At 62.2% G+C, this 55,373-nt stretch carries 50 protein-coding genes, 2 tRNA genes and 2 pseudogenes (1 of these 54 running past the window's edge); 15 read left to right on the top strand and 39 right to left on the bottom strand.

The window, feature by feature from the left end; translation table 11 throughout:
- Positions 1 to 2: 2 nt before the first annotated feature.
- Positions 3 to 75, bottom strand: a tRNA-Gly gene (locus AC1RCO_RS07650).
- Between the two features lie 2 nt (positions 76 to 77).
- Positions 78 to 153: transfer RNA gene (locus AC1RCO_RS07655), tRNA-Glu, on the bottom strand.
- A 379-nt stretch (positions 154 to 532) separates the two neighbouring features.
- Here AC1RCO_RS07655 and AC1RCO_RS07660 point away from each other — a divergent pair.
- Positions 533 to 1,291 (top strand): hypothetical protein, encoded by a 759-nt coding sequence (locus AC1RCO_RS07660; RefSeq protein WP_015634689.1) that lies wholly within the window; start codon positions 533 to 535, stop codon positions 1,289 to 1,291.
- Between the two features lie 63 nt (positions 1,292 to 1,354).
- On the opposite strand, the gene AC1RCO_RS07665 is transcribed toward AC1RCO_RS07660, so the two are convergent.
- The 3 genes and pseudogenes from AC1RCO_RS07665 to AC1RCO_RS07675 all read right to left on the bottom strand — a co-directional run bounded on the left by AC1RCO_RS07665 (position 1,355) and on the right by AC1RCO_RS07675 (position 4,262).
- The gene (locus tag AC1RCO_RS07665; protein ID WP_373366111.1) at positions 1,355 to 2,236 is read right to left on the bottom strand and encodes a methyl-accepting chemotaxis protein; all 882 of its coding nucleotides are present in this window, start codon (positions 2,234 to 2,236) and stop codon (positions 1,355 to 1,357) included.
- A pseudogene (locus AC1RCO_RS07670) lies at positions 2,216 to 3,421 on the bottom strand (HAMP domain-containing protein); the annotation flags it as partial. The pseudogene AC1RCO_RS07670 and the gene AC1RCO_RS07665, both read right to left, overlap by 21 nt.
- 79 nt (positions 3,422 to 3,500) lie before the next feature.
- The gene (locus tag AC1RCO_RS07675) at positions 3,501 to 4,262 is read right to left on the bottom strand and encodes an SDR family oxidoreductase (protein ID WP_053149826.1); all 762 of its coding nucleotides are present in this window, start codon (positions 4,260 to 4,262) and stop codon (positions 3,501 to 3,503) included.
- A 237-nt stretch (positions 4,263 to 4,499) separates the two neighbouring features.
- On the opposite strand from AC1RCO_RS07675, the gene AC1RCO_RS07680 reads away from it, so the two are divergent.
- Positions 4,500 to 5,504 (top strand): NADP-dependent oxidoreductase, encoded by a 1,005-nt coding sequence (locus AC1RCO_RS07680; protein ID WP_220223907.1) that lies wholly within the window; start codon positions 4,500 to 4,502, stop codon positions 5,502 to 5,504.
- Between the two features lie 105 nt (positions 5,505 to 5,609).
- On the opposite strand, the gene pyrF is transcribed toward AC1RCO_RS07680, so the two are convergent.
- Positions 5,610 to 6,311 carry an orotidine-5'-phosphate decarboxylase gene (gene pyrF / locus AC1RCO_RS07685; protein ID WP_011060084.1) on the bottom strand — a complete coding sequence of 234 codons (702 nt, stop codon included), beginning with the start codon at positions 6,309 to 6,311 and terminating at the stop codon, positions 5,610 to 5,612.
- Positions 6,312 to 6,628: 317 nt separating this feature from the next.
- On the opposite strand from pyrF, the gene AC1RCO_RS07690 reads away from it, so the two are divergent.
- The 3 genes from AC1RCO_RS07690 to xopAW all read left to right on the top strand — a co-directional run bounded on the left by AC1RCO_RS07690 (position 6,629) and on the right by xopAW (position 9,175).
- Complete coding sequence (locus AC1RCO_RS07690) at positions 6,629 to 7,393, top strand: response regulator (protein WP_011060083.1); 765 nt, start codon at positions 6,629 to 6,631, stop codon at positions 7,391 to 7,393.
- Positions 7,393 to 8,433: a sensor histidine kinase gene (locus tag AC1RCO_RS07695; protein WP_053149819.1), complete on the top strand. Its 1,041-nt coding sequence runs from the start codon at positions 7,393 to 7,395 to the stop codon at positions 8,431 to 8,433. The genes AC1RCO_RS07690 and AC1RCO_RS07695 overlap by 1 nt, the downstream gene beginning before the upstream one ends.
- 115 nt (positions 8,434 to 8,548) lie before the next feature.
- Positions 8,549 to 9,175, top strand: coding sequence for a XopAW family type III secretion system calcium-binding effector (gene xopAW / locus AC1RCO_RS07700; protein WP_492617611.1), 627 nt, complete (start codon positions 8,549 to 8,551; stop codon positions 9,173 to 9,175).
- Positions 9,176 to 9,214: 39 nt separating this feature from the next.
- Here the strand turns inward: xopAW and AC1RCO_RS07705 are convergent, their stop codons facing one another.
- From AC1RCO_RS07705 to AC1RCO_RS07750, 10 genes are all read right to left on the bottom strand, one after another.
- Positions 9,215 to 10,267, bottom strand: coding sequence for an AI-2E family transporter (locus tag AC1RCO_RS07705; RefSeq protein ID WP_011060080.1), 1,053 nt, complete (start codon positions 10,265 to 10,267; stop codon positions 9,215 to 9,217).
- Positions 10,268 to 10,336: 69 nt separating this feature from the next.
- Positions 10,337 to 11,140: a DUF4892 domain-containing protein gene (locus AC1RCO_RS07710; protein ID WP_492617612.1), complete on the bottom strand. Its 804-nt coding sequence runs from the start codon at positions 11,138 to 11,140 to the stop codon at positions 10,337 to 10,339.
- 8 nt (positions 11,141 to 11,148) lie between these two features.
- The gene (locus AC1RCO_RS07715) at positions 11,149 to 11,808 is read right to left on the bottom strand and encodes a glutathione S-transferase family protein (RefSeq protein ID WP_011060078.1); all 660 of its coding nucleotides are present in this window, start codon (positions 11,806 to 11,808) and stop codon (positions 11,149 to 11,151) included.
- A gap of 50 nt (positions 11,809 to 11,858) precedes the next feature.
- Complete coding sequence (locus AC1RCO_RS07720) at positions 11,859 to 12,713, bottom strand: alpha/beta hydrolase (protein WP_492617613.1); 855 nt, start codon at positions 12,711 to 12,713, stop codon at positions 11,859 to 11,861.
- A complete protein-coding gene (locus AC1RCO_RS07725) occupies positions 12,710 to 13,504 on the bottom strand; it encodes an alpha/beta fold hydrolase (RefSeq protein ID WP_011060076.1) in 795 nt (264 codons plus the stop codon). Before AC1RCO_RS07725 ends, AC1RCO_RS07720 begins: the two co-directional genes overlap by 4 nt.
- Before the next feature lie 114 nt (positions 13,505 to 13,618).
- The gene (locus AC1RCO_RS07730) at positions 13,619 to 14,062 is read right to left on the bottom strand and encodes a hotdog fold thioesterase (protein ID WP_011060075.1); all 444 of its coding nucleotides are present in this window, start codon (positions 14,060 to 14,062) and stop codon (positions 13,619 to 13,621) included.
- A gap of 31 nt (positions 14,063 to 14,093) precedes the next feature.
- Entirely contained in the window at positions 14,094 to 15,761 is a 1,668-nt protein-coding gene (locus AC1RCO_RS07735; RefSeq protein ID WP_220223904.1) for an AMP-binding protein, read from the bottom strand.
- Positions 15,762 to 15,932: 171 nt separating this feature from the next.
- The gene (sixA, locus tag AC1RCO_RS07740) at positions 15,933 to 16,382 is read right to left on the bottom strand and encodes a phosphohistidine phosphatase SixA (RefSeq protein WP_011060073.1); all 450 of its coding nucleotides are present in this window, start codon (positions 16,380 to 16,382) and stop codon (positions 15,933 to 15,935) included.
- A complete protein-coding gene (locus AC1RCO_RS07745) occupies positions 16,379 to 16,726 on the bottom strand; it encodes a DUF4389 domain-containing protein (RefSeq protein WP_492617614.1) in 348 nt (115 codons plus the stop codon). Before AC1RCO_RS07745 ends, sixA begins: the two co-directional genes overlap by 4 nt.
- A gap of 18 nt (positions 16,727 to 16,744) precedes the next feature.
- The gene (locus tag AC1RCO_RS07750) at positions 16,745 to 17,770 is read right to left on the bottom strand and encodes an NAD(P)H-dependent glycerol-3-phosphate dehydrogenase (RefSeq protein WP_011060071.1); all 1,026 of its coding nucleotides are present in this window, start codon (positions 17,768 to 17,770) and stop codon (positions 16,745 to 16,747) included.
- Positions 17,771 to 17,965: 195 nt separating this feature from the next.
- On the opposite strand from AC1RCO_RS07750, the gene AC1RCO_RS07755 reads away from it, so the two are divergent.
- The 5 genes from AC1RCO_RS07755 (at position 17,966) to fabB (ending at position 24,908) form a co-directional block, all read left to right on the top strand.
- A complete protein-coding gene (locus AC1RCO_RS07755; protein ID WP_492617615.1) occupies positions 17,966 to 20,089 on the top strand; it encodes a TonB-dependent receptor plug domain-containing protein in 2,124 nt (707 codons plus the stop codon).
- 1 nt (position 20,090) lies between these two features.
- On the top strand, positions 20,091 to 21,014 hold the full coding sequence (locus AC1RCO_RS07760; protein WP_011060069.1) for an ABC transporter substrate-binding protein: 924 nt from the start codon (positions 20,091 to 20,093) through the stop codon (positions 21,012 to 21,014).
- Positions 21,011 to 22,912, top strand: a complete 1,902-nt coding sequence (locus AC1RCO_RS07765; RefSeq protein WP_011060068.1) for an ATP-binding protein — start codon at positions 21,011 to 21,013, stop codon at positions 22,910 to 22,912. Before AC1RCO_RS07760 ends, AC1RCO_RS07765 begins: the two co-directional genes overlap by 4 nt.
- A 248-nt stretch (positions 22,913 to 23,160) precedes the next feature.
- Entirely contained in the window at positions 23,161 to 23,676 is a 516-nt protein-coding gene (gene fabA / locus AC1RCO_RS07770; protein ID WP_011060067.1) for a 3-hydroxyacyl-[acyl-carrier-protein] dehydratase FabA, read from the top strand.
- A gap of 11 nt (positions 23,677 to 23,687) precedes the next feature.
- Positions 23,688 to 24,908 carry a beta-ketoacyl-ACP synthase I gene (gene fabB, locus AC1RCO_RS07775; RefSeq protein WP_011060066.1) on the top strand — a complete coding sequence of 407 codons (1,221 nt, stop codon included), beginning with the start codon at positions 23,688 to 23,690 and terminating at the stop codon, positions 24,906 to 24,908.
- A gap of 67 nt (positions 24,909 to 24,975) precedes the next feature.
- Here fabB and AC1RCO_RS07780 read toward each other — a convergent pair whose 3' ends face one another.
- The 4 genes and pseudogenes from AC1RCO_RS07780 to AC1RCO_RS07795 all read right to left on the bottom strand — a co-directional run bounded on the left by AC1RCO_RS07780 (position 24,976) and on the right by AC1RCO_RS07795 (position 28,252).
- Positions 24,976 to 25,839 (bottom strand): methyl-accepting chemotaxis protein, encoded by an 864-nt coding sequence (locus AC1RCO_RS07780; RefSeq protein WP_492617764.1) that lies wholly within the window; start codon positions 25,837 to 25,839, stop codon positions 24,976 to 24,978.
- Positions 25,831 to 26,601, bottom strand: a pseudogene (locus tag AC1RCO_RS07785) (MCP four helix bundle domain-containing protein); the annotation flags it as partial. The pseudogene AC1RCO_RS07785 and the gene AC1RCO_RS07780, both read right to left, overlap by 9 nt.
- Positions 26,602 to 26,740: 139 nt before the next feature.
- On the bottom strand, positions 26,741 to 27,205 hold the full coding sequence (locus AC1RCO_RS07790) for a DUF3859 domain-containing protein (protein ID WP_015634675.1): 465 nt from the start codon (positions 27,203 to 27,205) through the stop codon (positions 26,741 to 26,743).
- A gap of 72 nt (positions 27,206 to 27,277) precedes the next feature.
- Complete coding sequence (locus AC1RCO_RS07795) at positions 27,278 to 28,252, bottom strand: amidohydrolase family protein (RefSeq protein WP_370059477.1); 975 nt, start codon at positions 28,250 to 28,252, stop codon at positions 27,278 to 27,280.
- 191 nt (positions 28,253 to 28,443) lie between these two features.
- On the opposite strand from AC1RCO_RS07795, the gene AC1RCO_RS07800 reads away from it, so the two are divergent.
- A complete protein-coding gene (locus tag AC1RCO_RS07800; RefSeq protein ID WP_011060062.1) occupies positions 28,444 to 28,860 on the top strand; it encodes an OsmC family protein in 417 nt (138 codons plus the stop codon).
- Between the two features lie 62 nt (positions 28,861 to 28,922).
- Positions 28,923 to 29,795, top strand: a complete 873-nt coding sequence (locus tag AC1RCO_RS07805; RefSeq protein ID WP_492617616.1) for a pirin family protein — start codon at positions 28,923 to 28,925, stop codon at positions 29,793 to 29,795.
- Between the two features lie 103 nt (positions 29,796 to 29,898).
- Here AC1RCO_RS07805 and AC1RCO_RS07810 read toward each other — a convergent pair whose 3' ends face one another.
- The 4 genes from AC1RCO_RS07810 to AC1RCO_RS07825 form a co-directional block, all read right to left on the bottom strand.
- Positions 29,899 to 30,627, bottom strand: a complete 729-nt coding sequence (locus AC1RCO_RS07810; protein WP_015634672.1) for a dienelactone hydrolase family protein — start codon at positions 30,625 to 30,627, stop codon at positions 29,899 to 29,901.
- Between the two features lie 71 nt (positions 30,628 to 30,698).
- The gene (htpG, locus tag AC1RCO_RS07815; RefSeq protein WP_011060059.1) at positions 30,699 to 32,603 is read right to left on the bottom strand and encodes a molecular chaperone HtpG; all 1,905 of its coding nucleotides are present in this window, start codon (positions 32,601 to 32,603) and stop codon (positions 30,699 to 30,701) included.
- A 90-nt stretch (positions 32,604 to 32,693) separates the two neighbouring features.
- Entirely contained in the window at positions 32,694 to 33,146 is a 453-nt protein-coding gene (locus AC1RCO_RS07820) for a PaaI family thioesterase (RefSeq protein WP_125063755.1), read from the bottom strand.
- Complete coding sequence (locus AC1RCO_RS07825; protein ID WP_125063756.1) at positions 33,143 to 33,619, bottom strand: PaaI family thioesterase; 477 nt, start codon at positions 33,617 to 33,619, stop codon at positions 33,143 to 33,145. The genes AC1RCO_RS07820 and AC1RCO_RS07825 overlap by 4 nt, the downstream gene beginning before the upstream one ends.
- Before the next feature lie 158 nt (positions 33,620 to 33,777).
- Between AC1RCO_RS07825 and AC1RCO_RS07830 the strand changes: the two genes are divergently transcribed.
- Positions 33,778 to 34,029 carry a hypothetical protein gene (locus tag AC1RCO_RS07830; RefSeq protein WP_011060058.1) on the top strand — a complete coding sequence of 84 codons (252 nt, stop codon included), beginning with the start codon at positions 33,778 to 33,780 and terminating at the stop codon, positions 34,027 to 34,029.
- Between the two features lie 117 nt (positions 34,030 to 34,146).
- Here the strand turns inward: AC1RCO_RS07830 and AC1RCO_RS07835 are convergent, their stop codons facing one another.
- From AC1RCO_RS07835 to sdhC, 12 genes are all read right to left on the bottom strand, one after another.
- Positions 34,147 to 34,620, bottom strand: coding sequence for a hypothetical protein (locus AC1RCO_RS07835; protein WP_103289662.1), 474 nt, complete (start codon positions 34,618 to 34,620; stop codon positions 34,147 to 34,149).
- A gap of 43 nt (positions 34,621 to 34,663) precedes the next feature.
- Positions 34,664 to 35,401, bottom strand: coding sequence for a DUF599 domain-containing protein (locus tag AC1RCO_RS07840; RefSeq protein WP_011060056.1), 738 nt, complete (start codon positions 35,399 to 35,401; stop codon positions 34,664 to 34,666).
- 176 nt (positions 35,402 to 35,577) lie between these two features.
- Positions 35,578 to 36,891 carry a branched-chain amino acid transport system II carrier protein gene (gene brnQ, locus AC1RCO_RS07845; RefSeq protein WP_011060055.1) on the bottom strand — a complete coding sequence of 438 codons (1,314 nt, stop codon included), beginning with the start codon at positions 36,889 to 36,891 and terminating at the stop codon, positions 35,578 to 35,580.
- Positions 36,892 to 37,219: 328 nt separating this feature from the next.
- Positions 37,220 to 38,101 carry a succinate--CoA ligase subunit alpha gene (gene sucD, locus AC1RCO_RS07850; RefSeq protein WP_003223019.1) on the bottom strand — a complete coding sequence of 294 codons (882 nt, stop codon included), beginning with the start codon at positions 38,099 to 38,101 and terminating at the stop codon, positions 37,220 to 37,222.
- On the bottom strand, positions 38,101 to 39,267 hold the full coding sequence (gene sucC / locus AC1RCO_RS07855; RefSeq protein WP_009047768.1) for an ADP-forming succinate--CoA ligase subunit beta: 1,167 nt from the start codon (positions 39,265 to 39,267) through the stop codon (positions 38,101 to 38,103). The genes sucD and sucC overlap by 1 nt, the downstream gene beginning before the upstream one ends.
- Positions 39,268 to 39,497: 230 nt before the next feature.
- Positions 39,498 to 40,934, bottom strand: coding sequence for a dihydrolipoyl dehydrogenase (gene lpdA, locus AC1RCO_RS07860; RefSeq protein ID WP_011060054.1), 1,437 nt, complete (start codon positions 40,932 to 40,934; stop codon positions 39,498 to 39,500).
- A 100-nt stretch (positions 40,935 to 41,034) separates the two neighbouring features.
- Complete coding sequence (gene odhB, locus AC1RCO_RS07865) at positions 41,035 to 42,258, bottom strand: 2-oxoglutarate dehydrogenase complex dihydrolipoyllysine-residue succinyltransferase (RefSeq protein WP_025128636.1); 1,224 nt, start codon at positions 42,256 to 42,258, stop codon at positions 41,035 to 41,037.
- A gap of 42 nt (positions 42,259 to 42,300) precedes the next feature.
- Positions 42,301 to 45,132 carry a 2-oxoglutarate dehydrogenase E1 component gene (locus tag AC1RCO_RS07870; RefSeq protein ID WP_011060052.1) on the bottom strand — a complete coding sequence of 944 codons (2,832 nt, stop codon included), beginning with the start codon at positions 45,130 to 45,132 and terminating at the stop codon, positions 42,301 to 42,303.
- 263 nt (positions 45,133 to 45,395) lie between these two features.
- A complete protein-coding gene (locus AC1RCO_RS07875; RefSeq protein WP_011060051.1) occupies positions 45,396 to 46,100 on the bottom strand; it encodes a succinate dehydrogenase iron-sulfur subunit in 705 nt (234 codons plus the stop codon).
- Positions 46,101 to 46,112: 12 nt separating this feature from the next.
- The gene (sdhA, locus tag AC1RCO_RS07880) at positions 46,113 to 47,885 is read right to left on the bottom strand and encodes a succinate dehydrogenase flavoprotein subunit (RefSeq protein WP_011060050.1); all 1,773 of its coding nucleotides are present in this window, start codon (positions 47,883 to 47,885) and stop codon (positions 46,113 to 46,115) included.
- Positions 47,886 to 47,888: 3 nt separating this feature from the next.
- Complete coding sequence (gene sdhD, locus AC1RCO_RS07885) at positions 47,889 to 48,257, bottom strand: succinate dehydrogenase, hydrophobic membrane anchor protein (RefSeq protein WP_011060049.1); 369 nt, start codon at positions 48,255 to 48,257, stop codon at positions 47,889 to 47,891.
- Positions 48,251 to 48,637 carry a succinate dehydrogenase, cytochrome b556 subunit gene (gene sdhC / locus AC1RCO_RS07890; protein WP_015634665.1) on the bottom strand — a complete coding sequence of 129 codons (387 nt, stop codon included), beginning with the start codon at positions 48,635 to 48,637 and terminating at the stop codon, positions 48,251 to 48,253. Before sdhC ends, sdhD begins: the two co-directional genes overlap by 7 nt.
- A 350-nt stretch (positions 48,638 to 48,987) precedes the next feature.
- On the opposite strand from sdhC, the gene gltA reads away from it, so the two are divergent.
- Complete coding sequence (gene gltA / locus AC1RCO_RS07895; protein ID WP_011060047.1) at positions 48,988 to 50,277, top strand: citrate synthase; 1,290 nt, start codon at positions 48,988 to 48,990, stop codon at positions 50,275 to 50,277.
- Between the two features lie 285 nt (positions 50,278 to 50,562).
- On the opposite strand, the gene AC1RCO_RS07900 is transcribed toward gltA, so the two are convergent.
- The 3 genes from AC1RCO_RS07900 to AC1RCO_RS07910 all read right to left on the bottom strand — a co-directional run bounded on the left by AC1RCO_RS07900 (position 50,563) and on the right by AC1RCO_RS07910 (position 53,571).
- A complete protein-coding gene (locus AC1RCO_RS07900) occupies positions 50,563 to 52,221 on the bottom strand; it encodes a cation acetate symporter (RefSeq protein ID WP_011060046.1) in 1,659 nt (552 codons plus the stop codon).
- Entirely contained in the window at positions 52,218 to 52,529 is a 312-nt protein-coding gene (locus tag AC1RCO_RS07905; protein ID WP_011060045.1) for a DUF485 domain-containing protein, read from the bottom strand. Before AC1RCO_RS07905 ends, AC1RCO_RS07900 begins: the two co-directional genes overlap by 4 nt.
- Positions 52,530 to 52,719: 190 nt before the next feature.
- Complete coding sequence (locus AC1RCO_RS07910) at positions 52,720 to 53,571, bottom strand: glycine betaine ABC transporter substrate-binding protein (protein ID WP_011060044.1); 852 nt, start codon at positions 53,569 to 53,571, stop codon at positions 52,720 to 52,722.
- Between the two features lie 288 nt (positions 53,572 to 53,859).
- Between AC1RCO_RS07910 and AC1RCO_RS07915 the strand changes: the two genes are divergently transcribed.
- A protein-coding gene (locus tag AC1RCO_RS07915; protein WP_492617617.1) for a glycoside hydrolase family 17 protein crosses the window boundary here: on the top strand, positions 53,860 to 55,373 show its 5' portion. 82 nt of this gene lie beyond the right edge of the window; only the first 1,514 of its 1,596 coding nucleotides appear in the window; the start codon lies at positions 53,860 to 53,862; its stop codon lies off the right edge, out of view.

The following is a 55,373-nucleotide window of genomic DNA, read 5'->3' on the forward strand; positions in this document are numbered from 1 at the left end:
GGAGCGGGAAACGAGACTCGAACTCGCGACCCCGACCTTGGCAAGGTCGTGCTCTACCAACTGAGCTATTCCCGCAATGGCGTCCCCTAGGGGACTCGAACCCCTGTTACCGCCGTGAAAGGGCGGTGTCCTAGGCCACTAGACGAAGGGGACACGCTACAGCATTCACTTCCTTCAACGTTTTGCTATTTGCTTTCCGTTGAAAGTGGCGCGCATTCTATGGATGCTTTGGAAGGCCGTCAACCCCCAGATATAATTTTATTTAAATCAATGACTTCGGAGCTGTTTTAGGCCCGCTTCAGGGTTTTCTGCCGTCCGCGCTTTGACGCCTATATTCTGGCACTCGACAAGGCGTTATAGTCCTCCACAGCCGGTGATGGCAATTTGAACCCTTGGATCCCCCGAGGCAAATGCCACCTATATAAGCAGCACAATCCATGCCCGGCTCGTCGAGCGGCGCTATGCGTCTAAATGCCAAGCCACTACACTCGCACGCGAATCCCATAACGAGGTTTTAACGGTGACACCACTCATGATCACCCTGCTGGTAATAGCCGGGATCGCACTATTGATCGCCATTGGCTACATGAACCATGTGGTGGAAAACAACAAACTGGAAAAAGCCCGCACCAAGGTCGAACTCAATGATCGCCTGCGTCGTTGCGGCGAGATCACCGAAACCTTCCCCGGCCAGTTCATGTCACCGGCCCTCAAGCTGCTGCTGACGCGCCTGGAGCTGAACGTCGTTCAGCGCATGCTCAACCTCGATAAAACCGACAGCGCCCTCAAGGCTCGCCTGGCTGAGCTCAATACCCTGGTGGGCCAGGGCGAGTCGATCCCGGTGAACAACCCACCGGCACCGATCCAGACCGAAGCCAAGGCCAAGGACGTGCGCTTCCTGCTGGAGGCCATGCACGGCCAGGTCACTCGCGCCGCCCACGACGGTTTCCTGCAGCCCAACGAAGCCAAGCGCTGGATCAAGGAGATCCGCCACATCCTGGTGCTGCTGCATATCGAGTTCTTCAACAACCTGGGCCAGTACGCCCTGCAGCAGAATCAGCCGGGCCAGGCCCGGCTGGCCTTCGAGCGTGGCGTGCAGTACCTGCGCAAGCAGCCGGACCCGGCGGTCTACAAGGAGCAACTGGAATACCTGGACAAACTCCTGGCCCGGGCCAATGCCATGGTGCTGTCGACCCTGGAACCTGCCCCGGACGAAGACAACCAGCTGACCCAGGGCCTCAAGACCGTGGAAGCCGACGCCGACTGGAAAAAGAAAGCCATCTACGACTGACAGAAAAAACCCTTGCCCGGAACACCCGGGCAAGGGTTTTAGAACGCTGCGCCCTCCCCGCCGCTACAAGCGGAAATGCCCCACCATCCCCTTCAGTTCCACGCCCAACTGCGCCAGCTCGATGCTCGACGCGGCGTTGCCCTGCATCGCCAGGGACGACTGATCGGCACTGGCGCGAATGCTGGTGACACTGCGGTTGATCTCTTCGGCCACCGAACTCTGCTGCTCGGCCGCAGCGGCGATCTGCTGGTTCATCTGCTGGATCAATGACACCGCCGCGGCAATGCTACCCAGGGCGCTTTCGGTCTGCAGGGCATCGCTGACCGCCAGCTTCACCAGCTCGCCACTGCTCTGGATCTGCTGCACCGAGGAGTCGGCCGCCGCGTGCAGAGCCGTCACCAACCGGGCGATCTCTTCGGTGGACTGCTGCGTGCGTTTCGCCAGGGCCCGCACTTCATCGGCCACCACCGCAAACCCCCGGCCCTGCTCCCCGGCCCTGGCGGCTTCGATAGCGGCGTTGAGGGCCAGCAGGTTGGTCTGCTCGGCCACGCTCTTGATCACATCCAGCACGCTACCGATGTTGTCGATTTCCGCGCTCAGGCTCTCGATACCACTGCTGGCACGGCTGGCGGAATCCGCCAGTTGCTCGATGCGCTGCATGCTCTGGCGCACCACTTGCTGGCCACTTTCGACCTTGTCGTCCGCCGCCTGGGCGGCTTGGGCGGCCTCCTCGGCATTGCGCGCCACATCGTGCACCGTGGCGGTCATCTGATTCATCGCCGTGGCCACTTGCTCGGTTTCTTCCTTCTGGGTGCTGACTTCCAGGTTGGTCTGCTCGGTCACCGTGGACAGCGACTGAGCCGAACTGGCCAGTTGCTCGATCCCCGCCTGCAGGCCACTGACAATGCCGCTCAGGCCGCTGCCCATCTGCTGCATGGCCTGCATCAACTGACCGATCTCGTCACGTCGGGTCACCTCCACGGTCGCGGTCAGATCACCGGCGGCAATCTGCTGAGCCACGTGCATCACACTGCGCAACGGGCGCACGATCAGGCGGGTGACGCTCAAGGCCGCCAACAGCCCCACCAACAGCGCCAGGGCCGAGGAGCCGATGATCAGCAGGGAGTTCTTGTCCAGTTCCCCCAGCATCGAATGCTCTTGCGCCCCGTACGCCTGATCAACCCGCGCCATCACCTGGGCGGCGCGCTCATGCAGCTGCTGATAGACCTGCTTCTCCTGGGCCAGCAACCCGGTGTACTCGTTGAGCTTCTCGCTGAAGTTGCCGATATGCCCCGAGACTTCGTTGAGCACCGTCTGATAGCCCGCATCCTTGACCGTGGCCTTCAACTGCTCGGCCTGGGCCAGGGCCTGATCGGCCTGCTCGATCTTGCCCTGCTCGGCGGGCTCCTGGTCGCCGCCCTTGCGGTTCTGATCCAGGCGCAACCGGGCCTCATTCATGGCCTGCAGCATCAGGCGTGAAACCTGGCTGATCTGATTGGCCTGCTCGATGAATTCGGCACCGTCCTTGCCCTGGGATTCCTTGAGCGTATAGGCACCGTCATCCGCCAGCCCGGCCTGCAGCACGTCCAGGTTATTGGCCACGCTGGACACCGACCAACTGGCCATTTCCAGGGCCAGGTCCTTGGCCTGGGTCAGCTCGACGAACTCGTCGAAGGCCTTGCGATAGTCCGCCAGCGCCAGCTCCACATCGCCCATCGCGGTCTGGTTGGCCGCCGACCGCACCTTGAGCTGCTGGGCCAGGGCCTGCAGGCCTTCCAGGCTTTCATGCAGGCTGTCCACGGTCTTGCTGTCGCCATGCAGAGCGTAGTCCTGCTCCTGCAGCCGCACCTTGAGCACGCCGCTATTGAGCTGGGACATCTGCTTGAGGCCATCGAAGCGCTGGCTGATGGTCTGCAGGGACCAGACACCGATCCCCGCCACCAGAGCGGTTAGGAGCAACACCAGGGCAAACCCGATACCCAGTTTCTTTGCCATGCCCAGGTTGGCAAAACGTCCACTTGCGGCCGAAGTCATGGTGCGCAGTCCCCTTCCAATCCCCAATGGCAATAGGGCCATCTTGTCTTGGCGAAGGGTCGCAACGGCATGCACCGGCGCACAAGTCTCTGACATCGGAATAATGGCAAAAAGCTACGCCGAGGTCGTTTTCAGGACACTGGAGGTCGATTCCATCGGGCCCCGGCCATCGGCATCAGATCGCGGTGGCCCCACCGTCGACCGCCAGTGCATGGCCGGTGGTAAAGGCCGCGCCATCGCTGCACAGGTAGAGCACCGCACTGGCGATCTCCTCGACCTTGCCGATGCGCCCCACCGGGTGCATGGCTGCGGCGAACTCGGCCTTCTTCGGGTCCGCCTCGTAGGCACGGCGGAACATGTCGGTGTCGATCACCGCCGGGCATACCGCGTTCACGCGGATTTTCTTCTTCGCATATTCGATGGCCGCCGACTTGGTCAGGCCGATCACCGCATGCTTGGAGGCCGCATAGATGCTCATCTTCGGCGCCGCGCCCAGGCCCGCCACCGAGGCGGTGTTGACGATCGCCCCACCGCCCTGGGCCAGCAGCAGCGGCAACTGGTACTTCATGCACAGCCAGACCCCTTTGACGTTGACCCCCATGATGGCGTCGAACTCATCCATGGAGCCCTCCGCAAGGCGGCCCTTTTCGATCTCGATACCGGCATTGTTGAAGGCGTAATCCAGGCGCCCATAGGCTTCGATGGTGCGGGCCATGAGGCTTTGCACATCAGCCTCCAGGGTAACGTTGCACGGCACGAACAGCGCCTCGCCACCGGCCTCGCGGATCAGCGCCACGGTGCCCTCGCCCCCCGCCGTGTCCAGGTCCGCCACCACCACCTTCAAGCCTTGTGCGGCAAATGCCTGGGCGGTGGCCCGGCCGATACCATTGGCCGCGCCGGTCACCAGGGCCACCTGGCCGGAAAACATCATGCTCATTGCAGGAATCCTCGATCGAATGCGGGTCAGCTACCCGGCCCAATCTAGCCACAGCCGGGGCTGGTGGCGTCAGCACTATCAAAAGCCCGGTTGGATGCTCATGCATTCTGGTGATGAATCTGCCGGGGGCTTTATCAGGGCGATCGATTGGCCTCCATTCGCTGCAGCGGCAAACCTTGCGGCACCGAGGCCAAGGGGCTATCAACTAAAGGTTCATTCATCCCACGAGTGCCTGCCATGACCGCCCTGACCAATCGCCAGTTCCTGCTCGCCAAACGCCCCATCGGACCGGCCACCCGCGATACCTTCACCTACCAGCAGGTGGCAGTTGGCGAGCCCGCCGCCGGGCAGATCCTGGTGCAGAACCAGTACCTGTCCCTGGACCCGGCCATGCGCGGCTGGATGAACGAGGGCAAATCCTACATTGCCCCGGTGGCCATCGGCGAGGTCATGCGCGCCCTGGGCGTGGGCCAGGTGATCGCCTCCAGCCACCCCGGTTTCGCGGTGGGCGACTACGTCAATGGTGCACTCGGCGTGCAGGACTACTTCCTCGGCGAGCCCCGGGGCTTCTACAAGGTCGACCCCAAGCTGGCCCCGCTGCCGCTCTACCTGTCAGCCCTGGGCATGACGGGCATGACCGCCTACTTCGCCCTGCTGGACGTGGGCGCACCCAAGGCCGGCGACACGGTGGTGCTGTCCGGGGCCGCCGGCGCGGTGGGCAGCATTGCCGGGCAGATCGCCAGGATCAAGGGCTGCCGCGTGGTGGGAATTGCCGGCGGCCAGGACAAGTGCCGGTTCCTCATCGACGGGCTGGGTTTTGACGGCGCCATCGACTACAAGAACGAAGACGTCCACGCCGGCCTCAAGCGCGAGTGCCCCAAAGGCGTCGATGTGTATTTCGACAACGTCGGTGGCGACATCCTCGATGCCGTGCTCAGCCGCCTGAACGTCAAGGCGCGGGTGGTGATCTGCGGCGCCATCAGCCAGTACAACAACAAGGAGGCGGTCAAGGGGCCGGCCAACTACCTGTCGCTGCTGGTCAACCGGGCGCGCATGGAGGGGTTCGTGGTGATGGACTATGCCGCGCAGTTCGCCGAAGCCGGGCAGGAAATGGCCGGCTGGATGGCCAAGGGGCAGCTCAAGAGCAAGGAGGATATTGTCGAGGGCCTGGAAACCTTCCCGGAAACCCTGGGCAAGCTGTTCAGCGGCGAGAACTTCGGCAAGCTGATACTGAAAGTCTGAATCCGTAGGAGCCGGCTTGTCGGCGATCCGCAACGGCGGCCGGAAAGGGCCGCCAACCGCAAAACCGCTATCGCCGGCAAGCCGGCTCCTACAAGAGGAAGCGTGTTACAGGGCCAGTTCGGCCACGACGTCGGCCAGGGCCTTGGCCGGATCTGCCGCCTGGCTGATGGGGCGACCGATCACCAGGTAATCGGAGCCGGCATCCAGGGCCTGGCGCGGGGTGAGGATCCGCCGCTGGTCGTCCTGGGCGCTGCCCGCCGGGCGAATCCCCGGGGTCACCAGTTGCAGGGACGGATGGGCGCTCTTCAGGGCCTGGGCTTCCAGGGCCGAGCACACCAGGCCGTCCATGCCGGCTTTCTGCGCCAGGGCAGCCAGGCGCAGCACCTGCTCCTGGGGCTCGATGTCCAGGCCGATACCGGCAAGGTCTTCACGCTCCATGCTGGTAAGCACGGTGACGCCGATCAGCAACGGCTTGGGGCCGCTGCGCTGGTCCAGCACTTCGCGGCAGGCAGCCATCATGCGCAGGCCGCCGGAGCAGTGCACATTGACCATCCACACGCCCATTTCCGCGGCGGCCTTGACCGCCATGGCGGTGGTGTTGGGAATATCGTGGAACTTCAGGTCCAGGAACACTTCGAAACCCTTGTCCCGCAGGGTCCCGACAATCTCGGCGGCGCAGCTGGTGAACAGCTCCTTGCCGACCTTGACCCGGCACAGTTTGGGGTCCAGTTGATCGGCCAGTTTCAGTGCGGCGTCACGGGTGGGGAAATCCAGGGCGACGATGATAGGAGTCTGGCAGGCGGACATGAAGGGGCTCTCAGGCAAGTCGAAATCGGCGCGGATTGTAGCGCAAGCCGCGCCGCTCCGGGACCCGATCAGAGGTAAATCCTCCTCAACGGTGCGCAAGAAGGCCGATTGCCCCGGCAATCGCTCCCCCATGCCACGGCATTTGTATCAACCTCGATACACTGACGACACGTCGGCAACAATCCCCGGCGCTACCCTCGCCAGCCGCAACACCTTCGAACAGCACTTCCAGCCCCCGGGCCGGACGCCTATGCTGAAGCCACAACCCCGCCGTCGCCCTCAGGCGCCGGCAGCCTACCTGGCAGACGACCGCACCCATGCAGAACACTTCAGCCCCTCTCAACGAAGACGCCAAAGCATTGGTCAGTGGCGACGACAAACGCTGGAACACCCGGGCCCTGATCGTCGACGACGACGTGCCGATCCGCGAGTTGCTGATCGACTACCTGGCGCGTTTCAACATTCACGCCAGCGGCGTCACCGACGGCGCGGCGATGCGCCAGGCCCTGCAGGCCGAGCACTTCGACGTGGTGGTGCTGGACCTGATGCTGCCCGGCGAAGACGGCCTGTCCCTGTGCCGCTGGCTGCGTACCGAATCGGACATCCCGATCCTCATGCTCACCGCCCGCTGCGAGCCCACCGATCGCATCATCGGCCTGGAGCTGGGGGCCGACGACTACATGGCCAAGCCTTTCGAGCCACGGGAACTGGTGGCCCGGATCCAGACCATCCTGCGCCGGGTGCGCGACGATCGCAGCGAGCAGCGGGCCAATATCCGCTTCGACAACTGGCGCCTGAACAGCGTGCTGCGCCAACTGATTTCCGCCGATGGCCTGGTGGTGCCGCTGTCCAACGCCGAGTTCCGCCTGCTCTGGGTGTTCATCGAGCGCCCGCGCCGGGTACTGAGCCGCGAGCAATTGCTGGACGCCGCCCGCGGCCGATCCATCGAGGCCTTTGATCGCAGCATCGACCTGCTGGTCTCGCGCCTGCGGCAAAAGCTCGGCGACGATCCGAAGTCGCCGCAACTGATCAAGACCGTGCGCGGTGAAGGCTACCTGTTCGACGCCCGGGACATCGGCTGATGCGCGGGCGGTTCGATACGCTGTTCGGCCGCCTGTTCGGCGTCCTGCTGATCGCGATCGTCCTCGCCCATCTGCTGGCGTTCTTCTGGTTTCACCACTACGGCCCGCCCCCGCCGCCGCCCCCTCCCGATTCGGCGCAGTTGATCAATGGCCAGCCGCCGCCCCCTTATCCAAGGCGCCCGCCACGGCCCTGGTTCGGCGGCCCGCTGGTGCCCCTGACGTTCCAGTTCATCTCCCTGATCATCGCTGCCTGGTACGGCGCCAAGCTGTTGTCGCGGCCGATCCAGCGCCTGAGCGCCGCCGCCGAGCGCTTGAGCGAAGACCTCGACAGCCCGCCCCTGGAAGAGGTGGGCCCAAGGGAAGCCCGGCAAGCGGCCAGCACCTTCAACCAGATGCAGAAGCGCATCCGCGAGCAGGTGCAGCAACGCGGGCGCATGCTCGGTGCCGTCTCCCACGACCTGCGCACCCCGTTATCAAGGCTGAAACTGCGCCTGGAGCAGATCGAGGACAGCAAGCTGCAAGGGCAGATGCGCCAGGACCTGGACGACATGATCAAGATGCTCGACGCCACCCTCAGCTACCTGCACGAACAACGCACCAGCGAGGCCGAGCAATGGATGGACGTGCAGGCCCTGGTGGAGTCGCTGTGCGAGAACGCCCAGGACCAGGGCGCCGACGCTCAGGCCCAGGGCCATTGCGCGCCGCTGCTGGTGCAACCCATGGCGTTGCAGTCATGCCTCAACAACCTGCTGGACAACGCCCTGCGCTACGCCGGCCAGGCAACCCTGACCCTGGAGGACGACCGCGGACAACTGCTGATCCGGGTCATCGACCACGGCCCGGGGATTGCCGCCGACAAGCGTGAAGCGGTGTTCGAGCCATTCTTTCGCCTGGAAGGCTCGCGCAACCGCAACTCCGGCGGCGTCGGCCTGGGCATGACCATCGCCCGTGAAGCGGCGGAGCGCCTGGGCGGCCAACTGATCCTCGAAGAAACCCCCGGCGGCGGCCTGACCGCGGTATTGCGTCTACCCAGGCCTTGAGCGCCTTGTGTGGCGACAGGTACAAACCGCCAATACCCAGGACAACTCCCCCCCTGAGGCTGCTTGGGCCGGTGCCCCCCCCACCGGTTCAATTCATCCGCAGGGAGTGAGCCCCATGATCGATAGCCTCAGCAGCAACTATTCGAGCTATTACAGCTCCAGCAGCACCAGCCGTGGCCAGCAATTGCACAAGGAGCTGTTCGCCAAGCTCGACAGCAACGGTGATGGCGCGGTGGATCAGGACGAGCTGAAAAACGCCCTGTCGCAGAAAAGCGACAACGGCATCCTGGTCAGCCTGAGCAAGAATTTCAGCGACCTGGACAGTGACGGCAGCGGTAGCTTGAGCAGCGATGAAATGGCCGCCATGGCCCCTCCTCCGCCCAAGGACCGCGCCCCCGATACCCAACTGGCGGATGCCCTGCTCGGCGCCCTGGACAGCGATGGCGACGGAGTCATCAGCAGTGACGAACTGAGCACTGCCCTGCAAGCCTCGGGCAACAGCTCCACCAGCAGCGACACCAGCTCGGCTCTGCTGAAGATTCTCGACAGCGACAGCAGTGGCGGCATCAGTAGCGATGAGCTCAAGGCCGCGTTGCAGGCCGGAAGCAACCAGGACAGCACCCCCCAGGACCCGCAGGCCAACCTCGCCGAAGCTCTGGGCAAGATGATCGCCAGCTTGAGCAAGCAGTATCAGTTGGGCACCAGCAGCAGCCTCGGCGGCAGCGTCAACGTCGCTGCCTGACGTCCATTGCCGCTCCCGGGGGGAGCGGCAATCGGTGGTTCAACGCGGCTCCTGGGCCCGGGCCTGGCTGGCGCTCCAGTCCAGCAACAGGCTGTAGGCCACCGCCAGCAGCGTCGGGCCGATGAACAGGCCGATAAAGCCGAAGGCGATCAGGCCACCGAACACTCCCAGCAGCACGATCACCAGCGGCAGGTTGCCGCCGCGGCTGATCAGGTACGGTTTGAGCACGTTGTCCACGCCGCTGATGATGAAAGTGCCCCAGATCCCCAGGAACACCGCCATGCCATATTCGCCTTTCCAGGCCAGCCAGGCGGTAGCCGGGATCCATACCAGGGGCGGGCCCATGGGAATCAGGCTGAGCAGGAAGGTGACGATCCCCAGCACCAACGCCCCGGGCACTCCGGCAATCAGGAAGCCGATCAGCGCCAGCAGGCCCTGAGCCGCCGCGGTGCCGATCACCCCGTTGACTACCCGTTGCACGGTGCCAGCCACCAGGTCGATGTAGTAGCCGGCGCGCTCGCCGATCAGGCGCTCCAGCAACTTGTGCACAAACAGCGCCAGGCGCGGGCCATCGCGGTAGAAGAAAAACACGAAGACGATGCTCAGGGTCAGTTCCAGAATGCCCCCGCCGATCTGCGCGCTGCGAGCCAGCAGCCAGTTGCCCACCTGCCCCAGATAGGGTTTGACCGCCAGCATCAGGGCCGCGCCCTGCTGGTCGATGCTGTTCCACAAGCCCACCAGGCGCTCGCCCACCAATGGCAGGTTGCCGAGCCACTCTGGAGCGGCGGGCAGGCCGTCGACCTGCACGTCCTTGATGAAGGCCGTGGCATCGCGCACATGGTCCGCCAGGTTGAGGCCGAGCCAGACCAGCGGCGCGGCCACCAGCACCATCCAGCCCAGGGTCAGCAGGGCCGCTGCCAGGGATTCTCGGCCATTGAGCCAGCGGGTCAGCAGGCGCATCAGCGGCCAGCTGGCAAACGCCAGCACGGCGCCCCAGAACAGCGCTGACCAGAAAGGCGCCATGACCCAGAAGCTGGCACCGAACAACACCAGGAGCAGGATCTGCACCAGCAGGCGATCGTTATTGGGCATGAAATGTCTCGCGCAAGAAGAACCAGTGAAGAGTAGGCGAACCCGCGAGCGCGGGCTGCCTGAAACAGCTTAACGCAGTAGTTCGAAATGCAGGCCTGCTGCGTCGGTGTTACCGGTTTCCATCCGCGAGGCCAGCACGCCCTGGCCAATCAGCGCCTGGCGCCAGGCTTCGGCCTGCTTGCCGGACAGGCTGATGCGCAGGGTGGTGTCCAGGTTCAGCCCGCGGGACAGCAGGTTGAGCCAGGTGGGCTGGGGCTCGGCGAGTTTCGGCAGGTCCAGCTTGCCGGTGTCCTTGAGTTGGCGCAGCAGGGTGGCCGAAGTGGGTAGCAGGTCCCCCAGCGGCGCGCTGGCGTCGAACTGCTCCACATGCAGGTAGGCCCGGCGGTTACCCCGGGTGATGCTGTACAGGGCTACCAGGGAGTTGTCCTGGGGCGCCGCCAGCCGCAGCAGCAGGTAGGCCTGCTGTTCATCGGCGCCAAACAGCTTGGCGTTGCCGAATACTTCGTTGGCCCACAGGCTGCTTTCACCGCAATCGCGGGCCTGGCACCAGAACAGCAGCTCGGCGCCCTGCTTTTGCAGCGCCTCCCTGGCCAGGATGAAGGCTTCGTTGGATGTGCGCTCGGCGGGCAACTGGTAAGTGATGGCGGTGAGCTTGCCGCGGGCATTGACCTGGCCATCGAAACGCAACTGGCCGCTGATACGGCGGATCGAACCCAGGGGGTAGACGCGCTCCTGCTCCACTTCGGGGCGGTAGTCGACGATCTGTGCATCGGTCAGACGGGGGACCAGGGGCAGGTCGTGGCTGCCCGGCAGATCGGCGGCAAGCACCAGGGTACTTGCCAGGGACAGGCCCAGAACACTGATTGAACGCATGGAAACTCTCATCGGATAAGCATGGCCTGGGCGCCCTTGACGACGCTGGCATCGTCGCTGCGTTGTGGAACCTGCAAGCCTCGCTGCACCGCAGGACGGGCCTCCAGGGCCGCCATCCAGCGTTGCAACGCCGGCAGGCCCTGCACCGAAACCCCGGACCATTCATGGCCGCGTACCCAGGGGAAGGTGGCGATGTCGGCAATGCTGTAGTCGCCGGCCAGGTACTCGGCCTGTTGCAGGCGGCTGTCGAGCACTTCGTACAGGCGCCGGGTCTCGTGCTGATAACGGTCGATGGCGCCCTGCAGCTTCTCCGGGAAATAGCGGAAGAACACGTTGGCCTGGCCCTGCATGGGCCCGACCCCGCCCATCTGGAACATCAGCCATTGCATGACCAGCGAACGGCCCTTGGGATCGGCCGGCAACAACTGGCCAGTGCGTTCGGCCAGGTACACCAGGATCGCGCCGGACTCGAACACCGGAAAATCGCCATTGTCGCGATCGACGATGGCCGGAATACGCCCATTGGGATTGATCTTCAGGAACGCTGGGGCCTTTTGCTCCTTCTTGTCGAAACTCAAGGCGTGCACCTCATAGGGCAGGCCGAGTTCCTCAAGCAGGATGGAAACCTTGTGACCATTGGGGGTCGCAGCGGTGTACAGATCTATCATGGTTGTCTCCCATTTCAACCCGCCCAGCCTCGACAGTTGATCCCGTCAAGTCAAGGAACGGCGAAAAACCGATTGAAACAGTCTGCGACAAAGGTGGCACCCGCCTCGTCGTTGAGGTGCAGGTGATGCCCGCCGGGCAACTGCTCAACGCTGAAGGGTAGACGCTGCAACAAGGCCTGGTGCTTGGCCAGCATGCCATCGGCCGCCACCACCAGTTGCGTCGGGCAGGCGACCCGCTGAACAAAGGACATGGCCTGCTCCTCTGTCAGGCGCAGCGGCGAAGCCAGGGTCAGGCGGCTGTCGCTGCGCCAGGTATAGCCCCCGGGCACCGGCATCAGGCCGCGCTGGGCCAGCAGTTCGGCCGCCTCGCGGCTGACCGCCACCAGTCCCTTCATGCGCGCCTCGATGGCCCGCTCCAGGGTGGCGTACACCGGCTTGCTCTTGTTCTGCAGATTCAGCTGTGCCTGCAACGCCATGCCCAGGCGCTCGGCGGCGTCCTCGCCATTGGCCGTCGGCGGGATCACCCCATCGATCAGGGCCAGGTGGCTGACCCGCTCCGGCATCGCCGCCGACAACACCAGCGAGACGATCGCCCCCAGGGAATGACCGATCAGGGCAAAGCGCTTCCAGCCCAGTTGCTCGGCGGCTTGCAGCACGTCATAGACGTAGTCCCACAGGGCATAGCCGGCCCCCACCGGGCGATGCCCGGAATGACCGTGGCCGGCCAGGTCCAGGGCAACGATGCGCAGGCCGGCGAGCTTGGGCGCCAGCCGGGCGAAGCTGTTGGCGTTATCCAGCCAGCCATGCAGGGCGATGACCGGCAGACCGTCCTCGGGCCCGAACAGATGGGCCGCCAGTTCGATGTGCGGCAGGCTCAGGCGGACTTCTTCGACGGCGTGGCTCATGCAGGGCTCCGTTGCCAGCGTGTGAACAGCTCCTTGAGCAGCGCCGCGGTGTCCTGGGGGCGCTCAAGGGGAAACATGTGGCCACCGGGCATGGTCAGCGACTCGCCCAGGGGCATGCGCCCGACCGCACTGGTGTGATGGCGCATCACCACCCGGCTCTGCTGTCCGCGCACCACCGCCAGCGGTACCTTGAGCTGGCGCGCACTGCCCGGGCTGGTATGAGGCACGCCGCGGTAGATGCTGATTTCCGTGGCCGGGTCAAAACGCAGGCGCAAGCGATCCCCCACCTGCTGCAGGCCGTGCTGCAGGTAAGCATCCAGGCAATCGGGATCGAAGGCCCGGAACAGCGTCTTGCGGGAGAAGTAACTGCGGGCGGCCTCGATGTCGGCAAACTCTTCGCGGCGCCCCAGGGTGCGCCCGGCCGGAGTCAGCCGGTCGATGAAGCCCAGGCGCTTGGCGGCGCGGATCACCCATTGGTCGGCCCGGGTCAGCACCGGCGAATCGAGCATCACCACCCCCCGATACAGCTCCGGGCAGCGCAGGGCCGCGTGCAGATGCAGCACACCACCCAGCGAATGCCCCACGCCCCAGACCGGCTGGGCCTGCTGTTGCAGGTGATGGATCAGTTCATCCACCAGGCTGCGCCAGTTGTCGTCCACCGGAAAGCGCGGGTCGTGGGCATGCTGCTGCAGATGAGCCACCTCGAATTCCGGCGCCAGGGCAGCAAACAACTTGCCGTACGTGCCGGAGGGAAACCCATTGGCGTGAGCGAAAAACACCTGTTGCGACATACCGACCTATCCATCCACCAAACGAACACCGATTGTCCGCAGGCCCTGGCACCAGGGCAATGACCGTAACGGACAGGAATGCTGACACCCAGGCTCAGCCTATGGCGCGTTGCCTCATTGCGCCGGCGGGTTCTGCCCGAGGGGCACCACCGCCATGGTCAGGCGCGAGACGCAACTGGCCTTGCCTTCATCACTGCTCAGGCGTATGTCCCAGACATGGGTGGTGCGCCCGATATGAATGGCCTTGGCCACCGCCGTGACCCGCCCGGTGCGCAAGCCCCTCAGGTGATTGGCATTGATCTCCAGCCCCACGCAGTAGAACTTGCTGGCGTCGATGCACAGGTAGCTGGCCATGGAGCCGACGGTTTCCGCCAGCACCACCGAGGCCCCGCCGTGCAGCAGCCCGTAGGGCTGGTGGGTGCGATGGTCGATGACCATGCTCGCGGTCAGTGACTGCTCGTCATAGGACTCGAAGCGAATATCCAGCACTTCGCCGATGGTGTTCTTCTGGATCGCGTTCAGTTGCTCGATGTTCGGAGTGGTACGCCATAGACTCATCGCCGCTTCCCTTATGGGTGGTTATTGTCGGTCAATCCTGCCACAGCACGGCTTCGCTGCGCTCGCTCCAGGCTTGAAAACTGCCGCCATAGGTGGCTTCGATCACATTGCGCTTGATCTTCAGGGTTGGAGTGAGAAAGCCGTTTTCCACCGCCCAACTGTCCTTGACCACCACCAGCCGATGCAGCCGCTCGTGCTTGTCCAGGCTGCCATTGACCTGGGCCAGCAGGCTTTCCAGGCTGCTGTGCAAGCCTTCCCTGGCACTGCCGGCGGCGGCCTGCACGCCCGCAGCCGAAAGCACGCACAGGCCCAGGGGGGCAATCAGCCCGTCGCCCACCACGCACACCTGCTCGATATGGGCATGCACCGCCAGGCGGTTCTCGATGGGCGCCGGGGCCACGTACTTGCCCTTGCTGGTCTTGAAGATCTCCTTGAGCCGGCCGGTCAGGCGCAGGTTGCCGGCGGCATCCTGCTCCCCCTTGTCGCCGGTGCGCAGGAAACCATCCTCGGTGACGGTTTCGGCGGTCTTCTGCGGGTCCTTGAAATAGCCCTGCATAGTGGCTCCGCTGCGTACCTGGACCTCCCCCGCCTCGTCGATGCGCACCTCGACTTCCGGGCAGGGCCGGCCAATCCAGCCGGGCACATGCTCACCGGAGCGGCCGATATGGGAGTAGCCGCAGCTCTCGGTCATGCCGTACACCTCCAGCACGTCCAGCCCGAGGCGTCGATACCAGTGCAACAGGGTCTGGGGCACCGGTGCCGCTCCCGACAGCGCCACCCGCAACGCGTCCAGCCCGAGCCCGCTCAGCACCTTGTGGCCGACACGCTTGCCGATAAAGGGCAGGCCCAGGAGAAAATCCAGGCGCTTGGCCGGCACCTTGCTGTAGACCCCCATCTGGAACTTGGTCCAGATCCGCGGCACGCCAAACAGCGCAGTGGGCCGGGCTCGCTGCAGGTCGGCGAGGAAGGTGTCCAGGCTTTCGGCGAAGAACACCGTCTGCCCGGTATAGATCGCCGCCATCTCGACAAACATGCGCTCGGCCACGTGGCACAGGGGCAGGTAGGACAGCAGCCGGTCCTCGGGGCCCAGGCCGAACATCTGCACACCATGGCTGGCGGCAAAGCCCAGGTTGCCGAAACTGTGCATCACGCCCTTGGGCAGCCCGGTGGTGCCGGAGGTATAGATGATGGTGGCCAGCTGATCGGCCGCAGGGCTCGGGCTACCCTCGAGCGGCGGACAGCGTTGCAGGTCCTCCCAACTGAAATCGAAAGGGCCTTCGGGGGCCAGGGGCAAGCGGATGGTGGGCAACCCGGCCTTGATCCCGAGCGCCATTTGCGGCCAGTCGTCGAGCTTGCCGATAAAGGCCAGGGCCGACTCGGAATGCTCCAGCACCTGGGCTACCGACTCGGCCGTGAGATTGGGATACAACGGCACCGAGACATGCCCGGCGATCCAGATCGCCAGGTCGGCAATGACCCAGTGCGCGGAGTTCTTGCCAATGATTGCAATGTGGCTGCCGGAAGGCAGCTGGCGCTCGCGCAGCCATTGGGCGGCACGCCGGGCCTGCTGGCCCACCTCGAACCAGCTCAGCTCCTGCACCTGCCCGCCGGCACTGGGCTGGACAAGAAAGCGCTGCTGGGGATGACGAGCCTCGCGCTCGTAGAACACTTGCAGGGGCAAACGAAAAGCAGCAGACATGACTCGCTCCTTTGTTCTTATTCTGTTCGCGACACCAACCAAGCACTTGCTTGGTGGACTATTCCACGCACAAAGGAGCGCTGCAAGTTAAGAAATGTAGCGGATCGCAACCGGGGATCGGTGGGTTCGAGGCAACAACGGCGGCCCGGGCATGCCCTGCCGCCGCGTCCATCAAGGGTGTGTCACGGCATTCAAGGTCATCAGCCCCGCCAGGGGCCAGTCGCCTTCGAGCTCCGCCAGGCTGGCGGTGTTCATCGGCTGCGGATCACGCAGGTGGCCGTGCTGCAACAGGCCGATCAGGTTGCCCACCAGGGGTTGATGGCTGACCAGCAGCAGGTTGTCGGCACTGTCCAGTTGCTCCAGCACCTGCAGCGGGTTGGCCTCGGGGGTGAGCCAGGGCACGGTGCGGATCTCGCCTTCGAACCCCAGGGCCTCGCGCACCAGCTGTGCAGTCTGCTGGGCACGTACATAAGGGCTGGCGAGGATCGCGGCGATGGGCTGGCCGATCAGGTGCGCGGCACTGCCCAGCACTTCCTCGCGACCGTGGGCCGTGAGGTTGCGCTGGGCATCGGTCGGCGCATGGGACTCGGCCTGGCCGTGACGCAACACCCACAGCTTCACAGCTTGGGCTCCTCGTCACGCATCGGGTGAGGCGCTGGCGGCACGCTATGGGGAGCTTCGCCTTCAGGCGCCCGGGGAGCGGGCCAATCGGCGAACGGCCAGGGTTTCTGTTCGGTATGGAAGCTGCCGAAACGGCCGATCTGCGCCAGGAACTGGCTCAGGCTATCGCCGAAGTTCATCAGGCCGGCATTCGGCGCGCCGTAGATCAGGCGATAGATCAACTGCACCAGCACCAGCGCGCCCAGGAGAAACTGCGCCACCTGCCACACCAGCACGAATATCAGCATCCACAGCACCCGCAGGAGGATGGACTCGTATTTGGCTTCGGAATTCGTATCGTTCATGTCTGGCTCCTGTGCTGCTCAGTTGAATCCGCTGGTAGAGATAAAGTCGACGTCGGTTTTCGGCTCGCCGCGCATCAAGAGCTCGATTACCTGGTTCAGCGTACGCCCTTCGAACAGGATCGCGTGCAGGCCGGCCACCAGCGGCATGTAGACCCCCAGCTCCTGAGCCTTGACCTTGAGCACCTTGAGGGTGTTGACGCCCTCCGCCACCTCACCCAGGCGGGTCACCGCCTCTTCCAGGCTCAGGCCCTGGCCCAGGGCAAAGCCCACCTGGTAGTTGCGGCTCTTGGGCGAGGAACAGGTGACGATCAGGTCGCCGACCCCGGCCAGGCCGAGGAAGGTCATGGGGTTGGCGCCCTGGCTCACGGCAAAGCGGGTCATTTCCGCCAGCGCCCGGGTAATCAGCATGCTCTTGGTGTTTTCCCCCATGCCCAGGGCCACCGCCATGCCGGCGATGATCGCGTAGACGTTCTTCAGCGCCCCGCCCAGTTCCACGCCGAAGCGGTCGGCACTGGCATACACACGGAAGGTGCGGCCATGCAGCGCAGCCTGGACCCGCTGACAGAGCTCTTCGTCTTCACTGGCGACCACGGTGGCGGTCAGGGCGTGCTCGGCCACTTCCCGAGCCAGGTTGGGGCCGGAAAGTACGCCGATGCGCGCTTGCGGGGCGATGTCCTGGAGGATCTCGCTCATCAGCTTGAAGGTCTGGGCCTCGATGCCCTTGGTCAGGCTGACCAGCAGCTTGCCGCGGAGCAGCTCGGCGTGGGGCGCCAGCACCGAGCGCAGGGCGCTGGAGGGCAAGGCGACAAAGCACAGGTCACTGTCATTGAGGGTGGCCAGCAGGTCGGTGACCGGCTCCACCGCCGGATGAATCTTGATGCCCTTGAGATAGCGCGGATTCTCGCGGTTGACCCGAATGGCCTCGGCCTGCTCGGGGTCGCGCATCCACTGCCGCACCCGATGACCGTTCTCGGCCAGCAGATTGGCCACGGCGGTACCAAAACTTCCGCCTCCCAGGACCGCAATAGGGCGCTGTTGTGTCATATGCAATCCGTTAATCCATAGCAGTGGCGATGGCGGCATTATACGGGGCGGTTTTCTCACCACCAGCCCCAGGGGCCATTCAGGCAACCTGTCGGGAACACGTGGAGTCATTCGGGGAATGTCGGGCTTATCGACTGGAAAACTCGACTATCTCGGTTAACATGCGCGCCTTCCATCAAGATTCAAGGCTGTGTCGTGTCCGCTGGCCCCTCACCTCTTCGTCTGTCGCTGCTGCTGGGCATGCTGTTCGGCCACTCGGTGCTGGCCGACGATCTGTTCCTGGACGGCACCGCCCTGCCCGAGGTCCTCACCGCCACCCGCCTGAAACAGTCACCTGCCGCGGTTCCCGGCAGCATGACGGTGCTCGACAACGAGTTGATCAAGGCCAGCGGCGCCCGGGACATCAGCGAACTGCTGCGCCTGGTGCCGGGGATGATGGTCGGCGCCATCAGCGGCAACCAGGCCACGGTCAACTACCACGGCACCAACGCCAGCGAAGCCCGGCGCATGCAAGTGCTGATCGACGGGCGTTCGGTGTATCGCGCCGGCCTGGCGACAGTGGACTGGAGCGATATCCCGGTGGCCATGGAAGACATCGAGCGCATCGAGGTGTTTCGCGGCCCCAATACCGTCAGCTACGGCGCCAACGCGCTGATGGCGGTGGTCAACATCATCACCCGCGCCCCGGCCAACAGCCATGGCACGCGGGTCAAGCTGACCCGGGGCCAGCGCGGCATCAGCGACTGGTACGCCAGCCAGGGTACCGGCTGGGAAAGTGGCGACCTGCGCCTGTCGCTGTCGGGGCAGGAAGATGATGGCTTCGACAAGAATCGCCTGGGGGCCGACTACCGCGACAGCAAGCGCTTGAACCGCTTCAGTCTGTCCGTGAGCCAGATGCTCAATGAACAGCAGAGCATCGACTGGCAGTTGAATGCCAAGGAAGGCGCCAACCAGCGGCCCTATACCTATCAGCCAGTATTTAAAGACTATGCCGAGAAGGGCTATAACTCTGACGTTGTTGCCAAGGACTACGCAGGATCTCTGCGCTGGAATCTGGATATCAATCCACAACACAGCCTTTATATACAGGGCTCGGCCCAACACTGGGACCGCCAGCAGACGTGGAGGGCCTGTGACGCCGCAGTTTCCTTCAGCCCTGAACTGACACGTCTGTGGCAACTCAACCCGTATTACGCCGAGCGCCTGGCGAGGAACATGCCAAGTAACTTGAGCGGCGCGCCGTCGGGAACAGCAGCGGAACGGGCACTGGCAAGCCAAATCATCGATCAATGGAACGCCGGTGGCCAAAATCCCGTCTGCGGCAACATCGACCAGAGCTCTCGGGAAACCCGCTACGACCTGGAGCTGCAGGACACCCTGAGCCTCAGCGACAACCTGCGGCTGGTCAGCGGCATGAACTATCGTTACGACCGGGCCGACTCCGAAACCTACTTCAACGGCACCCTCGACGACACCACCTGGCGCCTGTTCGGCCAGCTGGAGTGGCGGGCCAGCGAACATTGGCTGATCCAGGGCGGGGCTATGTACGAAGACACCCAGCTGACCGGCAACTCCCTGACCCCGAGGATCGCGGTCAACTACCTGATCAACCCGCGCCACGGCTTGCGGGCGGTGTATTCGGAAGCCATCCGCTCCCCGGACATGTTCGAGAACAACGTCAACTGGAGCTACCGGGTCACCGGCCTGAGTACCCCGGTCTACGGCCAGAACAGCGCCCAGTACTTCGTCAAGACCCGTGGCCCCAGCAACCTCGACCAGGAGCACATGCGTTCCCGGGAACTGGGCTACAACGGTTACTTCGTCGACCAGGCGCTGAACCTCGACATCAAGCTGTTCTATGACGAAATCACCGGGATGATCAGCGAGCCGCTGCGCAACAACCAGTACATCGCCAGCAACAGCAACGCCTCGCGCTTCGCCGGTACCGAGAGCCAGCTGGACTGGCAACTGAGCCGCGCCGACCGCCTGCGCCTGACCTACGCCTACGTCCATGCCCAGGCCAGCAACCGCCTGGACCAGCGCCTGACCGCCAGCAACAGCGGCTCCGCCGGCTGGCTGCGCAATTGGGGCCAGGGCTGGTCCAGCGCGCTCTTCTACTATGGCGACAGCGCCCTCAACGGCTACCGATTCGAACGGGTCGACACCCGCATCGCCAAGCGCCTGGCCCTGGGCAGCAAGACCAGCCTGGAACTGGCCGGCACCCTGCAGCAACGGCTCGACCACCAGCCCACCACCTTCGCCGACAATCTCTACGACTCGCGCCACGTGGTCTACTTCAGCGCGGAGCTCGAGTTCTGACATGGGCCACTGTCGGCCCTGGAAGGCCCTGCGCATACATCGTCGCCTGTGCCTGCTGGTACTGGGCATGCTGCTGGGCAACCCGTTGTGGGCGGCCGATGTGCTGCTCACCGCCAGCGACGACAACAGCAGCGTGCGCACCTTCACCGAAGAACTGGCCGCCCAGCGCCCCCGGGACCAGGTGCGCTTCGTCCCCCTGGCCCAACTGCCGCCGCCGGGCCAGTTGCCCGGCAGCACGCGCCTGATCCTGCTGGACCCGCAAAGCCTCGACTGGCGCCTGCAAGATCCCTTGGGCCCGCCGACCCTGGTCCTGCGCATCAGCCGCCTGCAGGCCCAACAGCGCCTGGCGCAAAGCCCTCATCCACGGTTGAGCCTGCTGTGGAGCGATCCGCCCCTGGAGCGCCAGTTACGCCTGATCCGCAGTGTTCTGCCGCAGGTGCGCCGGGTGGGGGTGCTGTACAGCGCCGACAGCCGGTTCCTGCTCAAGGAGCTGCACCTGGCCGCGCAAACCCTGAACATGGAAATCATCGCCGAACCCTGGGACAGCACCAGCGACAGCCGCCCGCTGCAGAACCTGCTGCGCAACAGCGAAGTGCTGCTGGGCCTGGATGATCCGAAGCTGTACAACCCGAAAACCGTGAAGAACCTGCTACTGAGCAGCTACGCCCGGCAACAGGCGCTGATCGGCCCCAATGCCGGCTTCGTCCGGGCCGGCAGCCTGGCCAGCACCTACAGCGACCAGCAGGACTGGCTGCAGACCCTGGACAGCCTGCTCGACCAACCGCCGGCTCGCTGGCCCCGTGCGCTATACCCGACGGCTTTCAAAGTACTGAGCAACCCACAGGTGGCACGCTCGCTGGGCATCGAGGAAATCGACCCGCAGGCCGTTGCGCGCCAGTTGAGTGAAGGAGAGAAGCACCCATGACATTGCGTCGCCGATGGGATATCCAGACCCGCACTCAGCTCATCAGCCTGGGCCCGGCCCTGCTCCTGACCCTGCTACTGATCAGCTTTTTTACCTTCGTGCGTATCCAGGACTTGCGCCAGGAGCTCAACCACACCGGGCAACTGATCGCCAATCAACTGGCGCCAGCCACCGAGTACGGGGTGATCTCCGGCAACAACGAGGGCCTGGAGAGCCTGCTGCAGGCAACCCTGGCCACGCCCCACGTGCACTTCCTGGAGGTGCAGGACAGCGCCAACAACATCCTGGTGTACGTGGAACAGCCCTCGGCCAGCCACAACCACGCGCAGCAGATCAAGGTATTCCAGGCCCCGGTACGCCTGCAGCGCATCCAGGTGCACAACGACTTTCTGCAGAACGATCCGGCCAGCATGGCCGCCCAGGGCGATGGTTACCTGGGCCGGGTGATCGTCGGCATGTCCAACGACGCCTTCAGCCAGCGCCAGCAGGAAATCCTCCTCAAGGCCGCCATCCTCGCGCTGTTCGCCCTGCTCTTCACCTTCCTCCTGGCCCGGCGCCTGGCGGCCGGCCTGGCACAGCCGATCCGCGCCATGGGCGATGCGGTGAAGGCAATCCAGGAAGGGGATTTCAAGACCCCGCTGCCGATCGTCGACGATGGCGAGCTGGGCAACCTGGCCCGGCACATCAACAACCTCGCCGCCGGCCTGGAACTGGCCAGCCGCGAGCAGCACCAGGCCATGTCCCAGTTGATCCAGACCCGGGAAGAGGCGGAACGGGCGAACAAGGCCAAGTCGGATTTCCTGGCGATGATGAGCCACGAGCTGCGCACACCGATGAACGGTGTACTGGGCATGCTGCAACTGCTGGAAACCACCCAGATGACCCAGGAACAGAGCGAGTACGCGGCGCTGGCGTCGGAATCCACCGAACACCTGCTGAAGGTGATCAACGACATCCTCGACTTCTCCCGCATCGAACGCTCGGCCCTGGAACTGGAGCACATCCCGTTCAATCTTGCCGAACTGATCACCAGCTCGGCCCAGGCCTTCCAGCACAGCGCCCTGCAACGCGGCCTGGACTTGCAACTGCGGCTGCCGCCGGGCATGGAGTCGCTGCAGGTCAAGGGCGACCCGACGCGAATCCGGCAGATCCTGGTCAACCTGATCGGCAACGCCCTGAAGTTCACCGAGCAGGGCAGCATCACCATCGAGCCCCAGTGGCAGGCCCTGGATCACGAACTGTTGTGGTTCACCTGCGCAGTGCGCGACAGCGGTATCGGCATCAGCCCGGCCAGCCTGGAGCTGATGTTCGACGCCTTCCAGCAGGCCGACAGTTCGATTTCCCGTCGCTATGGCGGCACCGGCCTGGGCCTGCCCATCGCCCGCACCCTGGCCGAGCGCATGGGTGGCACCCTGCGGGCCCAGAGCGAGGAAGGCCGAGGCTCGGTGTTCACCCTGGAAATCCCCCTGGCGCTGTTCCAGCAGAGCCTGCCGGTACTGGCCCCGCGGGTGAGCAGCAATCAGCACTCCGGTGAAGGCCGCAACGTGCTGCTGGTGGAAGACAACCCGGTGAACCAGACCGTGATCCAGGCCATGCTGCGTAGCCTGGGGTTCACCGTGAGCATCGTCACCGACGGCGCCCAGGCGGTACGCAGTGCCGAAAGCCTGATCTTCGAGGCGATTCTGATGGATTGCCGACTGCCGCTGGTCGACGGCTATGAAGCCACCCGGCAGATCCGCCAACTGCCCGGCTGTGCCGATTTACCGATCATCGCCCTGACCGCCAACGCCTTGCAGGGCGACCGTGAAGCCTGCCTTGCAGCGGGCATGAACGACTACCTGGCCAAGCCTTTCAAGCGCGCGGATCTGCAGCAAATTCTCCAACGTTGGGTGCAATAACCGGCTATTTTCCAACAGCTACGACTGGCGTCATGGGCGAAAGTGCGGCAGTCTTAGGCACCCGACGGGGCCCTGAAAAGGCCCTCAAAAAAAATTTCAGTGCACAAGTGTACATTCATGCCCTTTGCGCTGTGACTTTCACTACAACGCAATAGTCTATGAGTAGGCTGCCGGCTCGAGGCATGAACGCTTCGATCGGCCGGGAAGATTTGCCCAACCCTGCCGCACGGGACTATTGAGGAGCTCGCATGACCAAACAAAACGCCTTTACTCGGGAAGACCTGCTGCGCTGCAGTCGCGGTGAGCTGTTCGGCCCAGGTAACGCGCAACTGCCCGCCCCCAACATGCTGATGGTGGATCGCATCACCCATATCAGCGAAGAGGGTGGCAAGTACGGTAAAGGTGAGTTGGTCGCTGAGCTGGATATCACTCCAGACCTGTGGTTCTTCGCTTGCCACTTCGAAGGCGACCCGGTGATGCCAGGCTGCCTGGGCCTGGATGCCATGTGGCAACTGGTGGGCTTCTTCCTCGGCTGGCAGGGCTTGCCGGGCCGCGGTCGCGCCCTGGGTTCGGGGGAAGTGAAATTCTTCGGCCAGGTCCTGCCGACCGCCAAGAAAGTCACCTATAACATTCACATCAAGCGCGTGCTCAAGGGCAAGCTGAACATGGCCATCGCCGATGGTTCGGTCAGCGTTGACGGCCGCGAAATCTATACCGCCGAAGGCCTCCGGGTCGGCGTGTTTACTTCAACTGACAACTTCTAAGGGTTATCCGCATGCGCCGCGTCGTTATCACAGGTCTTGGCATTGTTTCGTGCCTGGGCAATGACAAAGAGACCGTCTCCGCTAACCTGCGTGCAAGTCGCCCTGGCATCCGCTTCAACCCGGAATATGCCGAAATGGGTCTGCGTAGCCAGGTTTCCGGCTCCATTGACCTGAACCTCGAAGAGCTGATCGACCGCAAGATCTATCGCTTCGTCGGCCACGCGGCGGCTTACGCCTACCTGGCCATGAAAGACGCCATCGCCGACTCCGGCCTGAGCGAAGAACAAGTGTCCAACCCGCGCACCGGCCTGATCGCCGGTTCCGGCGGCGCCTCGACCCTGAACCAGATGGAAGCGCTGGACATCCTGCGCGAGAAAGGCGTCAAGCGCGTTGGCCCATACCGCGTTACGCGGACCATGAGCAGCACCGTTTCCGCCTGCCTGGCCACCCCGTTCAAGATCAAGGGCCTGAACTACTCCATCGCTTCTGCCTGCGCCACCAGTGCTCACTGCATCGGTACCGCCATGGAACAGATCCAGATGGGCAAGCAGGACATCGTCTTCGCCGGTGGCGGTGAAGAAGAGCATTGGACCCAGTCGTTCCTGTTCGACGCCATGGGTGCCCTGTCGACCCAGTACAACGAAACCCCGGAAAAGGCCTCCCGCGCCTACGACGCCAAGCGTGACGGTTTCGTCATCGCCGGCGGTGGCGGCATGGTGGTGGTCGAGGAACTGGAACACGCTCTGGCCCGTGGCGCCAAGATCTACGCGGAAATCGTCGGCTACGGCGCCACTTCCGATGGCTACGACATGGTGGCTCCAAGCGGCGAAGGTGCAATCCGCTGCATGGAAATGGCCATGTCCACCGTCGACACCCCTATCGACTACCTGAACACCCACGGCACTTCGACCCCGGTCGGCGACGTCGCGGAAATGAAGGGCGTGCGTGAAGTGTTCGGCGACAAGGCTCCAGCCATCAGCTCCACCAAGAGCCTGTCGGGTCACTCCCTGGGCGCTGCCGGCGTTCACGAAGCGATCTACTGCATGCTGATGATGGAAGGCAACTTCATGGCCGGTTCGGCCAACATCGACGAGCTGGATCCGGAAGTGGCCGATATGCCGATCCTGACCAAGACCCGCGAAGACGCCACCATCAACACCGTGATGAGCAACAGCTTCGGCTTCGGTGGTACCAACGCCACCCTGGTCCTGAAGCGCTGGCAGGGCAAGTAAGCCCCGCCGCTTCGCCGAATGAAAAAGCCCCGACCGGTTCGGGGCTTTTTTTCGCCTGCCAGAAGGCTCAGACCGAGAAACGCGCCACCATGCTGTTCAGGTCCACCGCCAGGCGCGACAACTCCTGGCTGGCCGCACTGGTCTGATTGGCCCCGGCGGAGGTCTGCAAGGCCAGGTCGCGGATGTTCATCAGGTTGCGGTCCACCTCCCGCGCCACCGCCGCCTGCTGCTCCGAGGCGCTGGCAATGACGATGTTGCGCTCATTGATCTGGGTGAAGGCCGATGCGATTTCCTCCAGCGCCTGCCCTGCCGCCTTGGCCACCTCCAGGGTCGAATGGGCGCGGTTGTTGCTCTGCTGCATGGAACTGACGGCCTGGTCGGTGCCCTGCTGGATACCGCCGATCATCTGCTCGATTTCCTGGGTCGACTGCTGGGTCCGATGAGCCAGGGCCCGGACTTCATCGGCCACCACTGCGAACCCGCGTCCCGCATCCCCGGCCCGTGCCGCCTCGATGGCCGCGTTCAACGCCAGCAGGTTGGTCTGCTCGGCAATGGAACGGATCACCTCCAGTACCTTGCTGATGCCATAGACCTTATGCGCCAGATCCTCCACCTGGCTGGCATTGGCCGTCACGTCCTGCGCCAGCGACTCAATCGAGAGCACCGTCTGGTGCACCTGCTCGCGCCCGTGCTGGGCGATGCGGTCGGACTCCCGCGAGGCCTCGGACGTGGCCACTGCGTTACTGGCCACCTCCTCCACCGCTGCGGTCATCTGGTTTACCGCCGTGGCCGCCTGTTCGATCTCCAGGCTCTGCTGATGCAGGCCACGGGTCGCATCCTCGGTGACACAACTGAGCTCTTCCGAGGCCGAGGCCAGCTGGCTGGATGAATCGGAGATGCGCCGGATGGTTTCCCGCAGGCTGTGCTGCATGGCCTTGAGCGCGTGCAGCAGCCGCGCCGGCTCGTCCCTGCCGGTCACCGTGATAGTGCCGGTCAGATCGCCGCCGGCCACCACTTCGGCCACATTCACCGACTGCGCCAGAGGCAGGACGATACTGCGGGTCAACAACAGGGCCAGGCCGATGGTCACCAGCGCCGCCAGGGCAATCATGCCGATCACCCATACCCGCGACTTGCTGAACACCGCCTGGGCCATATCGGTGGCATGGGTCGCGCTTTGCTTGTTCAGCTCCACCAGCTCGTGCAGGGTCGCGGCCATCTCATCGGCCAGCTGGTTCATTTCGCCATTGACCACCTTGACCGCTTCCTCCAGCTGGTTCTGGCTGGAGAGCTGCATGACCCGTTCCTGGCGTTGCAGGTACTGTTTTTCGATGGTCTTGAAGCGATCGAACAGGACCCGCTCCTGGGGCAGGAGGATCAAGGATTCGTAGCGGCTCTGGGCAACCCCCAGGACACTCTTGATCTCGTTGATCTTGTTTTCGTTCTGGGTGATCGCCTGCGGGTCGCGATTGATCAACAACCGCAGGGTCAGGGCGCGAATGCGCAGCAGGTCCTGGTTCATTTCCCCTACGGACATCACGCTGGGCAGCCAATTGCTTTCCACTTCATCGGACTGCTGGCGCATATTGCCCATCTGCATCAAGGCGAATGCCCCCAGGGCAAACACCATCAGCGCCAGCAAGCCGAAACCCAGGCTCGCCCGTAGCGCAATGTTCAGACTTCTAAGACTCATTCCTCTGGCTCCTTCCTAGAGCGCTGCAAGAACTTGCAGCAGGGTGCTCTTAGACGGTATCGGGCCATTGGAAAATTGCGTAAGACAAAAACGTGATATCAAAACGCCCTAGCACTCCAATACTTGGGCGTAAAACGATTCAGCGCACAGAAAATCGCTGTTCTGCCAACAATCGGTCGCCCTGGAAGACCATGAAACGCCACTCGCCCGGGACCACCTCATGGCTTTCGGTGAACTCATAGGCCATCACGTCCTGGGGAGCGTTGGGCACCAGTTTCTGAGTGATTTCGAACTTGTCATGGCGTACCCCGTCCGGCGTACGGATGCCCGGCGTCAGGTAAAGAAGAGTCAGGGGCTGATCTTCGGCCACCTTGCCCAGCAACTGGTAACGCATGCCGAACTTGGTCCCCAGCCTGGCGGGCACCACGGAGGTCTGCTGGATCTTCTCGTTGCTGCGGCGCAGCACCCGCTCCCCCGATTGCAGCTCGGCCTTGGGACCTTCGAACACGCCGTATTCCACCGGCCCTTCGACACGGACTTCGGCGCTGGCCAGGCCACTGAAGATCATCAGCGCCGCCAGTGCGCTTAAACGAGTGAGGTGCATATCGCGCTCCTTGATTGAGATGGCGCGAGCTTATGAAGCAGGCATGACAGGCTGATGACAGTCTGGCGCCTGCTAGGGACGATGGTTGGCGGGAAGGATGGCGAGGAAATTGTCATGGGCCACCTTGCGTGCCACCTCCTGCGGCAAGGCGTCAAGAAAGCCATCGAACCCCCGCAGCTCGCTCCCCAGTTTGTTGAAGCGCCCGACCACGTCCGAACCCAGCATGAAGCGCTCCGGGAAGCGCTCCACCAGCTGCAGCCAGGCCGGGTCGGGGTTGCCCTGCTTATCCAGCAGATAGGGTGTGAGCAGGCTCCAGGACAGGTCGATGTAGAGGTTGGGGTAGCTCTCCAGCAGCCGCGTCAGGGTCGGCAGCAGGAACTCCAGCCGGGTCTGGTGACGATGGATCTCGGCACTGGTGCCAGCATGGGCCCAGATAAAACGCGTATGGGGGTGATTGCGCAGCGGCTCTTCGATTTCCGCCAGGTACAGTGGATTGCGCTCGCGCTTGGAGGTGATGTTGGAGTGCAGCATGACCGGCAGGTCGTTCTCGGCCGCCAGGTGATAGACCTTGGTCATCGCCTCGTTATTGGCCCGCGGCGTGTCGCCGGCGGTCAGCGCGGTGAGATCGTCGTGCCGGGTGAAGACCTCGCCGATGCCCTGCCACAGCCCCGGGTCGAGATCGAGCATGCGCTGGATATGCGCCGCGGAGTTCTTGTCGTTGGGGTTGAACCCCGAAAGGAACGGATGAAAGCGCCGGCGCTGCTCGGCCGGCAGCTTTTTCACCGCGGCGGCCACCAGCACGTCGGTGGCGCTGTACCAGTAGGCCGCGGCATCGTCCCCGGCGTAGTAGCGCGGGCGCTTGGGCTCATCCTCGTGCCATTTCTTGGCCACCGGAATCCCGGCAATCATCACCTGCTCAATGCGGTTGTCATCCATGGCCTTGAGCAAGGCTTCCATGCCCGCGGTTTCCTGGAAGAAGTCCACGTAATGCAGGTGCGCGTCGCTGTACACATAGTCACGCGCCTGGGCCACCGCCAGCGGCAGCATCAGCAGCGCCCACAAACAGCTTGCTTGAACAGGGTTCCAGTGCACCGCGCCGCCTCCCATGGATCGAAGCAGGATAGACCGCGACGCCGAGCCGCAGGTTCAGAAAAAGGGGAACGCCCGCGCTTCGATATGCTCTATAACTTCAGCACCCTTACAGCCTGATCCTTATTCATCACTGCCTGAGGTTTGCCATGACCATCACCGTCAATACCGAGTCCAGCGAAGGTTTCCGCCACAGCATCCAGGTCGACGACCACCAGTTGTTCACCGACCTGCCCAAGTCCGCCGGTGGCGAAGGCACCGCCCCCGAGCCCCATGACTACTTCGATGCCGCCCTGGGCGCCTGCAAGGCCCTGACCCTCAAGCTCTACGCGCAGAAGAAGAACATCCCGCTGACCGGGGTCACCGTGGAGATCAAGCACGACAACAGCGAAGAGCAGAAGGGCAAGTACGCCCTGCATGTGAAACTGACCCTCAAGGGCGTGCTCACCGACGCCCAGCGTGATGAGCTGCACCGGGTGGCCGACCGTTGCCCGATCCACAAGCTGATGACCACCAGCGAAGTCAGCATCGAGACCCACCTCTCCGAAGGTGCCTTCAGCCAGTAGCGGCAAGGCGGGCACAAGCGGGTTATGCTCCCGGGCATAACCCGATCAGCCTGGAATCCGCCATGAACTCCCCCCTCGTGATCCGTCCCCGTGCCGAGGACGTTGAAGGCCAACCCATCCTGCGCCCCCTGCCTTCGGCCCAGTGCCGCAGTGTCGGGCCTTTCGTGTTCTTTGACCACATGCTGGAAACCCGCTACCCGCCGGGCAAGGGCATGAATATCCGCCAGCATCCGCATATCGGCCTCTCCACCCTGACCTACCTGTTCGCCGGGCAGATCCAGCACAAGGACAGCCTGGGCTCCGACCAGATCGTGGGCGCCGGGGACGTCAGCTGGATGACCGCCGGCAGCGCCATCGCCCATGTCGAGCGCACGCCAGCACTCTTGCAGGCCCAGGGGTTTGCCATGCACGGCCTGCAGGTCTGGCTGGCCTCGCCCAAAGAACAGGAGCAGGGACCTGGGCACTACAGCCATCACCCGGCCAGCAGCCTGCCGGTGAGCGACAACCTGGGGGTGAGCATTCGGATGATTGCCGGCAGCGGTTTCTGCCTGGAGTCGCCAGTGCCGGTGCTCTCCCCCACCCTGTATGCCGAGCTGCGGCTGCAGACCGCCACCAGCCTGCTGATTCCCACCGAGCATCAACAGCGTGCGCTGTATGTACTGGAGGGCGAGGCACAACTGGACGGCGAGCCATTACCCGTGCACTCGCTGGTGGTATTGCCAGAGGGGGAGAACGTCACGCTGTTCGCCGAGAGCGATTGCCACGCGGTGCTGATCGGCGGCGCCGCCCTGGACGGCCCGCGGCGGATCAACTGGAACTTCGTCGCCAGCGATCCACTGTTGATCGATGAAGCTCGCAGACGCTGGGCCGCCGGGGACTGGCCGCAGGTGCCGGGAGAAAGCGAGCGCATCGAATTGCCACCCGCCCGCCACTGATCGGTAGGGGCCGGTTTGCCGGCGAACAGGCCCGTGAGTCTGGCGTTGCTCTCACTGACGCCTTCGCTGGCAAGCCAGCTCCTACGGGATCAGGGTCAGTGGGTCAGCCGCTAAAGACTTCGTCCAGCAGGTAATGCATGGTGGCGAAGGCCCGGGCCGAGGTCTTGGCGTCGTACATCATCTTGCCCGGCAGGTTGGCGTGGGTGTCGGTGAAGGAATGCACCGCGCCACCGTAGCTGACCAGTTGCCAGTCCACTCCCGCGGCGTCCATTTCCGCTTCGAAGGCCGGCAGTTGCTCCTTGGCCACGAACGGGTCCGCCGCGCCGTGCAGTACCAGTACCGAGCCCTTGATGTTGTTGGCATCGGCAGGGTTGGGGGTGTCCAGGGTGCCGTGGAACGACACCGCCGCCTTCACCGGCGCGCCACTGCGGGCCAGTTCCAGCGCGCAGCAGCCGCCAAAGCAGAAGCCGAAGGTGGCCAGCCTGGAGGTGTCCACCGCGGCTTCGCCCTGGCTCTGCAAGGCCGCAAAGGCCGCCTGCATGCGCTTGCGCAACAACGCCCGATCATCCTTGAGCGGCATCATCGCGGCACCGGCCTGGCTCGCATCGCCGGGGCGCAGCGACTGGCCATACAGATCGGCGATCAGCACCACATAACCCTTGGCCGCCACCGCCTCGGCGATCTTCTCCGCGCCGGCGCTGACACCCATCCAGTTCGGCGCCATCAGCAACCCCGGACGCGCAGCTTTATGGGCGGCATCGAAGGCCAGGCGGCCTTCATAGGGCTGGCCATCGATCTGATAGACCACGGAACGCACTGTGATTTGACTCATGACTCATCTTCTCCAGTAGGGGGACACCAGAATGAAAAAACCCGCCGAAGCGGGTTTTTCTTGCAACGTGGTTAAACCGACAGCTCCACCAGCAGCTTGTTCAGCCGGCGCACATAGGCCGCCGGATCCTTCAAGCTGTCACCGGCCGCCAGGGCCGCCTGATCGAAGAGAATGTGCGACAGGTCGCCAAAGCGCTCTTCGCTCTGCTCGCCGTCGAGTTTCTCGATCAGCGGGTGAGTCGGGTTGAACTCGAAGATCGGCTTGGAATCCGGAACCTTCTGCCCGCTGGCTTCAAGGATCTGGCGCATTTGCAGCCCCAGGTCCTGCTCGCCAATGGCCAGGATCGCCGGCGAGTCGGTCAGGCGGTGGGAAACCCGCACTTCGCTGACACTCTCGCCCAGGGCGGTCTTGATCCGCTCCACCAAGCCTTCCTTGGTCTTGGCGACTTCCTCGGCAGCCTTCTTGTCCTCTTCGGAGTCGAGGTTGCCCAGGTCCAGGTCGCCGCGCGCCACGTCGACAAAGCTCTTGCCGTCGAACTCGTTGAGGTAGCTCATCAGCCACTCGTCGATACGGTCGGTGAGCAGCAGCACTTCGATGCCTTTCTTGCGGAAGACTTCCAGGTGCGGGCTGTTCTTCACCTGGGCGTAGGATTCGCCGGTGAGGAAGTAGATCTTGTCCTGGCCTTCCTTGGCGCGAGCCAGGTAGTCGGCCAAGGAGACATTCTGCTCGCCGTCGTCGCCCTGGGTGGAGGCGAAGCGCAGCAGGCCGGCGATCTTCTCCTTGTTGGCGAAGTCCTCGGCCGGGCCTTCCTTCATCACCTGGCCGAAGTTCTTCCAGAAGCCCTTGTATTGCTCGGGTTCGTTCTTCGCCAGTTTCTCCAGCATGTCGAGGACACGCTTGGTCAGCGCCGACTTCATCGAGTCGATGATCGGGTCTTTCTGCAGGATTTCCCGCGAGACGTTCAGCGACAGGTCGTTGGAGTCCACCACGCCCTTGATGAAGCGCAGGTACAGCGGCAGGAACGACTCGGCCTGATCCATGACGAACACGCGCTGCACGTAGAGCTTGAGGCCCTTGGGCGCTTCACGCTGGTACAGGTCGAACGGCGCGCGAGCCGGTACGTAGAGCAGCGAGCTGTACTCCAGCTTGCCTTCGACCTTGTTGTGGCTCCAGCTCAGCGGGTTTTCGAAGTCATGGGCGATGTGCTTGTAGAACTCCTGGTATTCCTCGTCCTTGATCTCGGTGCGCGGACGGGTCCACAGGGCACTGGCGCGGTTGACGGTTTCCCACTCCAGCGCAGGTTTCTCTTCGCCTTCAGCGGCAGCGGCTTCTTTGGGCAGCTCGATCGGCAGCGCGATGTGGTCGGAATACTTCTTGATGATGTTGCGCAGGCGCCAGCCATCGGCGAACTCGTCCTCACCGGATTTCAGGTGCAGGACGATGCGGGTGCCGCGCTCGGCCTTGTCGATGGTCGCAACTTCGAACTCGCCTTCGCCCTTGGACGACCAGTGCACGCCTTCGCTGGCGGGCAGACCGGCACGGCGGCTGAACACTTCAACCTGGTCGGCGACGATGAACGCGGAGTAGAAACCCACGCCGAACTGACCGATCAGGTGCGAGTCCTTCTTCTGGTCGCCGGTGAGGTTCTTCATGAAATCGGCGGTGCCGGATTTGGCGATGGTCCCCAGGTGGGTGATCACATCTTCTCGGCTCATGCCGATACCGTTGTCTTCGAGGGTGACGGTTTTCGCGTCCTTGTCGAAGCTCACACGGATTTTCAGTTCGGCGCCACCTTCCAGCAACTCGGGCTTGGACAGGGCTTCGAAGCGCAATTTGTCGACGGCGTCAGAGGCGTTCGAGATCAATTCGCGAAGGAAGATTTCCTTGTTGGAATACAGCGAATGGATCATGAGGTGCAGCAGTTGCTTCACCTCGGTCTGGAAGCCCAGGGTTTCCTTTTGAGTTTCCACACTCATGGTCATCAAACTCCAATCAGATGGCATTGGCCGCGTTCCGGGAGCGGAGGGCGGCGGGATGACATGAAAGTGGGGGTCGCTCGCTGGATTTCAAGGGCCGGTGCTCTCTTCGATCTTGAAATGTGCGCGAGCGGTGGCAATCGACTCCTCGGCAGTGCTCTGCCAGGCGGTGATGGCGACATTGGCCACCCTCCTGCCCTGCCGGCATACCTGGCAGCGGGCAAAGGTGTCGCGAAACTGCCCGGCGCGCAGGTAGTCGAGGGAAAAGTCGATGATTTTCGGCACCCCGGGCGAGCCGGTGAGAATCAGCAAATGCAAGGCGGCCGCCAGTTCCATGAAGCCGGCGATCACTCCACCGTGCAGGGCTGGAAGCAGAGGGTTGCCGATATTGTCCTTGTTGGCCGGCAGGCGAAACAGCAGTTCATCTCCCAGTTGCGTGCACTCGATGCCAATCAGCTTCGCGTAGGGGATCTGCTCCAGCAACGCGGTGTAATCGCCCTGCTGGCGAGCCTGCTCCAGGAGTCCTCGAAGGTCCGTGCTCATGCCCGCTCCCCCTTGATCGAGCTGGCCAGCCCGCGGCTGCCCTTGAGCCCCCGGCCCATGCGCATGAAAGTGCCGACGACATGAGCCACGGGACGCTCGGGATCATCCTGAAAGGCAAAGCCGCGGGTAAAGATCACATCGGTGGTGACCCGGTAACACTGGGCAAAGCCGTGCACGTCATGATGAGGGACCGCCGGATGCATATAGTCTATGCGCAGGTCCAGGGTCGGACACACTTCGAACTCCGGCAGCACGCAAAGCGTGGCCATGCCACAGGCGCTGTCCATCAGCGTGGTCAGGGCACCGCCGTGAATGATCCCGGTTTGCGGGTCACCGACAATCTGCGGACTGTAGGGCAAGGTCAGGGTCAGGCCCTCTTCAGAGGCGCTATGTACCCGGATGCCCAGCACCTGGCAGTGGCGCAAGGCGGAAAGAAAGCGCGCCGCACGCTCAGAAATAGGGTTTTGCGCCATGGGATTTATCTCTTTTTATTGTCGGGAATGTGCGTTGAATGAAGCAGGCAAAAGTTCCATGAAATGACTACTTAATATATCTGTGAGTCTCAAGGAACTTAAATCACAAGGCCATGATCGAAAGGCCAGTAGATATCTTCACTAAGGAGAAACACCCCATGCGTAAGACTTTAGCTATTGCCCTGATGCTGACCGCTTCCCTCGGTCTGGCTGCCTGCGACAAAAAATCCGAGGACAAAGCTCAAGATGCCAATCAACATGCTGAGCAAGCCCAACAGAAAATGAACGAAGCTCAGGATAAAGTGAACGACGCGGCAAAAGAAAACGCCGAAGCAGCCAAAGATCAGGCTGAATCCAACAAGGCTGCTGCTGAAGAAAGCGCCAAGGAAGCAGCTCCTAAAACCAACTAAGTCGGTTTTAGCGCAACAAAGAACAAAGCCCGCCAAGTGCGGGCTTTTTCTTGCTCGTAAAACAGTCGCTCAATACAACAGTGCTTAGTTGCCGGGCAAGCAACTAAGCGTTGAAGATCAGCCGCCTGCCCCCAGGAACAATTCGTCCTGGTGGGGCTCTGCCTGCAACGGCTGCATTGGCACCGACTCATTGCCCGGGGACTCCAGTGCATAGTGCAAGGGGCTGGAAATGGGCAGCAACCTGATGGGAAAGTCGTAGTGGGCGGTAAAAGGCGCCAGCCATTGGCGGGTCTGGTAATCCGCTGCCGCGATACTCATGAAGCAAGGGTGCGGGATGTCCTGCGGCGAACGCCCGGCCAGCAACATGACCCATTCCCAGTCCGTTGCCGCTTCGACCTTGAAGCTCCCGTCATCGGCCGTCAGGAACTGTGCGCCACACAAGGCGCCCTTGGCCCCGGCGATCGGCATGCCGCTCAATGCATCTACCACCCTGCCCCGGGCTTCGCCATTCAGATACAGGGTTTGCGCCCTGCAGCCCGACAACAGGAAAAACCCCAGGCACAGGTACTTCAGGGCACGCGAACTGCTCATTGGCCAACTCCTTTCAACCGTTCAATCGATCAGCCATCAACGCTCAGGCTGCATCTTTGGGGCTATCGACCACAGGTTGTTCTGTCGGTGTATAGACCATGACCTCAAGTACATCGGAGTGGAACTCCCGCCGATACAGGACAAACACCACACCCGCGCTCATCAGCATGAATAACCAGGGGCTGACGAACCAGGCCAGCATGGTCATGCCGAAGTAATAGGAACGCAATCCGAAGTTGAACTGGTTGGCCGCCATGGAAATTACCCGAGCCGCTCGCGATGCAAAAGCCTTGCGCTCCTGCTCGGAAACATGACGCTCGCCGATCATTGGCGCCGACCCCACCAGCACTGCGGCGAAGTTGTACTGGCGCATGCACCAGCTGAAGGTAAAGAAGGCATAGACGAACACCAGCGCCAGGCACAGCAGCTTGATTTCCGACATGCCCTGGGACGCCTGCTGGACCATGGGAATGTCCGCCAATAGCGACACTGCACGCTCCGAGGCGCCCAGCACGGTGAGGATGCCCGCCAGGATGATCAGGGTGCTGGAGGCGAAGAACGAGGCATTGCGCTCCAGGTTGCCGATCACGCTGGCATCGGCGATGCGGTTGTCCCGCAGCAGCATGCGGCGCATCCAGTCCTCGCGATACAGGTGCAGGACGCTGGCCAGGCACGCGGTGTCCCTTCCCTTCCAACTGGCGTAGCGGGTATAGCCACCCCAGCAGACGACGAACCACAGGGCGGCCAGTAGGTGGATCAGGTTGGCTTGAACGAACGACATGCAAATTCCTGTAAGGCGTTGGCAGAAGACAAAAGCAAAGGGCACTGCTTCGACGCCCCGCAGGGGAAAAAGACACCGCTGTACGCCCATAAAAAATGCCCCGCATCCATCGATGCGGGGCATTTTTTAAGGGGCTCGGGGGCCGCTTGTGGCGCCCCCGGGCCATCAACTTCAGGTCAGGCCAGGGCTTCGCTGCGCTTGCCCAGCAGGCGATCGCAGATCACTGCCACCACCAGCACGATCACCGACGGCACCAGCCACGCCAGGCCCTGCTCGCTCAGCGGCAAGTGCGACAGCTGGGTTGGCATCCAGCCGGCCAGGCCCGCGCCCTTGAGGGCATCGATCAGGCCGAACACGAAGGACACCAGCATCACCGGGCCGACGATACGGCGCTGGTCCTGCCAGAAGTCCTTGCAGAAGCTCAGGGCCACCAGGGCGATGCACGGCGGGTAAATCGCGGTCAGCACCGGGATCGAGAACGCGATCAGCTTGGTCAGGCCCAGGTTCGATACCAGCAGCGAGAACGCCGCGAGGATCACCACCAGCGTCTTGTAGGACAGCGGCAGGACACGGCTGAAGTACTCGGCGCAGGCGCAGGTCAGGCCCACGGCGGTCACCAGGCAGGCCAGGGAGATCAGCACCGCGAGGAAACCGCTGCCCAGGGAACCGAAGGTGTGCTGCACATAGGCGTGCAATACCGCGGCGCCGTTGCTGGCACCGGCGGCCACTTCATGGCTGCCCGAGCCCAGGCGGAACAGGCTGACGTAGACCAGCGCCAGGCCGACCCCGGCGATCAGGCCGGCGATCACGGCATAACGGGTAATGAGCCGAGGCGACTCGACCCCGCGGGAACGGATGGCATTGACAATGACGATGCCGAACACCAGCGCGCCCAGGGTATCCATGGTCAGGTAACCATTGATGAAGCCCTGGGAGAATGGTGCTGCAACGTACTCGGGAGTGGCGGTGCCGATGTCGCCGGCGGGCAAGGCAAAGGCCGCAATGCCCAGCACAGCCAGGGCGATGATCTTCAGCGGCGCCAGGAAGCGTCCGACGGTGTCCAGCAGCCGGCCCGGGTACAGGGAGATGAAGAACACCAGCAGGAAGTACACCGAACTGTAGAGGAACAGGGCCAGCGGGCTTTCGCCGGTCAACGGCGCCAGGCCCACTTCAAAGGACACGGTAGCGGTACGTGGCGTGGCGAACAGCGGGCCTACCGCCAGGTAGCAGACCGCTGCCAGCAGGCCACCGGCCAGCTTGCCGATAGGCGTGCTCAGCGCGTCCATGGCACCGCCGACCTTGGCCAGGGCAACCACGGTGATCACCGGCAGACCGACCGCAGTGATCAGGAAGCCCAGCGCCGCCATCCAGACATGGGGTCCGGACTGCAGGCCGACGATAGGCGGGAAAATGATGTTGCCGGCCCCGACGAACAGGGCAAAAGTCATAAAGCCGAGTGCCAGGATGTCCTGGCCTTTCAACACTTTCATTAAGGAAATACCACACTACTGAATCGGAATTTAGAGAGGGATTTCCCTTATGGGTGAGGGAAATGCTGTCAGTCCGTATAAGACTGACCCGTTTAGCGCGCAGCGACCTTGTGGGCAGCAGACGCAAAAAGAGGCGGCTAGATTACAGAATCGGTAAGACAAGCGCACTGTTCCAGGGCGAACTATCCGATATGCGACAGAATGATGTCGCATTTTTGAAATTATATTTCCCCCAGGCTCTGTGCAGGATGCAGGTCTCCTACGGCAGAAAGCACAAAGGCCACCCGAAGGTGGCCTTTGTGGTTGAAGCGTCAGCTAAGCGCGAGGCTTACTTGACAGCCCAACCGGTCAGCTCGGCCAGGGCCTTGCCGATGTCTGCCAGCGAACGCACGGTTTTCACGCCTGCGTCTTGCAGAGCAGCGAATTTCTCGTCTGCAGTGCCTTTGCCGCCAGAGATGATTGCGCCAGCATGGCCCATGCGCTTGCCCGGAGGAGCAGTCACACCAGCGATGTAGGAAACAACCGGCTTGGTCACGTGAGCCTTGATGTAGGCAGCCGCTTCTTCTTCAGCCGAACCGCCGATCTCGCCGATCATCACGATCGCTTCGGTCTTCGGGTCCTCCTGGAACAGCTTCAGGATGTCGATGAAGTTCGAACCCGGGATCGGGTCACCACCGATGCCGACACAGGTGGACTGACCGAAACCGGCGTCAGTAGTCTGCTTAACAGCTTCGTAGGTCAGGGTGCCGGAACGGGAAACGATACCGACCTTGCCTGGCAAGTGAATGTGACCTGGCATGATGCCGATCTTGCATTCGCCTGGGGTGATCACGCCTGGGCAGTTAGGGCCGATCAGGGTCACACCCAGCTCGTCGCACTTAACCTTGGCGTCCAGCATGTCCAGGGTAGGAATGCCTTCGGTGATGCAGACGATCAGCTTGATGCCGCCGAAGGCCGCTTCCAGGATCGAGTCCTTGCAGAAAGGAGCTGGAACGTAGATCACGCTGGCGGTAGCGCCGGTGGCAGCTACAGCGTCTTTCACGGTGTTGAACACTGGCAGGCCCAGGTGCTCGGTGCCGCCTTTGCCAGGAGTTACGCCGCCAACCATCTTGGTGCCGTACTCGATGGCTTGCTGGGTGTGGAAACTACCTTGCGAACCGGTAATGCCCTGGCAGATAACTTTGGTGTCTTTATTGATCAGGACGCTCATTATTTGCCCTCCGCAGCTTTGACAACTTGTTGAGCAGCGTCGGTCAGGCTGGTAGCAGCGATGATGTTCAAGCCGCTTTCTGCCAGTACTTTAGCGCCCAGTTCAGCGTTGTTGCCTTCAAGGCGAACAACAACCGGGATTTTCACGCCGACTTCTTTCACGGCGCCGATGATGCCTTCGGCAATCATGTCGCAGCGAACGATGCCGCCGAAGATGTTGACCAGTACTGCAGCGACGTTGGTGTCGGACAGGATGATCTTGAAGGCTTCGGTCACGCGCTCTTTGGTAGCACCACCACCTACGTCGAGGAAGTTGGCTGGCTTGCCGCCGTGCAGGTTGACGATGTCCATGGTACCCATGGCCAGGCCGGCACCGTTGACCATGCAGCCGATGTTGCCTTCCAGAGCTACGTAGTTCAGTTCGAACTTGGCAGCGTGGGCTTCGCGCGGATCGTCCTGGGACGGATCGTGGAAGGTTTTCAGCTTAGGCTGACGGTACATGGCGTTGGCGTCGATGTTGATCTTCGCGTCCAGGCAGTGCAGATCGCCGTCGGCCTTGATCACCAGCGGGTTCACTTCCAGCAGGGCCAGATCGTGATCCTGGAACAGTTTGGCCAGACCTACGAAGATCTTGGCGAACTGGGCAACTTGCTTGCCTTCCAGACCCAGTTGGAAAGCCAGCTCGCGACCCTGGAATGGCTGAGCGCCAACCAGTGGATCGATAGTGGCCTTGAGAATTTTTTCTGGAGTGTCGTGAGCGATTTTCTCGATGTCCACGCCACCTTCGGTGGAAGCCATGAACACGATGCGACGGCTCGAACGGTCAACGACAGCGCCCAGGTACAGCTCTTTAGCGATATCAGTGCACGATTCAACCAGGATCTTGGTGACAGGCTGGCCATTGGCGTCAGTCTGATAGGTCACCAGACGCTTGCCCAACCACTGCTGAGCGAATGCCTTAGCGTCTTCTTTGCTGCGAACCAGCTTAACGCCGCCCGCTTTACCGCGACCACCGGCGTGAACCTGGGCTTTGACAACCCACTCGGAGCCGCCGATTTTGTCGCAAGCTTCTGCTGCTTCTTCCGGGGTGTCTACCGCGTAGCCTTTGGATACTGGCAGGCCGTATTCAGCGAACAGCTGCTTACCCTGATACTCGTGAAGATTCATGCTTTTTACCGTCTTCGTTAGGTACTGCGCATTCGGCGCTGCGCTCAAGATTGAGTGCCGCACCACCTGTGACCGCTACTCTCAAAACCAGCGCCACACCTGAACCCGGAGCCTGGGCCCCGGTCCAGTGTGTGGCGCTACCCTGAGAGGTCGAGTCCAGCGGATATTCCGCGGTGAGTCTTGCGCACAAGGCTCACGACGGGCCAACCGCCGTGGTTTCTTATTATTGCTTAGCGTTTCTTGCGGTTGGCAATGTGGATGGCAGTGCCATTCACAGCCAGAGCTGCTTCGTGCAGGGCTTCGGACAGGGTCGGATGGGAGAAAACCATCATGCCCAGGTCTTCGGCGCTGGTGCCGAATTCCATGCCGATCGCACCTTGCTGAACCAGTTCCGCAGCGCTTGGGCCAATCACGTGGACGCCCAATACGCGGTCAGTCTTGGCATCGGCGATGACTTTGACGAAACCACCGGTGTCGTTGGCTGCCATGGCACGGCCGCTGGCGGCAAACGGAAAGGTGCCGACGTTAACTTCAACGCCTTCAGCTTTCAAGGCCTGCTCGGTTTTACCGACCCATGCAATTTCCGGGTGAGTATAGATAACCGAAGGGATCAGGTCATAGTTCATCTGGGCTTTGTGGCCCTTGATGCGCTCGGCAACCATGATGCCCTCTTCCGAGGCCTTGTGAGCCAGCATCATGCCGCGCACCACGTCACCGATGGCGTAGACGCCCGGTACGGTGGTAGCGCAATGATCGTCAACGTGCACGAAACCGCGCTCGTCGAGGGTCACGCCGCAATCGGCGGCCAGCAGGTCGGTGGTCACCGGGCGGCGACCAACGGCAACGATCAGCTTGTCGAAAGTGATGGTCTGCTCGCCATTGGCATCGGTGTAGGTGACCACGACTTCTTCGCCGTTGACCTTGGAGCCGGTCACGCGAGCGCCCAGCTTGATGTCCAGGCCTTGCTTGGTCAGGGTTTTCAGCGCTTCCTTGGAAACAGCGGTGTCGGCTGCCATCAGGAAGGTGTCCAGGGCTTCCAGGACAGTCACTTGCGCACCCAGGCGCGACCATACCGAACCCAGTTCCAGGCCGATGACGCCAGCGCCGATCACGCCCAGGCGTTTTGGTACGGATTGGAATTCCAGAGCGCCGGTGGAATCGACGATCACATTCTGGTCGACCGGAGCCGGTGGAATGTCGATCGGACGCGAGCCTGGAGCCAGGATCACGTTTTCGGCTTCGATCACTTCAACCGAACCGTCAGGCTTGGTGACTTCGACTTTCTTGCCGGCCAGCAGTTTGCCGTGGCCCTGGATCGAAGTGACGCCATTGGCCTTGAACAGGGTGGCAACACCGCTGGTCAGGCCTTTGACGATATTGGCCTTGCGACCCACCATGGCTGGTACGTCCATGGTCACGCCAGCGTGGTTGATACCGTGGATGGCAAAACCGTCCTGGGCTTCGTGGAATTTCCAGGAGCTGTCCAGCAGCGCCTTGGAAGGAATGCAACCGACGTTCAGGCAAGTACCACCGAGGGCCAGCTTGCCCTCTTTATCGGTGTACTTCTCGATGCAAGCGGTGGTGAAACCGAGTTGTGCGGCCTTGATTGCGGCGACATAACCGCCTGGGCCCGCGCCAATCACTACCACGTCGAATTTCTGAGTCATAAAAGGTTCCTTTTAACGGCAAGCTAGAAGCTGCAGCCGCAAGCTTGAAGCCTCTTGCCCTGGGGCGCGAAGCTTCCCGCTTGCAGCATGCAGCTGCTTTTTAGATGTCCAGGAGCAGACGAGCCGGGTCTTCCAGCAGGTTCTTGATGGTCACCAGGAACGTCACGGCTTCTTTACCGTCGATCAGGCGGTGATCGTAGGACAGCGCCAGGTACATCATCGGACGGATGACCACTTGACCGTTGATCGCCATAGGACGCTGCAGAATGTTGTGCATGCCCAGGATCGCGGCTTGTGGCGGGTTGACGATCGGGGTCGACATCATCGAACCGAAAGTACCACCGTTGGTGATGGTGAAAGTACCACCGGTCATCTCTTCCATCGACAGCTTGCCGTCACGGGCCTTCTTGCCGAAGGTGGCGATGCCGCCTTCGATTTCGGCCAGGCTCATCAGTTCGGCGTTACGCAGAACCGGAACCACCAGGCCACGGTCGCTGGAGACCGCAACACCGATGTCGGCATAGCCGTGGTAGACGATGTCGGAACCGTCGATCGAGGCGTTGACAGCCGGGAAGCGCTTCAGGGCTTCGGTGGCGGCCTTGACGAAGAACGACATGAAGCCCAGGCGTACGCCATTGTGGGACTTCTCGAACAGATCCTTGTACTTCGAACGCAGGGCCATGACTTCAGTCATGTCGACTTCGTTGAAGGTGGTCAGCATCGCCATGTTCGACTGGGCTTCAACCAGACGCTCGGCAACCTTGGCACGCAGGCGGGTCATAGGCACGCGCTTCTCGACGCGATCACCGGCAGCGAAGACCGGAGCAGCAGCGGCAGGAGCCGGAGCCTTGGCAGGCGCGGCAGCCGGAGCGGCTTTCTTCGCGGCAACAGCAGCGACCACGTCTTCCTTGGTCACACGGCCGCCTTTGCCGGTACCGGCAACGGAAGCGATGTTGATACCGTTTTCTTCAGCCAGCTTGCGCGCGGCAGGAGCAGCGATTGGATCGTCTTCGCCATCGGCAGCAGCCGGGGCAGCAGCGGCGGCGGCCGGAGCGGCGGCGGCAGCAGGAGCAGCGGCAGCAGCGCCGCCTTCAACGATGGAGCCCAGGACTTCGTCGGACAGAACGGTGTCGCCTTCGTTCTTGACGATAGCGCCCAGCACGCCGTCAGCGGTGGCCAGAACTTCCAGCACGACCTTGTCGGTCTCGATGTCAACGATCAGCTCGTCACGCTTGACGGCGTCGCCCGGTTGCTTGTGCCAGGTGGCAACGGTGCCATCGGCAACCGATTCCGGGAAAGTGGGGGCTTTGATCTCGATAGCCATTATCTGTGGTTCCTTAAATTCGGTTTCAGGTGCGCGAAGGCGTTAAACAGTAAAGGCATCTTGCAGCAGTTTTTCCTGCTGCTCAGCGTGCATCGATGCATAACCACAAGCTGGAGCAGCAGAAGCGTCACGGCCCGCGTACTCGAGTACGAGCGACTTGTTGTGACCGCTGATGATGCGACGCATGTGATGCTGGCTGCAGTACCAGGCACCCTGGTTCATCGGCTCTTCCTGACACCAAACGATGTGTTTGACGTTTTTGTACGGAGCCAGGACTTCGATCAGGTCGTCCTCAGGGAATGGGTACAGCTGCTCGATACGCACGATGGCGATGTCGTCACGACCTTCGGCACGGCGTTTTTCCAACAGGTCGTAGTAGACCTTGCCGCTACACAGAATGATGCGACCCACGTCTTTTGGATCCTGGGCATCGATTTCCGGGATAACGGTCTGGAACGAACCTTCCGCCAGATCTTCCAGGGTCGAGATGGCCAGCTTATGACGCAGCAGGGATTTCGGTGTCAGCACGACCAGCGGCTTGCGCAGCGGACGAATCACCTGGCGACGCAGCAAGTGGTAGATCTGAGCCGGCGTGGTCGGTACGCATACCTGGATGTTGTGCTCGGCGCACAGCTGCAGGTAACGCTCCAGACGAGCCGAGGAGTGCTCGGGACCCTGACCTTCATAACCGTGTGGCAGCAGCATGGTCAGACCGCAGAGACGGCCCCACTTGTGCTCGCCGCTGGTGATGAACTGGTCGATCACTACTTGTGCACCGTTGGCGAAGTCGCCGAATTGGGCTTCCCAGATCACCAGCGCGTTAGGCGTGGTGGTGGAGTAGCCGTATTCGAACGCCAGTACGGCTTCTTCGGACAGGAACGAATCGTACAGGTCGAAACGTGGCTGGCCTTCGTACAGGTGCTGCAACGGGATGTAGGTGCCGGCGTCCTTCTGGTTGTGCAACACCGCATGGCGGTGCGAGAAGGTGCCGCGGCCGATGTCCTGGCCGGTCATGCGAATCGGGTGACCTTCGAACGCCAGGGTCGCGTACGCCATGGTTTCAGCGTAACCCCAGTTGATCGGCAGGCCGCCGGCTTGCATCTTCTGACGGTCTTCGTAGATCTTCGCGACCTGACGCTGAACCACGAAGCCTTCCGGCAGCTCCAGCAGCTTGGCGGACAGTTCCTGAAGAGTCTTGAGGTCGAAGGTGGTGTCGTGACGCGCGGTCCAGGTATGGCCCAGGTACGGACGCCAGTCCACGAACAGCTCTTTGTTCGGCTCCTTGACCAGGCTCTTGACCACGTGCAGACCGTTGTCCAGCGCGTTGCGGTATTCGTCGACTTTCGCCTGAACACGCTCTGCGTCGAGCACACCGCCCTGGGTCAGGCGATCGGCATACAGTTCACGGGTGGTGCGCTGCTTGGCGATCTGCTGATACATCAGTGGCTGGGTGCCGCTTGGCTCGTCGGCCTCGTTGTGGCCGCGACGACGGTAGCAGACCAGGTCGATCACCACGTCGCGCTTGTACTGCATGCGGTAGTCGATGGCCAGCTGGGTCACGAACAACACGGCTTCCGGATCATCACCATTCACATGGAGGATCGGTGCCTGGATCATCTTCGCAACGTCGGTGGCGTACTCGGTGGAGCGCGAGTCCAGCGGGTTGCTGATGGTGAAACCGACCTGGTTGTTGATCACGATGTGCACAGTGCCGCCGGTACGGAAACCGCGGGTCTGGGACATCTGGAAGGTTTCCATCACCACGCCCTGGCCGGCGAACGCCGCGTCACCGTGGATCGAGATCGGCAGAACCTTGTCGCCGGTCTGGTCGTTGCGACGGTCCTGACGGGCGCGCACCGAACCTTCGACTACTGGAGAAACGATTTCCAGGTGGGACGGGTTGAACGCCATCGCCAGGTGAACTTCGCCACCGGTGGTCATGACGTTGGACGAGAAGCCCTGGTGGTATTTAACGTCACCGGAACCCAGCTCGACCTTCTTCTTGCCTTCGAACTCGTCGAACAGCTCGCGCGGGTTCTTGCCGAAGGTGTTGACCAGCACGTTCAGACGGCCACGGTGGGCCATGCCGATTACCACTTCCTTGGTGCCGTAGGAACCGGAACGCTGGATCAGCTCGTCGAGCATCGGAATCAGGCTCTCGCCGCCTTCCAGACCGAAACGCTTGGTGCCCGGGTATTTGGTACCCAGGTATTTTTCCAGGCCTTCAGCCGCAGTGACGCGCTCGAGCAGGTGGCTCTTGATGTCGGCGGAATAGGTCGGACGGCCGCGTACGCTTTCCAGACGCTGCTGGAACCACTGACGCTGCTCGGAATCGGTGATGTGCGTGAATTCAGCGCCAATGGTGCGGCAATATGTCTGCTGCAACGCTTCGTGAATTTCGCGTAGGCTCGCTTCCTCTTTGCCGATGAACAGGTCGCCGGCACGGAAGGTCGTATCAAGATCGGCATTGGTCAAGCCGTAATGATTGATCGACAGGTCTGCAGGTGCAGGACGCTGCCACAGCCCCAGCGGGTCCAGCTGGGCTGCCTGGTGGCCACGCATCCGATAGGCCTGGATCAATCGCAGCACTTCAACTTGCTTCTTCTCGTGCTCACTGCTCACGCTACCGGCGGATACCGGTTGGGCGCGGCGCTGGTTCTTTGCCAGCAAGACGAAATGATCGCGGATTGTCGAGTGCGAAACATCGATGGCAGTGCTGCCGTCGGTAGGCAACTTCTGAAAGTAAGTGCGCCACTCTTCTGGCACAGCGTTAGGGTCGTGCAGGTAGAGCTCGTAGAGCTCTTCCACATAGGCAGCGTTACTACCGGATAGGTAGGCGCTGTTCCACATGCGCTGCATCACGCTTTCTTGCATGCTTGGTCACCCTCGGTTAGGGGAACACCACCGGCGACGACACCGAGCAAGCTTGCAGAAGTCCGAATGCAGCGACCAAAACAAGCCACTTAGGATCACGCTGATAGTCCGGGTACCAGCCCGGATGCCCCTGCTTGTCTCATTTCTTCAAAATATAGAGCAGCCACTTTGTGAGCTGCTGCTCAGGTTAGAGCCATGACGCGGGTTGAAGCCCGCGCCGTGGCTTTTACGGGTACAGCGGTCCTACGGGTACAACAGCTGAATCACACGCCACTCTGCAGCAGCATGTTACGAATGTGACCGATGGCCTTAGTCGGGTTCAGGCCCTTCGGACAAACGTTGACGCAGTTCATGATGCCCCGGCAGCGGAATACGCTGAACGGGTCGTCCAGGGAAGCCAGACGCTCGGACGTCTTGGTGTCACGGCTGTCTGCCAGGAAGCGGTAGGCTTGCAGCAGGGCAGCTGGACCCAGGAACTTGTCCGGGTTCCACCAGAAGGACGGGCAAGAGGTCGAGCAGCAAGCGCACAGGATGCACTCGTACAGACCGTCGAGCTTCTCGCGCTCTTCCGGGGACTGCAGACGTTCGATGGCCGGAGCCGGCGTATCGTTCTGCAGGAATGGCTTCACCTTCTCGTATTGCTTGTAGAAGATGCTCATATCGACGACCAGGTCACGGATAACCGGCAGACCTGGCAGCGGGCGAACAACCAGCTTGTTCTTCTTGACCACGGCAGACAGCGGCGTGATGCACGCCAGACCGTTCTTGCCGTTGATGTTCATGCCATCGGAACCGCAAACGCCTTCACGGCAGGAACGACGGTAGGAAAAACCTTCGTCCTGCTCTTTGATCAGGGCCAGCACGTCCAGCACCATCAAGTCCTTGCCACCGGTGTCTACCTGGAAAACCTGGGTTTTCGGAGCCGAGTCGGTGTCAGGGTTGTAACGATAAACTTCAACTTGCAACATATCGATCACCCTTTAGTAAGTCCGGACTTTTGGTTCGAAAGTCGGAACAGTCTTCGGCGAGAAGTTGACCGCACGCTTGGCAACGCGCTTCTCACCCGGGAAGTACAGGGTGTGGCACAGCCAGTTTTCGTCGTCACGGTCTTCGAAGTCTTCACGGGCGTGAGCGCCGCGGGACTCTTTGCGCACTTCGGCAGCGATGGCAGTGGCTTCGGCCACTTCCAGCAGGTTCTGCAGCTCAAGTGCTTCGATACGCGCAGTGTTGAAAGCTTGAGACTTGTCGTTGATCTTGACGTTGGCGATACGCTCGCGCAGGTCAGCCAGCTGGGCGATACCCTTCTGCATGTATTCGCCGGTACGGAATACACCGAAGTAGTTCTGCATGCAGTTCTGCAGCTCGCGACGCAGGGTTGCAACGTCTTCACCGGTGGTGCGCTCGTTGAGCTTGGCCAGGCGGTTCAGGGCAACGTCGACGTCGGTGTCGCTGGCGTCGCGGTATTCGATACCGTCGGTCAGCGCTTTTTCCAGGTGCAGACCGGCTGCACGGCCGAACACCACCAGGTCCAGCAGCGAGTTGCCGCCCAGACGGTTGGCGCCGTGTACCGATACGCAAGCCACTTCACCCACTGCGAACAGGCCAGGGATGATGGTGTCTTCGCCAGCGGCGTTCTGTGTGATGGCCTGGCCATGAATGTTGGTGGCAACGCCGCCCATCATGTAGTGGCAGGTTGGAACGACCGGAACCGGAGCAACCACCGGGTCAACGTGCGCAAACGTCTTGGACAGCTCGCAGATACCTGGCAGGCGGCTGTGCAGCACTTCCTCGCCCAGGTGGTCGAGCTTGAGCATCACGTGGTCGCCGTTCGGGCCACAGCCGTTGCCGGCGATGATTTCCTTGACCATGGAGCGCGCAACAACGTCGCGGCCAGCCAGGTCTTTGGCGTTAGGAGCATAACGCTCCATGAAACGCTCGCCATGCTTGTTGATCAGGTAACCACCCTCACCACGGCAACCTTCGGTTACCAGTACACCGGCGCCGGCAATGCCGGTCGGGTGGAACTGCCACATTTCGATGTCTTGCACCGGAACGCCAGCACGCAGCGCCATACCAACGCCGTCACCGGTGTTGATCAGGGCGTTGGTGGTGGAGGCGTAGATACGACCTGCACCGCCGGTGGCCAGAACGGTGGCCTTGGAGCGGATGTAGGTGGTTTCGCCGGTTTCGATGCAGATAGCGATCACGCCGACAAAGGCGCCGTCCTGGTTCTTCACCAGATCGACCGCGTACCACTCGTTGAGGAAGGTGGTGCCGGCTTTCAGGTTGCCCTGATAAAGGGTGTGCAGCAGTGCGTGACCGGTACGGTCGGATGCTGCGCAGGTACGAGCAGCCTGGCCGCCCTTGCCGTAGTCCTTGGACTGACCGCCGAAGGGACGCTGGTAGATACGACCGGTTTCGGTACGGGAGAACGGCAGACCCATGTGGTCCAGTTCGAAGACCGCAGCCGGGCCTTCCTGACACATGTATTCGATAGCGTCCTGGTCACCGATGTAGTCGGAACCCTTGACGGTATCGTACATGTGCCAGCGCCAGTCATCGTTCGGGTCCGCCGAGGCGATCGCGCAAGTGATGCCGCCCTGGGCAGACACAGTGTGCGAACGGGTCGGGAACACCTTGGTGATCACCGCAGTCTTGTGGCCGCCCTGGGCCAGCTGCAGTGCGGCACGCATGCCGGCGCCGCCGCCGCCAATGATGATGGCGTCGAATGAAATGGTTGGAATGTTAGCCATGAATCAGATACCCCAGAGAATCTGCACACCCCAGACGAAGTAAGCGAACATCGCGACGCCGCATACTGCCTGGAAAAGGAAACGTACTGCTGTGGCCGACTTGCCCAGCGCCATCGGCGTCAGGTAGTCAGTCGAGATGGTCCACATGCCGACCCAGGCGTGAGCGCCCAGGGCCACCATGGCCAGCAGACTGAAGATACGCATCCAGTTGTTTGCGAACAGGCCATGCCACTGGGTGTAGTCAATGCCCGGATTCGCTACGAGGTATCCGATCAGGAAAATGAAATAAGCCGCGAGAACGACCGCAGACACACGCTGTGCCATCCAGTCATAAAGGCCCGAACGCGACAGGTTCGTAACGCTGGTTACCATATCCAAACTCCCGCCAGAACGATTACCACCACGGATACGGCGATAACGATTTTCGAGCCCAGCTTGCCGCCTTCCAGCGTCTCACCGATGCCCATGTCCATAATCAGATGGCGTACACCGGCCACCAAGTGATACAGCAAGGCGGACAGGAGGCCCCATGCAACGAATTTGGCCAGCGGACTGGTCAAGCACGCCTTCACCTCGGCATAGCCTTCCTCGGAGCCCAGGGATTTGCTCAATGCATAAAGCATGATGCCGATGCCCAGGAAGAGGATGATGCCGGAAACACGGTGGAGAAACGACGTAACGCCGGTGATGGGGAGTTTGATGGTCCTTAGGTCTAGGTTTACAGGTCGTTGGCTATTCACGGCTTTTTTCACACTGAAGAGCCCCTAACAATCAGGGCAAAGTTGTTGGGGAGTGCACTGGTCAGGCAACCACTACCCAGGGAGTGCGACCCCCAGCAAAGCGGGCCCAGAAGCCTACGGAGGTCGGTGGCCGAGTATAGACAGTTAGGCTACTAATGACAACGCAAAGACCTTCCCCTAATAGCTGATTGCGTTAGCGTTATAAAAGGCGTAAATGGCGCTGAATTTCGCGAAAAAATCCCTCCCAAAGCCTTCTGGGACAAGACTTTAGGCAAATTGACATTCGGATTTATCTCACTATAGTGGTGCGGGCCCTGCGTGGGGGGTCTGTCTGATGATTTCAAGCATAAATAGGAGGCCACATGGCTGACAAAAAAGCGCAGTTGATCATCGAGGGCGCAGCCCCCGTCGAGCTGCCCATTTTAACCGGCACCGTTGGTCCCGATGTAATCGATGTTCGGGGTCTGACGGCCACGGGCCGCTTCACTTTTGACCCGGGTTTCATGTCGACCGCCTCCTGCGAGTCGAAAATCACCTACATCGACGGCGACAACGGCATTCTGCTGCATCGCGGCTACCCGATCGAACAGCTGGCCGAGAAATCGGACTACCTGGAAACCTGCTACCTGCTGCTCAACGGTGAATTGCCCACCGCCGAACAGAAGGCCCAGTTCGTCAGCACCGTGAAGAACCACACCATGGTTCACGAACAGCTCAAGAGCTTCTTCAACGGTTTCCGTCGCGACGCCCACCCGATGGCGGTGATGTGCGGCGTAGTCGGTGCCCTGTCGGCGTTCTACCACGACTCCCTGGACATCAATAACCCGCAGCACCGCGAAATCTCCGCCGTGCGCCTGGTGGCCAAGATGCCGACCCTGGCAGCGATGGTCTACAAGTACTCCATGGGCCAGCCGATGATGTACCCGCGCAACGACCTGTCGTACGCGGAAAACTTCCTGCACATGATGTTCAACACCCCGTGCGAGATCAAACCGATCAGCCCGGTACTGGCCAAGGCAATGGACCGGATCTTCATCCTCCATGCCGACCACGAACAGAACGCCTCGACGTCCACCGTGCGCCTGGCGGGCTCCTCGGGTGCCAACCCGTTCGCCTGTATCGCTGCCGGTATCGCTGCACTCTGGGGCCCGGCCCACGGCGGTGCCAACGAAGCGGTACTGACCATGCTCGACGAAATTGGCGATGTCTCGAACATCGACAAGTTCATCGCCAAGGCCAAGGACAAGAACGATCCGTTCAAGCTCATGGGCTTCGGTCACCGCGTGTACAAGAACCGCGACCCGCGCGCCACCGTGATGAAACAGACCTGCGACGAAGTACTCAAGGAACTGGGCATCAACAACGATCCGCAACTCGAACTGGCCATGCGCCTGGAAGAGATCGCCCTGACCGACCCATACTTCATCGAGCGCTCGCTGTACCCGAACGTCGACTTCTACTCGGGGATCATCCTCAAGGCGATCGGCATTCCAACCAGCATGTTCACCGTGATCTTCGCCCTGGCGCGGACCGTCGGCTGGATCTCGCACTGGAAGGAAATGCTCTCCAGCCCGTACAAGATCGGCCGTCCACGCCAGCTGTACACCGGCTACGAGTCGCGTGACATCACCAAACTGGAAGACCGCAAATAAGACCTGCCTTGCGCAAACGTCTTAGCTGCACCGGATACGGCCTCTAACAGAGGTCGTATTTGTTTCTGCCCTCCCCTCGCCCCCCCCAACCCGCAGGATCCGGCCTGCCGGAGAAGAGCCCTGCTCCTCACATACGCTTGCGCTGGCAAGCCAGCTCCTATGCTCCTGCACCTGCAGTCGGGGGGCTCCGGGCAGGGCGAGCGGACAGAAAAATGCCCCGGTCTCTCGATCGGGGCATTTCGCCATTACGCAGCTTCTATATAGAAGCCGATACATTCATCTCGCTTAGTGCGACACCGCCCCACTGGCACCCAGGCCGGTCTGCGAACGCACGAACTGCGGGAAGAACAGCGCCCGCTCGTTGACCGCCGCGGTCGACTTGTCGGTGATGGAGAAGAACCAGATACCGATGAAGGCGATGATCATCGAGAACAGCGCCGGGTACTCGTACGGGAAGATCGCCTTCTCGTGATGCAGGATCTGCACCCAGATGGTCGGGCCGAGGATCATCAGCGCCACGGCACTCACCAGGCCCATCCAGCCGCCAATCATGGCGCCACGGGTGGTGAGCTTCTTCCAGTACATGGAAAGCAGCAGTACCGGGAAGTTGCAGCTGGCGGCAATGGAGAACGCCAGGCCGACCATGAACGCGATGTTCTGGCTTTCAAAGAGAATGCCCAGGCCGATGGCCAGTACGCCCAATGCCACGGTGGTGATCTTGGAAACGCGGATCTCGTCCTTCTCGTTGGCCTTGCCCTTCTTGATCACGCTGGCATACAGGTCATGGGACACCGCCGAGGCGCCAGCCAGGGTCAGGCCTGCAACGACCGCCAGGATGGTGGCGAAGGCCACGGCCGAAATGAAGCCGAGGAACACGCTGCCGCCCACTGCGTTGGCCAGGTGCACCGCCGCCATGTTGTTGCCGCCCAGCAAGGCGCCTGCGGCATCCTTGAAGTCCGGGTTGGTGCTTACCAGCAGGATCGCGCCGAAGCCGATGATGAAGGTCAGGATGTAGAAGTAGCCGATGAAGCCAGTGGCATAGAGCACGCTCTTGCGAGCTTCCTTGGCATCGCTGACGGTAAAGAAGCGCATCAGGATGTGGGGCAGGCCAGCGGTACCGAACATCAGCGCGAGGCCTAAGGAGAACGCCGAGATCGGATCTTTCACCAGGCCGCCGGGGCTCATGATCGCTTCACCCTTGGGGTGAACCTTGATCGCTTCGGAGAACAGGGTGTTGAAGTCGAAGTTGACGTGCTTCATCACCATCAGTGCCATGAAGGACGCGCCGGAGAGCAACAGCACCGCCTTGATGATCTGCACCCAGGTCGTGGCCAGCATGCCGCCGAACAGCACGTACAGGCACATCAGGATGCCCACCAGGATCACCGCCACATGGTAGTCGAGGCCGAACAGCAACTGGATGAGCTTGCCGGCACCCACCATCTGCGCGATCAGGTAGAACGCCACCACCACCAGCGAGCCACAGGCCGACAGGGTGCGGATCTGGGTCTGTCCGAGGCGGTAGGACGCCACGTCGGCAAAGGTGTACTTGCCCAGGTTGCGCAGGCGCTCGGCGATCAGGAACAGAATGATCGGCCAGCCCACCAGGAAGCCGATGGAGTAGATCAGGCCGTCATAGCCGGAAGTGAACACCAGGGCGGAAATCCCCAGGAAGGACGCCGCGGACATGTAGTCGCCAGCGATCGCCAGGCCGTTCTGGAAGCCGGTGATCTTGCCGCCCGCCGCGTAATAGTCGGCAGCCGACTTGTTGCGCTTGGAGGCCCAGTAGGTGATGCACAGGGTGGCACCGACGAAGACCACGAACATCACGATCGCCGATACGTTGAGTGGTTGCTTGTGGACTTCGCCCGTCAAGGCGTCTGCAGCCCAGAGGGCGGGAGCGAAGGCGGCAAGACCGAGTGCTGCGAATAGACGTCGGATCATTGCTGAGCCTCCTTCAGGATCGCATTGTTCAACTCGTCGAATTCGCCGTTGGCGCGTCGCACATAGATGGCCGTCAGGATGAAGGCCGAGAGAATCAAGCCGACACCGATGGGAATGCCCCAGGTGATGGATGAGGTAGGACTGAGTTTGGCGCCCAGGATCTGGGGACCATAGGCGATCAACAGGATGAAAGCCGAGTAAAGCCCAAGCATGATCGCCGAGAGAATCCAGGCGAACCGCTCTCGTTTGCTGACCAGCTCCTTGAAACGCGGGCTGTTTTGAATCGAGAGGTAAATGCTGTCGTTCATTGTTTTTATCCTCGCAGCACAGATTTTAGGTGGAACCTAATCCACTCTATGCGGCTATGGAGCAGGTTCCAGACGACCTTAGTATTAGAACGACATTAGCGTTGGCGCCGGTTTTTTCTTCAATAAATGACAAGGCCGCCCACTGTTTCCAGTGCGCGGCCTCAAGACCCTTGATCTAGACGCGCTGTGCTTATTTAGCAGTCCACTCGGCAACCCTTTCCGGGTGCTTGCTCACCCAATCCTTGGCCGCCACATCGGGTTTTGCACCCTCTTGAATGGCCAGCATGACCTCACCGATTTCATCTTTCGAGGCCCACTGGAATTTCTTCAGGAAGGCCGCCACTTCCGGCGCCTTCTTCTCCAGGCCCTTGCTGCCGATGCTGTTGACGGTTTCAGCAGCGCCGTACACGCCCTTCGGGTCTTCGAGGAAGCGCAGTTTCCACTTGGCGAACATCCAGTGCGGCACCCAGCCGGTCACGGCGATGGAATCCTGTTTTTCTTCGGCGCGGGTCAGCTCGGCGATCATTGCCGCCCCGGAACTGGCCTGCAGCTTGTAGTCCAGGCCGTAGTCCTTGATCGCCTGGTCGGTCTTGAGCATCACCCCCGAGCCGGCGTCGATGCCGACGATCTTGTTCTTGAACGTGGTATCGGTCTTGAGGTCCTCGATGGACTTGGCCTTGACGTACTCCGGCACGATCAGGCCGATCTTGGCGTCCTTGAAGTTGGGGCCGTAGTCCACCACCTTGTCCTTGTTCTTGGCCCAGTACTCGCCATGGGTCACCGGCAGCCAGGCCGAGAGCATGGCGTCGAGCTTGCCGGTGGCTACGCCCTGCCACATGATCCCGGTCGCCACCGCCTGCAGCTTGACGTCATAACCGAGCTTCTGCTTGATCACTTCCGCCGCCACATGGGTCGTCGCCACGCTGTCGGACCAGCCGTCGACATAGCCGATGCTCAGGGTCTTGCTGTCGGCACTGGCCAGAGTGGAGCTGATGGCAAGTACCAGTGCGGCACCTGCGCCTAAGAGTCGTCGCATCTTCATCGTTACTTCCCCGAAAAGTGCAGTGCCGGGCGGCTGCCAGGCACGTCAACGTATGGTTATGGTGCTCAGCGCCCCCATCACGCCTCACCGCGAACGCGTTCGATCATCAGCGGAGTACTGATGCCTGGATCATCAACCCGCCCTGTTCCGCGACCTGCTCTGTCTACGACCTCAAGGCAGCCAGCAGCGACATCAGATAGCCAGTAACCAACGGCCGGCCTCTCCCGGGCAGTGGGTCCGCCCGAACTTTGCATGTCAAAATCATGCAGCCCACCAAGCTGCGGACAAATGCGGGTAAGATGCCCGGCTTTGTTCCACGACGGCCCGATCATGCCCGCCACCCCTCGTTTCCCCGCCCTGCCCTATCTGTTCGCCTGCCTGTTCGGGCTGCTGGCCCTCTGCGGTTATTGGTACGGCCTTGGCCGGCCGGTGCACCTGCCGGATGTCGCCAGCGCCAGCCACAAGCTGCAGTGCGCTTCCTACACTCCGTTCGACAAGGACCAGTCGCCCTTCGACCAGCCGTTCAAGCTGCGCCCGCAGCGCATGGACGCCGACCTGGCCCTGCTGGCGACCCGTTTCGAATGCATCCGTACCTATTCCATGACCGGCCTGGAAGCCCTGCCGGACCTGGCGCGCAAGCACGGCCTGAAGCTGATGATCGGCGCCTGGGTCAACAGCAACCCGGTGGACACCGAGAAGGAGGTCGACCTGCTGATCGCCTCGGCCAACGCCAACCCGGACGTGGTCAGTGCGGTGATCGTCGGTAACGAAGCACTGCTGCGCAAGGAGGTCACCGGCGCGCAATTGGCGCGGCTGATCCTCAAGGTCAAGGCCGGGGTCAAGCAGCCGGTGACCTACGCCGATGTCTGGGAGTTCTGGCTCAAGCACCCGGAAATCGCCCCGGCGGTGGATTTCCTCACCATCCACCTGCTGCCGTACTGGGAAGATGATCCGTCGAACATCGACGCTGCCTTGAACCACGTGGCCGAGGTGCGCCAGGTGTTCGGCAACCGCTTCGCCCCCAAGGACGTACTGATTGGCGAGACCGGCTGGCCCAGTGAAGGCCGGCAGCGAGAAACCGCGCTGCCCAGCCGGGTCAACGAGGCCAAGTTCATCCGCGGCTTCGTCGCCCTGGCGGAACACAATGGCTGGCACTACAACCTGATCGAAGCCTTCGACCAGCCCTGGAAGCGCGCCAGCGAAGGTGCCGTCGGTGGCTACTGGGGACTGTTCGATGCTGATCGCCAGGACAAGGGCATCCTCGCCGGCCCGGTGTCCAACCTGCCGTACTGGCCGCTGTGGCTGGGCGTCGGCGGCCTGATACTGCTCGGCACCCTGGTGCTCGGCGGCCGGCCCCGCGACCACCGCGCCGCCCTGCTGCTGCCCCTGTTGGGCGCAGTGGCCGCTTGCAGCATCGGAACCTGGGGAGAACTGGCGCGGGCAACCAGCCGTTTCGCCGGTGAATGGTGCTGGGCCGCGTTGCTGCTGGGGCTCAACCTGCTGGTGCTGGCCCACGCCGCCCTGGCCCTGAGCCCTCGCCAGGGCTGGCGCCTGAAAGCCTTCGATGCACTGGAGAAACGGGCCGGCTGGCTGCTGACGGCCGCTGGCTTCGCCGCGGCGGTGATGATGCTGGAGCTGGTGTTCGACCCGCGCTACCGCAGCTTCCCCAGCGCGGCCCTGCTACTGCCGGCACTGGTCTACCTGTGCCGCCCGGTGCGAGTGCCGCGCCGGGAGATTGCCCTGCTGACCTTTATCGTCGGTGCCGGCATTGCCCCGCAGTTGTATCAGGAAGGTCTGGCCAA

The organism is Pseudomonas sp. GW823-FHT03E05, assembly GCF_058796855.1.

What these genes read in the sequence shown, in the direction of transcription:
- AC1RCO_RS07660 (WP_015634689.1), top strand. Translation starts at nt 533, where the DNA reads ATGATCACCCTGCTGGTAATAGCCGGGATCGCACTATTGATCGCCATT.
- AC1RCO_RS07665 (WP_373366111.1), bottom strand. Translation starts at nt 2,236, where the DNA reads ATGCAGGCCATGCAGCAGATGGGCAGCGGCCTGAGCGGCATTGTCAGT.
- AC1RCO_RS07675 (WP_053149826.1), bottom strand. Translation starts at nt 4,262, where the DNA reads ATGAGCATGATGTTTTCCGGCCAGGTGGCCCTGGTGACCGGCGCGGCC.
- AC1RCO_RS07680 (WP_220223907.1), top strand. Translation starts at nt 4,500, where the DNA reads ATGACCGCCCTGACCAATCGCCAGTTCCTGCTCGCCAAACGCCCCATC.
- pyrF (WP_011060084.1), bottom strand. Translation starts at nt 6,311, where the DNA reads ATGTCCGCCTGCCAGACTCCTATCATCGTCGCCCTGGATTTCCCCACC.
- AC1RCO_RS07690 (WP_011060083.1), top strand. Translation starts at nt 6,629, where the DNA reads ATGCAGAACACTTCAGCCCCTCTCAACGAAGACGCCAAAGCATTGGTC.
- AC1RCO_RS07695 (WP_053149819.1), top strand. Translation starts at nt 7,393, where the DNA reads ATGCGCGGGCGGTTCGATACGCTGTTCGGCCGCCTGTTCGGCGTCCTG.
- xopAW (WP_492617611.1), top strand. Translation starts at nt 8,549, where the DNA reads ATGATCGATAGCCTCAGCAGCAACTATTCGAGCTATTACAGCTCCAGC.
- AC1RCO_RS07705 (WP_011060080.1), bottom strand. Translation starts at nt 10,267, where the DNA reads ATGCCCAATAACGATCGCCTGCTGGTGCAGATCCTGCTCCTGGTGTTG.
- AC1RCO_RS07710 (WP_492617612.1), bottom strand. Translation starts at nt 11,140, where the DNA reads ATGCGTTCAATCAGTGTTCTGGGCCTGTCCCTGGCAAGTACCCTGGTG.
- AC1RCO_RS07715 (WP_011060078.1), bottom strand. Translation starts at nt 11,808, where the DNA reads ATGATAGATCTGTACACCGCTGCGACCCCCAATGGTCACAAGGTTTCC.
- AC1RCO_RS07720 (WP_492617613.1), bottom strand. Translation starts at nt 12,713, where the DNA reads ATGAGCCACGCCGTCGAAGAAGTCCGCCTGAGCCTGCCGCACATCGAA.
- AC1RCO_RS07725 (WP_011060076.1), bottom strand. Translation starts at nt 13,504, where the DNA reads ATGTCGCAACAGGTGTTTTTCGCTCACGCCAATGGGTTTCCCTCCGGC.
- AC1RCO_RS07730 (WP_011060075.1), bottom strand. Translation starts at nt 14,062, where the DNA reads ATGAGTCTATGGCGTACCACTCCGAACATCGAGCAACTGAACGCGATC.
- AC1RCO_RS07735 (WP_220223904.1), bottom strand. Translation starts at nt 15,761, where the DNA reads ATGTCTGCTGCTTTTCGTTTGCCCCTGCAAGTGTTCTACGAGCGCGAG.
- AC1RCO_RS07745 (WP_492617614.1), bottom strand. Translation starts at nt 16,726, where the DNA reads ATGAACGATACGAATTCCGAAGCCAAATACGAGTCCATCCTCCTGCGG.
- AC1RCO_RS07750 (WP_011060071.1), bottom strand. Translation starts at nt 17,770, where the DNA reads ATGACACAACAGCGCCCTATTGCGGTCCTGGGAGGCGGAAGTTTTGGT.
- AC1RCO_RS07760 (WP_011060069.1), top strand. Translation starts at nt 20,091, where the DNA reads ATGGGCCACTGTCGGCCCTGGAAGGCCCTGCGCATACATCGTCGCCTG.
- AC1RCO_RS07765 (WP_011060068.1), top strand. Translation starts at nt 21,011, where the DNA reads ATGACATTGCGTCGCCGATGGGATATCCAGACCCGCACTCAGCTCATC.
- fabA (WP_011060067.1), top strand. Translation starts at nt 23,161, where the DNA reads ATGACCAAACAAAACGCCTTTACTCGGGAAGACCTGCTGCGCTGCAGT.
- fabB (WP_011060066.1), top strand. Translation starts at nt 23,688, where the DNA reads ATGCGCCGCGTCGTTATCACAGGTCTTGGCATTGTTTCGTGCCTGGGC.
- AC1RCO_RS07780 (WP_492617764.1), bottom strand. Translation starts at nt 25,839, where the DNA reads ATGCAGCACAGCCTGCGGGAAACCATCCGGCGCATCTCCGATTCATCC.
- AC1RCO_RS07790 (WP_015634675.1), bottom strand. Translation starts at nt 27,205, where the DNA reads ATGCACCTCACTCGTTTAAGCGCACTGGCGGCGCTGATGATCTTCAGT.
- AC1RCO_RS07795 (WP_370059477.1), bottom strand. Translation starts at nt 28,252, where the DNA reads ATGCTGCCGCTGGCGGTGGCCCAGGCGCGTGACTATGTGTACAGCGAC.
- AC1RCO_RS07800 (WP_011060062.1), top strand. Translation starts at nt 28,444, where the DNA reads ATGACCATCACCGTCAATACCGAGTCCAGCGAAGGTTTCCGCCACAGC.
- AC1RCO_RS07805 (WP_492617616.1), top strand. Translation starts at nt 28,923, where the DNA reads ATGAACTCCCCCCTCGTGATCCGTCCCCGTGCCGAGGACGTTGAAGGC.
- AC1RCO_RS07810 (WP_015634672.1), bottom strand. Translation starts at nt 30,627, where the DNA reads ATGAGTCAAATCACAGTGCGTTCCGTGGTCTATCAGATCGATGGCCAG.
- htpG (WP_011060059.1), bottom strand. Translation starts at nt 32,603, where the DNA reads ATGAGTGTGGAAACTCAAAAGGAAACCCTGGGCTTCCAGACCGAGGTG.
- AC1RCO_RS07820 (WP_125063755.1), bottom strand. Translation starts at nt 33,146, where the DNA reads ATGAGCACGGACCTTCGAGGACTCCTGGAGCAGGCTCGCCAGCAGGGC.
- AC1RCO_RS07825 (WP_125063756.1), bottom strand. Translation starts at nt 33,619, where the DNA reads ATGGCGCAAAACCCTATTTCTGAGCGTGCGGCGCGCTTTCTTTCCGCC.
- AC1RCO_RS07830 (WP_011060058.1), top strand. Translation starts at nt 33,778, where the DNA reads ATGCGTAAGACTTTAGCTATTGCCCTGATGCTGACCGCTTCCCTCGGT.
- AC1RCO_RS07835 (WP_103289662.1), bottom strand. Translation starts at nt 34,620, where the DNA reads ATGAGCAGTTCGCGTGCCCTGAAGTACCTGTGCCTGGGGTTTTTCCTG.
- AC1RCO_RS07840 (WP_011060056.1), bottom strand. Translation starts at nt 35,401, where the DNA reads ATGTCGTTCGTTCAAGCCAACCTGATCCACCTACTGGCCGCCCTGTGG.
- brnQ (WP_011060055.1), bottom strand. Translation starts at nt 36,891, where the DNA reads ATGAAAGTGTTGAAAGGCCAGGACATCCTGGCACTCGGCTTTATGACT.
- sucD (WP_003223019.1), bottom strand. Translation starts at nt 38,101, where the DNA reads ATGAGCGTCCTGATCAATAAAGACACCAAAGTTATCTGCCAGGGCATT.
- sucC (WP_009047768.1), bottom strand. Translation starts at nt 39,267, where the DNA reads ATGAATCTTCACGAGTATCAGGGTAAGCAGCTGTTCGCTGAATACGGC.
- lpdA (WP_011060054.1), bottom strand. Translation starts at nt 40,934, where the DNA reads ATGACTCAGAAATTCGACGTGGTAGTGATTGGCGCGGGCCCAGGCGGT.
- odhB (WP_025128636.1), bottom strand. Translation starts at nt 42,258, where the DNA reads ATGGCTATCGAGATCAAAGCCCCCACTTTCCCGGAATCGGTTGCCGAT.
- AC1RCO_RS07870 (WP_011060052.1), bottom strand. Translation starts at nt 45,132, where the DNA reads ATGCAAGAAAGCGTGATGCAGCGCATGTGGAACAGCGCCTACCTATCC.
- AC1RCO_RS07875 (WP_011060051.1), bottom strand. Translation starts at nt 46,100, where the DNA reads ATGTTGCAAGTTGAAGTTTATCGTTACAACCCTGACACCGACTCGGCT.
- sdhA (WP_011060050.1), bottom strand. Translation starts at nt 47,885, where the DNA reads ATGGCTAACATTCCAACCATTTCATTCGACGCCATCATCATTGGCGGC.
- sdhD (WP_011060049.1), bottom strand. Translation starts at nt 48,257, where the DNA reads ATGGTAACCAGCGTTACGAACCTGTCGCGTTCGGGCCTTTATGACTGG.
- gltA (WP_011060047.1), top strand. Translation starts at nt 48,988, where the DNA reads ATGGCTGACAAAAAAGCGCAGTTGATCATCGAGGGCGCAGCCCCCGTC.
- AC1RCO_RS07900 (WP_011060046.1), bottom strand. Translation starts at nt 52,221, where the DNA reads ATGATCCGACGTCTATTCGCAGCACTCGGTCTTGCCGCCTTCGCTCCC.
- AC1RCO_RS07905 (WP_011060045.1), bottom strand. Translation starts at nt 52,529, where the DNA reads ATGAACGACAGCATTTACCTCTCGATTCAAAACAGCCCGCGTTTCAAG.
- AC1RCO_RS07910 (WP_011060044.1), bottom strand. Translation starts at nt 53,571, where the DNA reads ATGAAGATGCGACGACTCTTAGGCGCAGGTGCCGCACTGGTACTTGCC.